The organism is Streptomyces sp. NPDC048506 (assembly GCF_040651315.1).
Lineage (GTDB): Bacteria > Actinomycetota > Actinomycetes > Streptomycetales > Streptomycetaceae > Streptomyces.
In genome coordinates, this window is sequence record NZ_JBEZIX010000023.1 from 57,672 (window position 1) to 114,323 (window position 56,652).

49 protein-coding genes and 1 riboswitch (1 of these 50 cut by a window edge) are annotated in these 56,652 nt (G+C 71.1%); of the genes, 14 read left to right on the forward strand and 35 right to left on the reverse strand.

Going from position 1 to position 56,652, the window contains the following annotated elements; genetic code table 11:
• Positions 1-39 precede the first annotated feature (39 nt).
• The 7 genes from ispG to AB0C96_RS20095 form a co-directional block, all read right to left on the reverse strand.
• Positions 40-1,197 carry a flavodoxin-dependent (E)-4-hydroxy-3-methylbut-2-enyl-diphosphate synthase gene (gene ispG / locus AB0C96_RS20065; RefSeq protein WP_362919011.1) on the reverse strand — a complete coding sequence of 386 codons (1,158 nt, stop codon included), beginning with the start codon at positions 1,195-1,197 and terminating at the stop codon, positions 40-42.
• 181 nt (positions 1,198-1,378) lie between these two features.
• Entirely contained in the window at positions 1,379-2,680 is a 1,302-nt protein-coding gene (locus AB0C96_RS20070) for a site-2 protease family protein (protein ID WP_362919012.1), read from the reverse strand.
• Positions 2,677-3,999 (reverse strand): 1-deoxy-D-xylulose-5-phosphate reductoisomerase, encoded by a 1,323-nt coding sequence (dxr, locus tag AB0C96_RS20075; protein WP_362919013.1) that lies wholly within the window; start codon positions 3,997-3,999, stop codon positions 2,677-2,679. Before dxr ends, AB0C96_RS20070 begins: the two co-directional genes overlap by 4 nt.
• A gap of 131 nt (positions 4,000-4,130) precedes the next feature.
• Positions 4,131-6,086 carry an acyl-CoA dehydrogenase family protein gene (locus tag AB0C96_RS20080; RefSeq protein WP_362919014.1) on the reverse strand — a complete coding sequence of 652 codons (1,956 nt, stop codon included), beginning with the start codon at positions 6,084-6,086 and terminating at the stop codon, positions 4,131-4,133.
• A 606-nt stretch (positions 6,087-6,692) separates the two neighbouring features.
• Positions 6,693-8,153, reverse strand: coding sequence for an aldehyde dehydrogenase family protein (locus AB0C96_RS20085; RefSeq protein WP_362919015.1), 1,461 nt, complete (start codon positions 8,151-8,153; stop codon positions 6,693-6,695).
• Between the two features lie 331 nt (positions 8,154-8,484).
• The gene (locus AB0C96_RS20090; protein WP_362919067.1) at positions 8,485-10,146 is read right to left on the reverse strand and encodes a PucR family transcriptional regulator; all 1,662 of its coding nucleotides are present in this window, start codon (positions 10,144-10,146) and stop codon (positions 8,485-8,487) included.
• 198 nt (positions 10,147-10,344) lie between these two features.
• Positions 10,345-12,552 (reverse strand): ATP-binding protein, encoded by a 2,208-nt coding sequence (locus AB0C96_RS20095; RefSeq protein WP_362919016.1) that lies wholly within the window; start codon positions 12,550-12,552, stop codon positions 10,345-10,347.
• A 280-nt stretch (positions 12,553-12,832) separates the two neighbouring features.
• On the opposite strand from AB0C96_RS20095, the gene gabT reads away from it, so the two are divergent.
• Both gabT and AB0C96_RS20105 read left to right on the forward strand, forming a co-directional pair.
• Entirely contained in the window at positions 12,833-14,182 is a 1,350-nt protein-coding gene (gabT, locus tag AB0C96_RS20100) for a 4-aminobutyrate--2-oxoglutarate transaminase (protein ID WP_362919017.1), read from the forward strand.
• A 691-nt stretch (positions 14,183-14,873) separates the two neighbouring features.
• Entirely contained in the window at positions 14,874-15,620 is a 747-nt protein-coding gene (locus AB0C96_RS20105) for a phosphatase PAP2 family protein (protein WP_362919018.1), read from the forward strand.
• Between the two features lie 21 nt (positions 15,621-15,641).
• On the opposite strand, the gene AB0C96_RS20110 is transcribed toward AB0C96_RS20105, so the two are convergent.
• From AB0C96_RS20110 to AB0C96_RS20135, 6 genes are all read right to left on the reverse strand, one after another.
• A complete protein-coding gene (locus AB0C96_RS20110; protein ID WP_362919068.1) occupies positions 15,642-17,057 on the reverse strand; it encodes an FAD-dependent oxidoreductase in 1,416 nt (471 codons plus the stop codon).
• Between the two features lie 29 nt (positions 17,058-17,086).
• A complete protein-coding gene (locus AB0C96_RS20115) occupies positions 17,087-17,926 on the reverse strand; it encodes an ABC transporter permease (RefSeq protein ID WP_362919019.1) in 840 nt (279 codons plus the stop codon).
• A complete protein-coding gene (locus AB0C96_RS20120) occupies positions 17,926-18,864 on the reverse strand; it encodes an ABC transporter permease (RefSeq protein WP_362919020.1) in 939 nt (312 codons plus the stop codon). Before AB0C96_RS20120 ends, AB0C96_RS20115 begins: the two co-directional genes overlap by 1 nt.
• Positions 18,861-20,024, reverse strand: coding sequence for an ABC transporter ATP-binding protein (locus AB0C96_RS20125; protein ID WP_362919021.1), 1,164 nt, complete (start codon positions 20,022-20,024; stop codon positions 18,861-18,863). Before AB0C96_RS20125 ends, AB0C96_RS20120 begins: the two co-directional genes overlap by 4 nt.
• Positions 20,025-20,084: 60 nt before the next feature.
• Positions 20,085-21,332 (reverse strand): spermidine/putrescine ABC transporter substrate-binding protein, encoded by a 1,248-nt coding sequence (locus AB0C96_RS20130; protein ID WP_362919022.1) that lies wholly within the window; start codon positions 21,330-21,332, stop codon positions 20,085-20,087.
• Between the two features lie 115 nt (positions 21,333-21,447).
• Positions 21,448-22,965 (reverse strand): gamma-aminobutyraldehyde dehydrogenase, encoded by a 1,518-nt coding sequence (locus tag AB0C96_RS20135; protein WP_362919023.1) that lies wholly within the window; start codon positions 22,963-22,965, stop codon positions 21,448-21,450.
• Positions 22,966-23,166: 201 nt separating this feature from the next.
• Here AB0C96_RS20135 and AB0C96_RS20140 point away from each other — a divergent pair, with 201 nt between their 5' ends.
• Together AB0C96_RS20140 and AB0C96_RS20145 are read left to right on the forward strand one after the other, a co-directional pair.
• A complete protein-coding gene (locus tag AB0C96_RS20140) occupies positions 23,167-23,790 on the forward strand; it encodes an NADAR family protein (RefSeq protein WP_362919024.1) in 624 nt (207 codons plus the stop codon).
• A gap of 303 nt (positions 23,791-24,093) precedes the next feature.
• The gene (locus tag AB0C96_RS20145; protein WP_362919025.1) at positions 24,094-25,116 is read left to right on the forward strand and encodes an adenosine deaminase; all 1,023 of its coding nucleotides are present in this window, start codon (positions 24,094-24,096) and stop codon (positions 25,114-25,116) included.
• A 129-nt stretch (positions 25,117-25,245) separates the two neighbouring features.
• On the opposite strand, the gene AB0C96_RS20150 is transcribed toward AB0C96_RS20145, so the two are convergent.
• Positions 25,246-26,427 (reverse strand): spermidine/putrescine ABC transporter substrate-binding protein, encoded by a 1,182-nt coding sequence (locus AB0C96_RS20150; RefSeq protein WP_362919026.1) that lies wholly within the window; start codon positions 26,425-26,427, stop codon positions 25,246-25,248.
• Between the two features lie 143 nt (positions 26,428-26,570).
• On the reverse strand, positions 26,571-28,025 hold the full coding sequence (locus AB0C96_RS20155) for a gamma-aminobutyraldehyde dehydrogenase (protein WP_362919027.1): 1,455 nt from the start codon (positions 28,023-28,025) through the stop codon (positions 26,571-26,573).
• 177 nt (positions 28,026-28,202) lie between these two features.
• Here AB0C96_RS20155 and AB0C96_RS20160 point away from each other — a divergent pair, with 177 nt between their 5' ends.
• The 4 genes from AB0C96_RS20160 (at position 28,203) to AB0C96_RS20175 (ending at position 32,165) form a co-directional block, all read left to right on the forward strand.
• On the forward strand, positions 28,203-28,688 hold the full coding sequence (locus AB0C96_RS20160) for an Lrp/AsnC family transcriptional regulator (protein WP_043266334.1): 486 nt from the start codon (positions 28,203-28,205) through the stop codon (positions 28,686-28,688).
• A gap of 2 nt (positions 28,689-28,690) precedes the next feature.
• Positions 28,691-30,052: an aspartate aminotransferase family protein gene (locus AB0C96_RS20165; protein WP_362919028.1), complete on the forward strand. Its 1,362-nt coding sequence runs from the start codon at positions 28,691-28,693 to the stop codon at positions 30,050-30,052.
• Between the two features lie 221 nt (positions 30,053-30,273).
• On the forward strand, positions 30,274-31,014 hold the full coding sequence (locus AB0C96_RS20170; RefSeq protein WP_362919029.1) for an ATP-binding cassette domain-containing protein: 741 nt from the start codon (positions 30,274-30,276) through the stop codon (positions 31,012-31,014).
• Positions 30,996-32,165, forward strand: a complete 1,170-nt coding sequence (locus tag AB0C96_RS20175) for a hypothetical protein (RefSeq protein WP_362919030.1) — start codon at positions 30,996-30,998, stop codon at positions 32,163-32,165. Before AB0C96_RS20170 ends, AB0C96_RS20175 begins: the two co-directional genes overlap by 19 nt.
• A gap of 111 nt (positions 32,166-32,276) precedes the next feature.
• Here AB0C96_RS20175 and AB0C96_RS20180 read toward each other — a convergent pair whose 3' ends face one another.
• Complete coding sequence (locus tag AB0C96_RS20180; RefSeq protein ID WP_362919031.1) at positions 32,277-32,720, reverse strand: RidA family protein; 444 nt, start codon at positions 32,718-32,720, stop codon at positions 32,277-32,279.
• A 155-nt stretch (positions 32,721-32,875) separates the two neighbouring features.
• On the opposite strand from AB0C96_RS20180, the gene AB0C96_RS20185 reads away from it, so the two are divergent.
• The 3 genes from AB0C96_RS20185 (at position 32,876) to AB0C96_RS20195 (ending at position 35,620) form a co-directional block, all read left to right on the forward strand.
• The gene (locus AB0C96_RS20185) at positions 32,876-33,283 is read left to right on the forward strand and encodes a MarR family transcriptional regulator (protein ID WP_362919032.1); all 408 of its coding nucleotides are present in this window, start codon (positions 32,876-32,878) and stop codon (positions 33,281-33,283) included.
• A 1-nt stretch (position 33,284) separates the two neighbouring features.
• Entirely contained in the window at positions 33,285-34,436 is a 1,152-nt protein-coding gene (locus AB0C96_RS20190) for a Rossmann fold nucleotide-binding protein (protein WP_362919033.1), read from the forward strand.
• 176 nt (positions 34,437-34,612) lie between these two features.
• Complete coding sequence (locus AB0C96_RS20195; protein ID WP_362919035.1) at positions 34,613-35,620, forward strand: hypothetical protein; 1,008 nt, start codon at positions 34,613-34,615, stop codon at positions 35,618-35,620.
• Here the strand turns inward: AB0C96_RS20195 and AB0C96_RS20200 are convergent.
• The 6 genes from AB0C96_RS20200 to AB0C96_RS20225 all read right to left on the reverse strand — a co-directional run bounded on the left by AB0C96_RS20200 (position 35,601) and on the right by AB0C96_RS20225 (position 42,107).
• On the reverse strand, positions 35,601-36,683 hold the full coding sequence (locus AB0C96_RS20200; protein WP_362919036.1) for an ABC transporter ATP-binding protein: 1,083 nt from the start codon (positions 36,681-36,683) through the stop codon (positions 35,601-35,603). The two genes, AB0C96_RS20195 and AB0C96_RS20200, sit on opposite strands and share 20 nt — an antisense overlap.
• Positions 36,684-38,369: an iron ABC transporter permease gene (locus AB0C96_RS20205; RefSeq protein ID WP_362919069.1), complete on the reverse strand. Its 1,686-nt coding sequence runs from the start codon at positions 38,367-38,369 to the stop codon at positions 36,684-36,686.
• A gap of 53 nt (positions 38,370-38,422) precedes the next feature.
• Complete coding sequence (locus tag AB0C96_RS20210; RefSeq protein ID WP_362919037.1) at positions 38,423-39,499, reverse strand: thiamine ABC transporter substrate-binding protein; 1,077 nt, start codon at positions 39,497-39,499, stop codon at positions 38,423-38,425.
• 106 nt (positions 39,500-39,605) lie between these two features.
• A riboswitch (TPP riboswitch) is annotated at positions 39,606-39,726 on the reverse strand.
• A gap of 33 nt (positions 39,727-39,759) precedes the next feature.
• The gene (gene rlmN / locus AB0C96_RS20215) at positions 39,760-40,866 is read right to left on the reverse strand and encodes a 23S rRNA (adenine(2503)-C(2))-methyltransferase RlmN (protein ID WP_362919038.1); all 1,107 of its coding nucleotides are present in this window, start codon (positions 40,864-40,866) and stop codon (positions 39,760-39,762) included.
• Positions 40,867-40,990: 124 nt separating this feature from the next.
• Complete coding sequence (locus tag AB0C96_RS20220; protein ID WP_362919039.1) at positions 40,991-41,395, reverse strand: DUF6333 family protein; 405 nt, start codon at positions 41,393-41,395, stop codon at positions 40,991-40,993.
• Between the two features lie 88 nt (positions 41,396-41,483).
• Positions 41,484-42,107: a TetR/AcrR family transcriptional regulator gene (locus AB0C96_RS20225; protein WP_362919040.1), complete on the reverse strand. Its 624-nt coding sequence runs from the start codon at positions 42,105-42,107 to the stop codon at positions 41,484-41,486.
• Positions 42,108-42,176: 69 nt separating this feature from the next.
• Here AB0C96_RS20225 and AB0C96_RS20230 point away from each other — a divergent pair, with 69 nt between their 5' ends.
• Positions 42,177-42,404, forward strand: a complete 228-nt coding sequence (locus tag AB0C96_RS20230) for a hypothetical protein (protein ID WP_362919041.1) — start codon at positions 42,177-42,179, stop codon at positions 42,402-42,404.
• Positions 42,401-42,571, forward strand: coding sequence for a hypothetical protein (locus AB0C96_RS20235; RefSeq protein WP_362919042.1), 171 nt, complete (start codon positions 42,401-42,403; stop codon positions 42,569-42,571). The genes AB0C96_RS20230 and AB0C96_RS20235 overlap by 4 nt, the downstream gene beginning before the upstream one ends.
• 190 nt (positions 42,572-42,761) lie before the next feature.
• On the opposite strand, the gene AB0C96_RS20240 is transcribed toward AB0C96_RS20235, so the two are convergent.
• From AB0C96_RS20240 to rpsB, 5 genes are all read right to left on the reverse strand, one after another.
• A complete protein-coding gene (locus AB0C96_RS20240) occupies positions 42,762-43,928 on the reverse strand; it encodes a phosphatidate cytidylyltransferase (protein ID WP_362919043.1) in 1,167 nt (388 codons plus the stop codon).
• Positions 43,928-44,485, reverse strand: coding sequence for a ribosome recycling factor (gene frr / locus AB0C96_RS20245; RefSeq protein ID WP_033269513.1), 558 nt, complete (start codon positions 44,483-44,485; stop codon positions 43,928-43,930). The genes AB0C96_RS20240 and frr overlap by 1 nt, the downstream gene beginning before the upstream one ends.
• Positions 44,486-44,661: 176 nt before the next feature.
• The gene (gene pyrH / locus AB0C96_RS20250) at positions 44,662-45,432 is read right to left on the reverse strand and encodes a UMP kinase (protein WP_362919044.1); all 771 of its coding nucleotides are present in this window, start codon (positions 45,430-45,432) and stop codon (positions 44,662-44,664) included.
• A gap of 161 nt (positions 45,433-45,593) precedes the next feature.
• Positions 45,594-46,430, reverse strand: a complete 837-nt coding sequence (gene tsf / locus AB0C96_RS20255; RefSeq protein ID WP_362919045.1) for a translation elongation factor Ts — start codon at positions 46,428-46,430, stop codon at positions 45,594-45,596.
• Between the two features lie 106 nt (positions 46,431-46,536).
• Positions 46,537-47,430 (reverse strand): 30S ribosomal protein S2, encoded by an 894-nt coding sequence (gene rpsB, locus AB0C96_RS20260; RefSeq protein WP_362919046.1) that lies wholly within the window; start codon positions 47,428-47,430, stop codon positions 46,537-46,539.
• An 853-nt stretch (positions 47,431-48,283) separates the two neighbouring features.
• Here rpsB and AB0C96_RS20265 point away from each other — a divergent pair.
• Positions 48,284-49,249, forward strand: a complete 966-nt coding sequence (locus AB0C96_RS20265) for a M23 family metallopeptidase (RefSeq protein WP_362919070.1) — start codon at positions 48,284-48,286, stop codon at positions 49,247-49,249.
• Between the two features lie 235 nt (positions 49,250-49,484).
• Here AB0C96_RS20265 and AB0C96_RS20270 read toward each other — a convergent pair whose 3' ends face one another.
• The 8 genes from AB0C96_RS20270 to lepB form a co-directional block, all read right to left on the reverse strand.
• Positions 49,485-50,027, reverse strand: a complete 543-nt coding sequence (locus AB0C96_RS20270) for a helix-turn-helix domain-containing protein (protein WP_362919071.1) — start codon at positions 50,025-50,027, stop codon at positions 49,485-49,487.
• A gap of 125 nt (positions 50,028-50,152) precedes the next feature.
• Positions 50,153-50,989, reverse strand: a complete 837-nt coding sequence (whiG, locus tag AB0C96_RS20275; RefSeq protein WP_362919047.1) for an RNA polymerase sigma factor WhiG — start codon at positions 50,987-50,989, stop codon at positions 50,153-50,155.
• 361 nt (positions 50,990-51,350) lie between these two features.
• Complete coding sequence (dprA, locus tag AB0C96_RS20280; protein ID WP_362919048.1) at positions 51,351-52,757, reverse strand: DNA-processing protein DprA; 1,407 nt, start codon at positions 52,755-52,757, stop codon at positions 51,351-51,353.
• A gap of 3 nt (positions 52,758-52,760) precedes the next feature.
• On the reverse strand, positions 52,761-54,422 hold the full coding sequence (locus AB0C96_RS20285; protein ID WP_362919049.1) for a YifB family Mg chelatase-like AAA ATPase: 1,662 nt from the start codon (positions 54,420-54,422) through the stop codon (positions 52,761-52,763).
• Positions 54,422-54,724 (reverse strand): YraN family protein, encoded by a 303-nt coding sequence (locus AB0C96_RS20290; RefSeq protein ID WP_362919072.1) that lies wholly within the window; start codon positions 54,722-54,724, stop codon positions 54,422-54,424. Before AB0C96_RS20290 ends, AB0C96_RS20285 begins: the two co-directional genes overlap by 1 nt.
• 731 nt (positions 54,725-55,455) lie before the next feature.
• Positions 55,456-55,764, reverse strand: a complete 309-nt coding sequence (locus AB0C96_RS20295) for a DUF2469 domain-containing protein (protein WP_003980220.1) — start codon at positions 55,762-55,764, stop codon at positions 55,456-55,458.
• A 38-nt stretch (positions 55,765-55,802) separates the two neighbouring features.
• On the reverse strand, positions 55,803-56,279 hold the full coding sequence (locus AB0C96_RS20300; protein WP_362919073.1) for an NUDIX hydrolase: 477 nt from the start codon (positions 56,277-56,279) through the stop codon (positions 55,803-55,805).
• Positions 56,280-56,427: 148 nt separating this feature from the next.
• Positions 56,428-56,652: the 3' portion of a signal peptidase I gene (gene lepB / locus AB0C96_RS20305; RefSeq protein ID WP_362919050.1), read on the reverse strand. The gene runs 504 nt beyond the window's last position; 225 of the gene's 729 nt are visible here — the last part of the coding sequence; its start codon lies beyond the right edge, outside the window — the gene reads right to left on this strand; its stop codon occupies positions 56,428-56,430.

Consider the following 56,652-nt stretch of genomic DNA (forward strand, 5'->3'; position numbering starts at 1 on the left):
CGGCCCGGGCGGGCGGCGGGGCTCGTGGACGCGGGTGGCTCAGCCGGCGGCGGTGACGACCGGCTCGCCGGAGGCGATGCCGTCGGCCTCCATCTGCGCGGCGATCTTCAATGCCTCTTCGATGAGGGTCTCCACGATCTTCGACTCGGGGACGGTCTTGATGACCTCGCCCTTGACGAAGATCTGGCCCTTGCCGTTGCCGGAGGCGACGCCGAGGTCGGCCTCGCGGGCCTCGCCGGGACCGTTGACGACGCAGCCCATGACGGCGACGCGGAGCGGCACCTCCATGCCCTCCAGACCGGCGGTGACCTCGTCGGCGAGCTTGTAGACGTCGACCTGGGCGCGGCCGCAGGACGGGCAGGAGACGATCTCCAGCCGGCGCTGGCGGAGGTTGAGGGACTCCAGGATCTGGATGCCGACCTTGACCTCCTCGGCCGGCGGTGCGGACAGCGAGACCCGGATGGTGTCGCCGATGCCCTCGCTGAGCAGCGCACCGAAGGCGACCGCGGACTTGATGGTGCCCTGGAAGGCGGGGCCGGCCTCGGTGACGCCGAGGTGGAGGGGGTAGTCGCACTGGGCGGCGAGCTGGCGGTAGGCGTTGACCATCACGACCGGGTCGTTGTGCTTGACCGAGATCTTGATGTCGCGGAAGCCGTGCTCCTCGAAGAGGGAGGCCTCCCACAGCGCGGACTCGACGAGCGCCTCGGGGGTGGCCTTGCCGTACTTCTGGAGCAGGCGCCGGTCCAGGGAGCCGGCGTTCACGCCGATCCGGATGGGGGTGCCGGCCTCCGAGGCCGCCTTGGCGATCTCCTTGACCTTGTCGTCGAACTGCTTGATGTTGCCGGGGTTGACGCGGACCGCGGCACAGCCGGCGTCGATGGCGGCGAAGACGTACTTCGGCTGGAAGTGGATGTCTGCGATGACCGGAATCTGGGACTTCCGGGCGATCACCGGCAGCGCGTCGGCGTCGTCCTGGGTCGGGCAGGCGACCCGGACGATCTGGCAGCCGGAGGCCGTCAGCTCGGCGATCTGCTGGAGCGTCGCCCCGATGTCGGACGTCCGCGTCGTCGTCATCGACTGCACCGAGACCGGTGCGTCTCCGCCCACGGCGACCGAACCGACGTGGATCTTGCGGCTGACCCGGCGGTCGGCAAGCTTGGTCGGTACGTCCGGCATTCCCAGCGAAATGGCAGTCATCTGGCGAGCAACCCCAAGGTGTGGATCAAGGCCCCGTGTCGGCGGGTTCCGGCTTCCGAGGTTACGGCACCGGGGTTGCCATAAGCACATCGCTCCCCGGCGGCCCCCCGGCGGCCCCCCTAAAGAGAGCGGCCGGACACCTCCAAACGCCGCGGAGGTGTCCGGCCGTCGCCGTTCCGGATCAGGTCAGCTTCACCGGATTCACCACGTCGGCGACGAGGACCAGCAGCGTGAAGCAGATGAAGATCCCGGCGACGACGTACGCGACCGGCATCAGCTTGGCCACGTCGAAGGGGCCGGGGTCGGGCCGCCGGACGATCTTGGCGAAGGCCCGGCGGATCGACTCCCACACGGCGCCGGCGATGTGCCCGCCGTCGAGCGGGAGCAGCGGCAGCATGTTGAACAGGAACAACGAGAGGTTGAACCCGGCGACGAGGAAGAGCATGGTCGCCACCCGCTGCTCCGGCGGGATGTTCAGCGAGAAGACCTCGCCGCCGACCCGCGCCGCGCCGACCACGCCCATCGGGGAGTCCTGCTTGCGCTCGCCGCCGTTGAAGGCCGCGTTCCACAGGTCCGGGACCTTGGCGGGCAGGTTGACCAGCGAGGAGACGCCCTGCTCGACCATGTTGCCCATGCGGTCGACGGACTGGCCGAAGGACTGCTGGACGACGCCGCTGGCCGGGGTGAAGCCGAGGAATCCGGCGGTGACGTACTCGCCGGGGACGTAGCCGCCGTGCCCGTCGGTCTTGGCGACCTTGTTCTCGATGAGGTCGGCGTGCAGCGTCTTGCGGACGCCGTGCCGCTCGACGACCAGCGTCGCGGGGCCCGTGGTGTCGCGGATCTGCTGCTGGAGGGCGCCCCAGTCCGGGACGTCCTGCCCGTTGAACGAGACGATCTTGTCGCCGGCCCGCAGGCCCGCGGCCTTGGCCGGGGAGTCCTTGGCGCCGGACGGGCACTTGTCGGTCTTGGCGGCGGCCGAGATCACACAGTCCGAGACCGAGCCGACCTGGGTGGTCTGGGTGTTGATGCCGAAGCCCATCAGCACGCTCATGAAGATCACGACCGCCAGGATCAGGTTCATGAACGGTCCGGCGAACATCACGATGACGCGCTTCCAGGGCTTGCGGGTGTAGAAGAGCCGCTTCTCGTCGCCGGGCTGCAACTCCTCGAAGGCCGCCGAGCGGGCGTCCTCGATCATTCCGCGGAACGGCGAGGTGGAGCGGGCCTGTAGCTTCCCGTCGTCCCCGGGCGGGAACATCCCGATCATGCGGATGTAGCCACCGAGCGGGATCGCCTTGATGCCGTACTCGGTGTCGCCCTTCTTGCGGGAGAAGAGCGTCGGTCCGAAGCCCACCATGTACTGCGGCACGCGGATGCCGAACATCTTGGCCGTGGAGAGGTGGCCGAGTTCGTGCCAGGCGATGGAGAACAGCAGGCCGACGACGAAGACGACTATGCCGAGAATGGTCATCCAGGTCGTCATACGCGAGCCTCCGAAGGTGTCCGTGCCGCACGGGCGGCCAGTTCGCGGGCGCGGGCGCGCGCCCAGGTCTCCGCCTCCAGGACGTCCGCGACGGTCAGTGAAGTTCCCCGCGAGGGCGTTCCGCTCCGCTCCGCCCCGCCTTGGCTCTTCATTACTACCCCGGAAGCCAAGCCCTCGGCGACCACATCGGCGACGGTATCCACAATCCCTGTGAACGGCAGCCCGCCCTTGAGGAACGCCGCCACGCACTCCTCGTTCGCCGCGTTGAAGACGGCCGGTGCGGTGCCGCCCAGGTCACCGACGTGGCAGGCGAGCGGGACGGACGGGAAGGCGGACTCGTCGAGCGGGAAGAACTCCCAGGTCTGGGCCTTCGTCCAGTCCACGCCCGGTGCGGCGTCCGGGACCCGCTCGGGCCAGCCCAGGCCCAGCGCGATCGGCATCCGCATGTCGGGCGGGCTGGCCTGGGCGAGCGTGGAGCCGTCGGTGAACTCCACCATCGAGTGGATGTAGGACTGCGGATGGACGACGACCTCGATGCGGTCGAAGGGGACGTCGAAGAGCAGGTGCGCCTCGATGACCTCCAGGCCCTTGTTGACCAGGGTCGCGGAGTTGATGGTGACGACCGGGCCCATGGACCAGGTGGGGTGGGCCAGCGCCTGCTCGGGGGTGACCCCGGCCAGCTCGCGCTTGGTACGGCCGCGGAACGGGCCGCCGGAGGCGGTGACCACGAGCTTGCGGACCTCGGCGCGGTCGCCGCCGGCCAGCGCCTGGAAGAGCGCGGAGTGCTCGGAGTCGACGGGGACGATCTGGCCGGGCTTCGCGACGGCCTTGACCAGCGGTCCGCCGACGATCAACGACTCCTTGTTGGCCAGCGCCAGCACCCGGCCCGCCTTCAGGGCGGCCAGGGTCGGCGCCAGGCCGATGGAGCCGGTGATGCCGTTGAGGACGGTGCGACACTCCGACGGACCGGCGGCGGCCAGCTCGGTGGCCGCGTCCGGACCGGCGAGGATCTCCGGCAGCGGCTCACCGGCGCCGTACCGCTCGGCCAGCGCCGCGCGCAGCGCGGGCACCGCGTCCTCGCGCGCCACCGCGACGGCGGCCACCCGCAGCCGGTGCGCCTGCTCGGCGAGCAGCTCGGTCCGGCCGCCGGCCGCGGAGAGCGCGGTCACCTGGAAGCGGTCGGGGTTGCGCAGCACGATGTCGATGGCCTGGGTGCCGATCGACCCGGTCGAGCCGAGGATCACGATGCGGCGCGGGCCGTCGGGGTCGCCGGGGGCCGGCTCGAAGCGCAGGTGCGGATGGGCGAGGGAGTCCGTCATGAGGTCCATTGTGGCCGGTCGCCGGGGTGCGGTGGTCCCGAGGGGAGGTCTTCCGCGATGTCCGCGGCCGTGCGCGGGGCCCGCCCCGCGCATCTGTGCGGAACGGGCCCGGGCGTGCGGTCGTGGCGGGCTCAGCGGAGGGGGCGGCGGACGTTGTCCTTCCGGCTCGGGCCCGGGGAGGCGTCGGCGATCCAGGGGCCGTCGCCGCTGGGGTCGATGATGCCCTCCTCCAGCCAGGTGTAGCTGCCGCCGAGGACGCCGGAGACGACCTTGCGGTCGAGTTCGTCGGTGTTGGTCCACAGCCGGCCGAAGAGCTCCTCGACCCGGATCCTGGCCTGGCGGCAGAAGACGTCGGCCAGCTGCTGCGCCTCGCGGCCGTGGTCGCCGGTCTCGCGCAGGTACTCGGCCCGTACGCAGGCGGCGCTCATCGCGAAGAGTTCGGCGCCGATGTCGACGATCCGGCCGAGGAAGCCCTGCTTGGTCTCCATCCGGCCCTGCCAGCGGGACATCGCGTAGAAGGTGGAGCGGGCAAGCTTGCGGGAGGTCCGCTCGACGTACCTCAGATGCCCGGCGAGCATGCCGAACTCCTGGTAGGTGTGCGGGAGTTGGCCCGGTCCGGCGACCAGCTTGGGCAGCCACCGGGCGTAGAACCCGCCGGCTCTGGCCGCGGCCCGGCCCTTGTCGGCGAGGGTCTTGTCGGGGTCGATGAGGTCACCGGCGACGGACAGGTGCGCGTCCACCGCCTCCCGGGCGATCAGCAGGTGCATGATCTCGGTCGAACCCTCGAAGATCCGGTTGATCCGCATATCGCGCAGCATCTGCTCGGCCGGCACCGCGCGCTCGCCACGGGCGGCGAGCGACGGGGCGGTCTCGAAGCCGCGCCCGCCACGGATCTGGACGAGCTCGTCGGCCATCAGCCAGCCCATCTCGGAGCCGTAGAGCTTGGCGAGGGCGGCCTCGATGCGGATGTCGTTGCGGTTCTCGTCGGCCATCTGGGAGGAGAGGTCGACGACGGCCTCCAGGGCGAAGGTGGTCGCCGCGATGAAGGAGATCTTGGCGCCCACGGCCTCGTGCTTGGCGATCGGCCGGCCCCACTGTTCGCGGGCCGCGGACCACTCACGCGCGACCTTCAGACACCACTTGCCGGAGCCGACGCACATCGCGGGCAGCGAGAGCCGTCCGGTGTTGAGCGTGGTCAGGGCGATCTTCAGGCCGGCGCCCTCGGGGCCGATGCGGTTGGCGGCGGGAACCCGTACCTGGTGGAAGCGGGTGACGCCGTTCTCCAGGCCCCGCAGGCCCATGAAGGCGTTGCGGTTCTCGACCGTGATGCCGGGCGAGTCCGCCTCGACGACGAAGGCGGTGATGCCGCCCTTGTGGCCGGCGGAGGCGGGCACCCGCGCCATCACTACCAGCAGGTCGGCGACCACGCCGTTGGTGGTCCACAGCTTCACGCCGTCGAGCACGTACTCTCCCCCGTACTCGCCTTCGCTCGTACGGGAGGTGCCCCCACCCACCGGTACCGCCGTGGTCGCCAGCCGGGCCGGGTCCGAGCCGACGTCGGGCTCGGTGAGCAGGAACGCCGAGACGTCCGTACGGGCCAGCCGCGGCAGGAACGTCTCCTTCTGCTGCTGGGTGCCGAAGAGCTTCAGCGGCTGCGGTACACCGATCGACTGGTGCGCGGAGAGCAGCGCGCCGATGGCCGGACTGGCCGAGCCGACCAGGGACAGCGCCCGGTTGTAGTAGACCTGGGTGAGGCCGAGGCCGCCGTACTTCGGGTCGATCTTCATGCCGAGCGCACCGAGCTGCTTGAGCCCCTCGATGGTCTCGTCCGGGATCTGCCCCTCGCGCTCGATCCGGGCGCCGTCGATCTCCGTCTCACAGAATTTCCGCAGCGTGTCGAGGAACTTCTCCCCCCGGCGCACGTCGTCGACCGCCGGAGTGGGGTGCGGATGGATGAGGTCGAGCCGGAAGCGCCCCAGGAACAGTTCCTTGGCGAAGCTGGGCTTGCGCCAGTCCTGCTCGCGGGCCGCCTCGGCGACCTGGCGTGCTTCGCGCTCGGAAACGTTGCGGATGGATGGAGCGGTCATCAGGAGCTCACCTCGCCGCGGAATCGGGAGTTCTGCGCCGGCGGGCCGGACGGGCCGCTGGAACAGCGCTACTTGTGAGAGTTACCCGATCCGCGCGGGTTGCACCACTGGAGGTACCCGGAGGAGCAGGGCGAGGCGGTGCCTCTTGGCCATACGGGGCCGGGGCGGGGGCGCGGCCCGGACCGGCTCGATGGCATCGGCCCTTCGGGGGGTGCGGCATACCGCGCTGGTTGTACGGACGGGAGCGTCTCCTCCCTGAGGCACCGCCGCGACTCCACCTCGGACACGAGGCGCCGGGGGTGCGCGCACCGTACGGTCGAGATCCGGCGTAACGGGGGACGAGGGCCGGCGGAACGGGGGACGCGGCGCGCTCCGGAAACAGGGTGCCGGAGCGCGCCGCGTCAGGGGCCGGCACCGGGGGGTGCGCCGGCCACGGGTCCGGACGGTGATACGGCCCAAGGGACGGCCGTCGCTGTCCACCGGTCCGGACCGGGTCGGGGACGAGGTCGTCCGGGGCACCCGGCCGGGTCGGGTGAGGGTGTTACCCGGCCGGGTCGTCCCGGGGTGTGAGGGGCTCTCCCTACGGGGAGACGGAGGGGCGGTGGGTCACAGCGCCAGCCCGGTCAGGACCAGCACCCGCTCGTAGGTGTAGTCCTCCATCGCGAAGCGCACGCCCTCGCGGCCCACGCCGGACTGCTTGACACCGCCGTACGGCATCTGGTCGGCGCGGTAGGACGGCACGTCGCCGATCACCACGCCGCCGACCTCCAGCGCACGGTGGGCGCGGAAGGCGGTCCGGGTGTCGTGCGTGAACACGCCCGCCTGGAGGCCGAACTTGGAGTCGTTGACGGCTGCGAACGCCTCGTCCACCCCGTCGACCTTGGTGAGCGTGAGCACCGGGCCGAAGACCTCCTCGCAGGCGAGGGTGGCGTCGGCGGGCACGTTCTCCAGCACGGTCGGCGCGTACGAGGCGCCGTCGCGCTTGCCGCCGGCGAGCAGCTTGGCGCCGCGCTGCACGGCCTCGTCCACCCAGGTCTCGACGCGCTTGGCCGCGTCCTCGTTCACCAGCGGGCCGACCTCGGTGGTGTCGTCCGAGGGGTCGCCGGTGACCTGCGCCTCGACGGCCGCCACGATCTTCGGCACCAGCCGGTCGTACACGGAGGCGTCCGCGATGACCCGCTGTACGGAGATGCAGGACTGGCCGCCCTGGTAGTTGGAGAAGATGGCGATCCGCTGCGCCGCCCAGTCCAGGTCCGCCTCGGAGGACCAGTCGGGCAGCACGACGGCCGCGCCGTTGCCGCCCAGCTCCAGGGTGCAGTGCTTGCGCGGCACCGAGTCCAGGATCGCGTAGCCGACCTTCTCGGAGCCGGTGAAGGAGACGACCGGCAGCCGCTCGTCCTGGACCAGGGCGGGCATCCGGTCGTTGGGCACCGGGAGGATCGACCAGGAACCGGCCGGCAGGTCGGTCTCGGCGAGCAGCTCACCGATGATCAGGCCGGAGAGCGGGGTGGCCGGGGCCGGCTTGAGGATGATCGGGGCGCCGGCCGCGATGGCCGGGGCGACCTTGTGGGCGCAGAGGTTCAGCGGGAAGTTGAACGGTGCGATGCCCAGGACCGTGCCGCGCGGGAAGCGGCGGGTCAGCGCGAGCCGGCCGGCGCCGCCGGCGTCGGTGTCCAGGCGCTGCGCCTCGCCGCCGTTGAACCGGCGGGCCTCCTCGGCCGCGAAGCGGAACACCGAGACGGCGCGGCCGACCTCACCGCGCGCCCACTTGATGGGCTTGCCGTTCTCCGCGGAGATCAGCTGGGCGATCTCCTCCGTACGCTCCACCAGACGGCGCTGCACGTGGTCCAGGGCCGCGGCGCGCACATGCGCGGGGGTCGCGGCGAACTCCTCCTGGACCGCGACGGAGGCGGCGACGGCCTCCTCGACCTGGGCCTCGGTGGGCACGCTCACGGTGCCGACGAGACGGCCGTCCCAGGGGGAGGTGACGTCGAAAGTGGCGTCTCCGGTGGCCTTGCGGCCGGCGAGCCAGAAGGCGGTGGGGGCTGCATCAGTGTGGATCGGCACAGTGGAACCCGGCCCTTCAGAAGTGGTGGGTGGTGCGGATGGCTCAGGGAACGGCAGTGCGCTGGTGAACCTGCCTCCACGGTAGGGGTGCGGCGCCGCCATGGCGTTTGTCCGAAGCGGCGTAATCAGGGGGTGTGTCTCTCCGTCGTGGAGGGGCGGACCGAGGGGCGGACCATCGTGGAGGGGCGGACCGAAGGGCGGACCATCGTGGAGGGGCGGACCGAGGAGCGGACCTTCGTGAACGGGCGGACCGAGGGCGGACGCTTCCCGGTACGGGCCCCGGCCCACCGCGCGCCCGCACGGCTCCCGCCGCCACTCCCCCTTGAGCCGGTCAGTCCCCCCGGCCGGCCGACGTCGCCTTGAGCGCCAGCCACAGCTCCATCCGTACGTCCGCGTCGTCCAGCGACCGCCCCAGGATCTCCTCCACCCGCCGCATCCGGTAGCGCAGCGTATGACGGTGCACTCCCAGGTCGGCGGCGGCCGCGTCCCACTGCCCGTGCCGGGCGAGCCAGGCGCGCAGCGAGGCCACCAGATCCCCGCGACCGGTCGCGTCGTGCTCGCGCAGCGCCCGCAGCAGCCCGTCTGCGAAGGCCCGGACCGCGTCGTCGGCGAGCAGCGGCAGGACCGATCCCGCCGCCACGTCCTCGTGCTCGACCAGCGCACGCCCGCGCCGACGGGCCACCGACAGCGCCTGCTCGGCCTGCCGGTAGGCGTTCGCCGCGGCCATCGGCCCGGTGGGCGCGGACAGCCCGACCGCCACCCCCTGCCCGCCGGTCACCGCGTCGGCCCGCCCCGACCGGCCGCCCGGACGTGCCTGGGCGCTCGTCCGGGCCTCGATCTCGGCGGCGTACGCGGCACAGGCGTCCGCCGCCGCGCCGCCGTCCGCGACCAGCACGATCAGCCGACCGCCGTCCGGGACCGCGAGCACCGCCTCGCCGGTCCGCGCCGCGGCGGAGTCCATCGCGTCGGACAGCCCGTCCAACACCGCCGGAGCCGCCCGGCCCGCCCCCGGGGACGCACCGGACGCCGCGGCCTGTTCGTCCGCCACCGCCGGCTCGGCGACCACCACCCGGAACGGCGCGTCCAGCAGCCCCCCGTAGAGCCGCCCGGCCACCGCACGCGCATGGTCCGGCTCGCCCGCGAGCAACATCTTCAGCACCGCGGCGCCCAGTCGCTGCTCGGCGTCCTGCAACGCCCGGGACCGCTCGGTGGTCAGCGTGAGCAGGGCGACCGCGGAGTGCACGGCGTACCGCCCGGCCGTCCCGAGTGGCGCCCCGGTCCCCACCGCGAGCACCCCGCGGGCCCGTCGCCCGGTGCCGAGCGACTGCAACTCCACCCGGTCGTCGCCCTCCGCGTCGCTGACGACGGAACTGGCGGGTGCGGGCCGCTCCCGCAGCCGCGCCACGTCCTCGGCGAGCCGGGCCGCACGGCGCGCGGCCCACTCGGGGGCGGCCGCCACCACCGCCCCTGATGCGTCGTAGAGCGCCACCCAACCGTCCAGATGCGCCGCGAGCCGGGCCAGCAGCTCGGCTGGCCCCTCCGGGCTGAGCGCGGCCCGGGTCAGCTCCCGCTGCGCCTCGAAGCCGGCGGTCACCGCCCGGTACTGGTCCGCGGCCACCGCGGCCGAGACCGCCTTGCTGATCGCGATGAACGGCGTCCTGCGGGGCACCGCCAACAGCGGCAGCCCCTGCTCCCGCGCGGCCGCGACCAGCGCGTCCGGCACGTCCTCGTAGTTCACCCCGACCGCGAAGCCCAGCCCGACCACCCCGGCCTCCGCGACCCGCCGCACATACCTGCGGGCGGCCTCCGTGTCCTCCGCGTCCAGCTTGAGCGCGGTGATCAGCAGCAGCTCGCCGCCCTCCATGTACGGCACCGGATCGATCAGCTCGCTGGCGTGCGCCCAGCGCACCGGGACGTCCAGCCGCTCCTCGCCCGCGAGCACGGTCAGCTTGAGCGCGGTGTGGTTGACCAGGGAGGCGAGGGTGTGCGGCATACGACCTTCGATGACTTCGACGACGGTGATCGACGACCGCTCGACGACCACGGGTTTGCGCCGCCCCGTATGAACGGCCCGTGTCGATTCTGCCTCAACGGCCGAATCCCGGGGACCTCCCCGCAACGCGAATCCCGCCCACACGCCAGGAGCCCTCCGGCTGTGGTGTGGGGGCGGGAGCAGGGCTCGCTGGCCCCCTCAGGAGCGCAGGTCCACCAGGACCGGCGGCGCATGCTCGCCCGCCACCGACGTGACCGACAGCACCGCGTGTCCGGCCGGGACGGAGTTGGCCAGATCCGAGGCGGACCAGCGTTCACGTTCCACGGTGCGCACGGTCACGGCCTTGGCGGTGACCGCCTTCCCCGTGACCAGGTGGCGGAAGATGTGGAACGCCTTCATCGCGGCGCCCTCCGCGATGATCTGCCGGTCCGTCACATCCCGGGTCTCCACCCACTCCTTGCCCCAGATCTCGGCAAACCTCGCGCCGTCCCACGTCGTGACGCCCGCGAACGCCATCCGGCAGCCGACCGCGCCCAGCAGCGTGCCGCGCAGCGCGTCGGGAACGTCGTCCAGGGAGCGCAGGGTGAGCACCGCCCCGGCGTTCGCCGAGCGCAGTCGCTGCACTCCGCGCAGCGCCTCGGCGGTGATGGTGTGGGCGGCCTCGTCCAACACCAGGCAGGCGAAGAGCGAACGGTCGCTGCGGGCGACGGCACACTCGGTGAACTGGGCCAGGACCAGCCGGGCGAGGATCCGCGAGGCCTCTGCGTGGCCCCGTTCGGGAAGCTCGATCCGGACCCGCAGCGGATGGTCGAGGGCGCGCAGCGAGACCTGCCGGGTGCGTCCCGTCGGGTCGAAGAAGGCGGCGAAGGCCGGCCGGTCCAGCAGGGCGATGCGGTCGGCGAGGAGTACCGCGAGGTCGCCGGGGCGCTCCGACTGGCGGGCCCGGGCGTCCAGTTCGCGCAGCAGGGTGTGGCCTCCGGCGTCCTCCAGCGCGGCGCGCAGGGCGGAGATCGCCTCGGGGGCGCCGTCCAGCAGTTCGCGGAGCTCGGGCACGGTGGGGAAGCGTTCGTGGGCGGCACGGAACGGGCCGAGCAGCTGGGCCAGTGCGGTCGCGGCGCGCCGGCTGTCGCCGCCGGGCAGCTGCGCGGCGAGGTCGCCCACCAGCGCCTCGGCGAGGATGCCGGCCGCCTCGTCGGGGTCGGTGGTGCCGCCGTAAAGGTCGAGGTCGCACTCCGGGTCGGGGCGGCCGACCCGGACGACCACGTCGAACGCATCGTCCGGCCCCAGGTCGGAGCCGGCCGGGCCCACAGCGATCACGGCGCACTGCCCGGCCAGCGCCTGAAGGCACATCGACTCCACGACCGGCTTGACGACCCGGGTCGTCTTACCGCTACCGGCGGGCCCGACGGCCAGCAGCGAGGTGCCCAGGACGCCGGGTTCCAGGGCGCAGCCGACGCCGCGGTGCTGGTACGGGTTGCGGGGGTGGTTGGCGGCGGTGCCGATGCGGACCTGGTGGGCGAGCAGGTCGTGGTGGGCGGACCTGCGCGGCAGATCCCGCAGGCCCGAGGGGTGCGCACAGGCCGCCGCGCCGTGCCGGAGCACGGTGTCGGTGAAGGTGGCGAGCGAGTTCTTGCCGGACCGCACCGAGCGCCAGGCGCGCTCGATCCTCGCCACGTCCACATCGTTCATCCGGCCCGCGCGGGCCTCGGCGGTGAGCTTGTCGGCTGCGTCCGGGGCACCGTGGGCCCGCAGTTCGGGCCATTGCGCCGGGTCGGTGGCAGGCTCGGTCTTCGGAGTGGGGTTGGGGTCGCGCAGGCGGCGGACAACGGGGCCCAGGACGCGCCGGACGAGTTCGGGCCAGCGGCCGATGCGGCCGAAGACGATCGCGATTCCCAGGATCCACAGGCCGCTGTAGACGCGGGTAACAACCGCGTAGACGACCCTGTCGCTGGGCGTTGCACCGATTACCCAGGCATGCGGGACGATGGCTTCAAGGGGCCAGATCCAGTACGTGCCGAGATACCCGTTCCACAACAACGACCACAGCAGCCACCCACACAGGAACGAGATCACCGCGCCCGCGATCAGCTGCCGACCGGGAATGCGGTCGGGTTCCTGCTCAGGACGGGGCTTGTGCCCATACGTCCACACCCCCGGCGCCGCCGCCGGTCGCGGCGTGCGCAACCACCGCACCACCGCCGGCTCGGGTGCGGCGCCGCTGCCGGGCGGTGCCGCGGGCAGGGCCGGCATGGCGGGCGGAGTGCTGGGCGGGGGCGGGGTGCGCGGCGCGGCGGCCGGGGGGACGGGTGGGGCCGCGGGGCGCGGCACGGTGGGTTCGGATCGGTGCGCTCCGCCGGACGGCTGGGGAGCGGTGTGCTGTGCGTCGTGCGTGCCCTCGGTGTCCATCCGGTGCCCCTTGTCCCCCTTGAGCCGTGGCCTGTGCTGTTGTTGGGCGGCGGCCGGGTCGGCCGGCCGGGCGCCTCGGCCATTGTCATGCCCGCGCTCGCGCCCGCCGGTGCCGGGCGCGCCGTCGCTCAATCTACTGGCCGTGGACCGTCGCTATGTCCGGTGCGGACAACGCAACACGCGCACTTCTCCCGAACGGAACATGCCAGACCCGCCCGCCCGCCCCTAACCTGCGAGAAAAGACCTCTGTACGTCCTCGTTCCACCCCCAGGAGACTGCCATGACCGAACTGTCCGGAGGCCCCGGCCTCCCCCAGGAGCGTCGCGTCGTCACCGCGATCCCCGGCCCGAAGTCGCAGGAGCTGTGGGCCCGTAAGCAGGCCACGGTGGCCGCGGGTGTCGGCGCCGTGCTGCCCGTCTTCGTCAAGCGCGCGGGCGGCGGCGTCCTGGAGGACGTGGACGGCAACTCCCTGATCGACTTCGGCTCCGGCATCGCCGTGACCTCGGTCGGCAACAGCGCGGAGGCGGTCGTCCGCCGGGCCGCCGCACAGCTCGCCGACTTCACCCACACCTGTGCGATGGTGACCCCGTACGAGCCGTACGTCGAGGTCTGTGAGCAGCTCGCCGAGCTGACGCCGGGCGACCACGCGAAGAAGTCGGCGCTGTTCAACTCGGGCGCGGAGGCGGTGGAGAACGCCGTCAAGATCGCGCGTGCGTACACCAAGCGCCAGGCGGTCGTCGTGTTCGACCACGGCTACCACGGCCGGACGAACCTGACGATGGCGCTCACCGCCAAGAACATGCCGTACAAGCACGGCTTCGGCCCGTTCGCGCCCGAGGTCTACCGCGTACCGCTGGCCTACCCCTTCCGCTGGCTGACCGGCCCGGAGAACTGCGCGCAGGAGGCCGCCGAGCAGGCCATCACGCAGATCACCAAGCAGATCGGCGCGGAGAACGTCGCCGCGATCATCATCGAGCCGCTGCTCGGTGAGGGCGGCTTCATCGAGCCGGCCAAGGGCTTCCTGCCCGCCATCGCGAACTTCGCGAAGGAGAACGGGATCGTCTTCGTCGCGGACGAGATCCAGTCGGGCTTCTGCCGTACGGGTCAGTGGTTCGCGTGCGAGGACGAGGGGATCGTGCCCGACCTGATCACCACGGCCAAGGGCATCGCCGGTGGTCTGCCGCTGGCGGCCGTCACCGGCCGCGCGGAGATCATGGACGCGGCACACGCCGGCGGTCTGGGCGGCACCTACGGTGGCAATCCGGTGGCCTGCGCCGCGGCGCTCGGCTCCATCGAGACCATGCGCGAACAGGACCTCAACGCCAAGGCGCTACGGATCGGCGAGGTCATGAAGGCCCGCCTGAACGCGATCGCCGAGAAGTACGACATCGTCGGCGAGGTCCGCGGCCGCGGCGCGATGATCGCGATCGAGCTGGTCAAGTCCGGCTCGAAGGAGCCGAACCCGGAGGCCACCGGTGCCCTGGCGAAGGCCTGCCACCAGGAGGGCCTGCTGGTGCTGACCACCGGCACGTTCGGCAATGTGCTGCGCTTCCTGCCGCCGCTGGTCATCGGTGAGGACCTGCTCAACGAGGGTCTGGACATCCTCGAGGCGGCGTTCGCCAAGATCTGAGCGGCGTTCGACGGATTCGTTCGACGGATGCGAGGCTGCTGAGAGATCCGCAGCGACCGGATCCGCAGCGAAGAGATTCGTAGGGCCCGGGGTGACGGCTACGGCCGTGGCCCCGGGCCTCGCTCGTGTGTCGGGGGAAGGGGGAGGGGGAGGGGAAGGGGGAGGCGGCCGACGAGCGCGGCGTCCGGGCTGTTCATGACGCCTTCATGGGCTGGCCAGGAGCGGAATCACGGACCGGACCTGAGCGGATTCACGGGCCGTCACGGAGCCGATTCATGGACCGTCCCGGAGTGGACATATGCAGGTGGAGGCGTGGCGTGAAGAAGATGTGCGGGGGCAATGGCGGCCGGGTGATGCGGCTGTCGGGTGCGCTCCCGGTGCCGTACGGTTTCTGCAGATGAGAGAAACACCCCGCTCGCAGGGGACTGCGGGCGACGCCTGGTCGGCGCTTCCCCGGCTCCGATCCGGCCGTGCCCTCGCGCACAACACCGGGACCCCTGGCAGGGGCTCCGGGAATCCTCACCGATCGGATGTCCGCCCGCCCCATACCCCCCGGGGCGCGCGGGACACCGGTCACTACGGCCGCCTCGGAACCACCCCCCCTGTTCCGAGGCGGCCGGCCCTTTTCCGGGGCTCGTCCGACGGGCCCGAGGGGGACGGGCGCGGGCCACTGCGCCGGCCGCTGCTGTGGGTGGCGGTCTGTTGTGGACTGCTCTTCGCGGTGCTCACCTGGCAGATCGCGGTGCACGGGCCGCTGCGCGCGCTCGACGAACAGCTCGGCCGGGCCGTCGCGGCCGGCGGAATCCCGTCCTCCGCGGCCGAGTTCCTCGCCGATCTCGGCAATACGGTCGTCGCGCTCCCGGTGCTGGTGGCGGCGATGGCCTGGGCCGGGGGGCGAGGGTGGCGGGAGTGGCGGGAGTGGCGTCGGAGGCTCCAGAACCAGGAGAGGCCGGACGACGGAACGGACCGCGGACCGGACGACGGAACGGACGACGGAACGGACCGCGGACCGGAAGGCGGGCCCGGTGCGCGCTGGTGGCTGCCGCCGCTGGCCGCCGGGCTCGCGCTGGCCGCGGTGCCCGCGCTGGTCGTGCCGCTGAAGCTGTGGCTCGCCCGGCCGGGCCCGCCGCAGATGGCGGGCGGTGTGCACGACGGCTTCTACCCGTCGGGGCACGGCGCCACGGCGGCGGTCGGGTACGGCGTGGTGGCGCTGTTGCTGGTCCGGGGGCGGCGTCGGGCGGGCCGCCGGGTGGTGTGGCTGGGCGTCGGCGGTGTGGTGCTGGGCAACGTCGGTGTCGGCCTGGGGCTGGTCCGGCGCGGCTACCACTGGCCGCTGGACGTGCTCGGCAGTTGGTGCCTGGCGGGGGTGCTGCTCGTGGTGTGGTGCGCGGTGTGCGACCGGTGGGGGCCGGGGCGCGGGCGCCGGGGCCCCCACTGATCGTCCGCCAGTTGCCGTCGGTCAGCTGTCGAAACCCAGCCCCAGCTTGTCCATCGCCTTCAGCCACAGGTTGCGGCGGCCGGCGTGGGTGTCGGCGCGGGTCATCGACCACTGCGTGATGCCGATGCCGGCCCAGCGCAGCGGTTCGGGCGGGAAGGGGAGCGGCTTGCTGCGCACCATCTCCAGCTCCGTGCGCTCGGTGCGTTCACCGGAGAGCAGGTCGAGCATCACCTCGGCACCGAAGCGGGTGGCGCCCACGCCGAGGCCGGTGTAGCCGGCGGCGTAGGCGACCCGGCCGGCGTGCGCGGTGCCGAAGAAGGCCGAGAAGCGGGAGCAGGTGTCGATGGCGCCGCCCCAGGCGTGGGTGAAGCGCAGGCCTTCCAGCTGCGGGAAGCAGCGGAAGAAGTGCCGGGCGAGCTTCTCGTAGGTGGCCGGGTGCTGGTCGTACTCGGCCCGTACGCCGCCGCCGTAGCGGTAGACGATGTCGTAACCGCCCCACAGGATGCGGTTGTCGGCAGTGATGCGGAAGTAGTGGAAGTGGTTGTTGCTGTCGGAGAGGCCCTGACGGTTCTTCCAGCCGAGGGCGGCGAGCTGCTCGTCGGAGAGCGGCTCGGTCATCAGGGCGTGGTCGTAGACCGGGACGACGTAGGGGCGGACCCGGCGGACCAGCGAGGGGAAGGCGTTGGTGCCGAGGGCGACATGGCGGGCGAAGACCCGGCCGTAGGGGGTGCGGACGGCCATGCCCAGGCCCTCGCCGGTCAGGGCGGTGGCGCGGGTGCGCTCGTAGATGCGGACGCCGAGGGCGAGACAGGCCTGCTTCAGCCCCCAGGCGAGGCGGGCCGGGTTGAGCATGGCGACGCCGTCGCGGTCCCAGAGACCGGCACGGAAGGTCGGTGAGTCGACCTCGGCGCGCAGTTCGTCCTGGTCGAGGAAGGTGTGCCGGTCCAGGCCGAGCCGTGCGGCGTCCTCGGCGGCCTCCTTGAGTTCGGCGATCTGGTGGGGCTCGGTGGCGATGTCGATCTCGCCGGTGCGCTCGAAGGCGCAGTCGATGCCGTAGCGGCCGACCGCGTCCTCGATGGCGTCGAGGTTGCGGAGGCCGAGCTCTTCGAGCTTGGCGAGTTCGTCGGGCCAACGGGCCAGGCCGTTGCCGAGGCCGTGGGTGAGGGAGGCGGCGCAGAATCCGCCGTTGCGCCCGGAGGCGGCCCAGCCGACCTCGGCGCCCTCGATGAGGACGACGTCGCGCTGGGGGTCGCGCTCCTTGGCGATCAGCGCGGTCCACAGTCCGGAGTAGCCGCCGCCGACGACCAGCAGATCGCAGGTCTCGTCGCCGACGAGGGCGGGCCGGGCGTCGGGCCGGGCTGGGTCGTCCAGCCAGAAGGGGGTGGGGGCGGCGTCCGCGAGCGCGTGGACGGGAGACTTCTCGGACAGGTGCGACATGGCAGCTCGTGCCATGGTTCTCAGCTCCTCTAGCTCCGCTTACGTCGGCTCCCGGCCAGTTGGCCGGCGAGTACGCACAACACGGCGACCAGGAACATCGCCGTACCGATGACATTGATCTGAACGGGTGTGCCCCGCTGCGCCGATCCCCAGACGAACATGGGGAAGGTCACGGTGGAGCCGGCATTGAAGTTGGTGATGATGAAGTCGTCGAAGGAGAGGGCGAAGGACAGCAGTGCGCCGGCGGCGATGCCGGGCGCGGCGATCGGCAGCGTCACCCGCAGGAACGTCTGCACCGGTGTGGCGTAGAGGTCCTGGGCGGCCTGCTCCAACCGCGGGTCCATGCTCATCACCCGCGCCTTGACGGCTGTGACGACGAAGCTCAGGCAGAACATGATGTGCGCGATGAGGATCGTCCAGAAGCCGAACTGGATGCCCATGTTGAGGAAGAGGGTGGCCAGCGAGGCGGCCATGACGACCTCGGGCATCGCCATCGGCAGGAAGATCAGGGTGTTGACGCCGGCGCGGGCGCGGAAGCGGTAGCGGGCCAGCGCGAAGGCGATCATGGTGCCGAGGGTGGTCGCGCCGACGGTCGCCCAGACCGCGATCTGTAGGCTCAGGCCCAGCGAGCCGCACAGGTCGGCGACGCCGCACGGGTCGGTCCAGGCGTCCGTGGAGAAGCGCTGCCACTGGTAGTTGAAGCGCCCGTTGGGCTTGTTGAACGAGAAGACCATCACGATGACGTTGGGCAGGACCAGGTAGGCCAGGGTGGCCAGGCCCGCGAGCGTCACGATGTTGCTCCGCAGCCAGCGCATCCCCCTGTTGGGGGTGCGGGCGGCGGTGGTCGCCGTGGTCTTTGTTGCCGCCATCAGACCAGATCCTCCGTCCCGGACTTGCGGATGTAGATCGTGACCATGGTGAGGATGGCCGCCATGAGGATGAAGGAGAGCGCGGCGGCGGTCGGGTAGTCCAGGACCCGCAGGAACTGCGACTGGATGACGTTGCCGATCATCTTCTGGTCGGTGGAGCCCAGCAGTTCGGCGTTGATGTAGTCACCGGCGGCCGGGATGAAGGTGAGCAGGGTGCCGGCGACGACGCCGGGCATGGACAGCGGGAAGGTCACCCGGCGGAAGGTGGTGGCCGGGCGGGCGTAGAGGTCGCCGGCCGCCTCGTGCAGCCGCGGGTCGATGCGCTCCAGCGAGGTGTACAGCGGTAGCACCATGAACGGCAGGAAGTTGTAGGTCAGTCCGCAGACCACCGCGAGCGGGGTGGCCAGCACCCGGTGTCCTTCGGTGATGCCGAGCGCGCTGGTGACGTCCAGGACGTGCAGCGTGTTCAGTGCGCCCACGACCGGCCCGCCGTCGGCGAGGATCGTCTTCCAGGCCAGCGTGCGGATCAGGAAGCTGGTGAAGAACGGGGCGATGACCAGGATCATCACCACGTTGCGCCAGCGGCCGGCCTTGAAGGCGATGAGGTAGGCCAGCGGGTAGCCCAGGAGCAGGCAGAGGGCGGTGGCGACGGCGGCGTAGCCCACCGAGCGGACGAACTGCGGCCAGTACTCGCCGAGCGCGTCCCAGTAGGTGGCGAAGTGCCAGGTGACCTTGAAGCCCTCTTCGAGGGAGCCGGTCTGGATCGAGGTCGACGCCTGGTAGACCAGCGGCGCGGCGAAGAAGACGATCAGCCACAGGATGCCGGGGAGCAGCAGCCAGTAGGGGACGAGCCGTTTGCGGACGGGGGGCTTGCGCACCTCCAGGGGCGCGGCCCCGTCCTGCTCGTCCGGTGGTGCGGGCGTCACGGTGGTGGTCACGCGGCCTCCTCGTCAAGGTCCGCGCCGGCCTGGATGTCCTGGGCGGCGTCCAGTCCGAAGGTGTGCGCCGGGCTCCAGTGCAGTACGACGTCCGCGCCGGGGACGAGGCGGCCGTCGCGCTGGATGTTCTGTTCGTAGACGGCGAGTTCGCCCAGGCCCGGCACGTCGACGACGTACTGGGTGGAGACGCCGATGAAGCTGGCGTCCTTGATGCGTCCGGGCAGCCGGTTGTGGCTCTCGCTCACGGAGCCGGTGTCGTCGGTGTGCGCCAGGGCGACCTTCTCGGGTCGTACGCCGGCCAGCACCTTCTCCCCGGTGCGGGCCGAGGCGCTACATCGGGCGGCGGGCAGCCGCAGCGTGTGGTCCGCCGCCTTGAGGACCAGCTCCTCGCCGCCGGCCTCGACGACCGTGGCCTCGATGAGGTTCGAGGTGCCCAGGAAGTTGGCGACGAAGGTGGTGGCGGGGTTCTCGTAGAGGTCGGCGGGGGCGCCGAGCTGTTCGACCCGGCCGCCGTTCATCACGGCCACGGTGTCGGCCATGGTCATGGCCTCCTCCTGGTCGTGGGTGACGTGGACGAAGGTGATGCCGACCTCGGTCTGGATGCGCTTGAGCTCCAGCTGCATCTGGCGGCGCAGCTTGAGGTCGAGGGCGCCGAGCGGCTCGTCGAGCAGCAGCACCTGCGGGTGGTTGATCAGCGCGCGGGCGACCGCGACGCGCTGCTGCTGGCCGCCGGAGAGCTGCTGCGGCTTGCGGCGCGCCAACGGCCCGAGCTGGACGAGGTCGAGCATCTCCTCGACCTGCTTCTTGACGGACTTGATGCCGCGGCGGCGCAGTCCGAAGGCGACGTTCTCGTAGATGTCCAGGTGCGGGAAGAGCGCGTAGTTCTGGAAGACGGTGTTGACCGGCCGCTTGTAGGGCGGCAGGGCGGTGACGTCCCGGCCGGCCAGTTCGACGGTCCCGGTGGTGGGGTCCTCCAGGCCGGCGATCATCCGCAGGGTGGTGGTCTTGCCGCAGCCCGAGGCGCCCAGCAGCGCGAAGAAGGAGCCCGCGGGGACGGTCAGGTCGAGGGGGTGCACGGCGGTGAAGGAGCCGTAGGTCTTGCTTATCCCCTGGAGGCGGACGTCGCCGCCGCTGCTCTGGGGGGTCTCGGTCTTGGTCATGTCGGTCGTCCCGGGGGTCGGAGGGCGAAACGGCTCGGGCGGGCCTGAGGTGGGGGCGGCTCAGGCACCGGTGAGGGTGGCGAACTTCTGGCTGAAGTCCTTGTTCTCCTTGGCGGTCAGCGCGCGGAAGGAGTGCGACTTCGCGGCCATCTCCTTGTCCGGCAGGATCAGCGGGTTGGCGGCCGCCGCCTTGTCGATCTTGGCAAGCTCCTCGCGCACACCGTCGACGGGGCAGACGTAGTTGATGTACGCGGCGAGCCGGGCCGCCACCTTCGGCTCGTAGAAGTAGTCGATGAGCCGTTCGGCGTTCTGCTTGTGCCGGGCCTTGTTCGGCACCATGAGGTTGTCGGTGGACGTCATGTAGCCGGTCTTGGGCACGGCGTAGGCGATGTCCGGGTTGTCGTTCTGGAGCTGGACGATGTCGCCCGCCCAGGCCACACAGGCCGCGAGGTCGCCCTTGTCCAGGTCGGTGGTGTAGTCGTTGCCGGTGAAGCGGCGGATCTGCTTGGAGTCGACGCCCTTCTGGAGCCGGGCGATGGCCGCGTCGAAGTCGTCCGCGGTGACGTCCTCGGGCCGCTTCCCCATGTCCAGGAGGGTCAGGCCTATCGAGTCCCGCATCTCGGAGAGGAAGCCCACCCGGCCCTTGAGCTGCGGGTCCTCCAGCAGCTGGCTGACCGAGTCGACCTTCTTCCCGCCGGTGGCCTTCTTGTTGTACGCGATGATCGCGGGGATGCCCTGCCAGACGTAGGAGTGCGCCCGGCCCGGGTCCCACGCGGGGTCGCGGAACTGCGACGAGAGGTTGGCGTAGGCGTGCGGCAGGTTGGCCGGGTCCAGCTCCTGGATCCAGCCGAGCGAGATCATCCGCGCGCACATCCAGTCGGTGAGCACGATCAGATCGCGTCCGGTGTCCTGCCCGGCCGCCAGCTGCGCCTGGATCTTGCCGAAGAACTCGTCGTTGTCGTTGATGTCCTCGGTGTACTTGACGGCGATGCCGGTGCGCCGGGCGAAGGCGTCCAGGGTGGGGTGGTGCTTGCCGTCGTCGCTGAGGTCCATGTACTCGGTCCAGTTGGAGAAGTTGATGCGCTTCTCCGCCGCCGAGTGGTCGGTGGTCCGGGCGGCGTCCGTACGGCCCGCGGGCGGGATGCCGCAGGCGGCCAGGGCCCCCAGCCCGCCGACCGTGGCCGCCATGGCACCGCTCGCCCGCAGCAGGGAGCGGCGGGTCATGGCCAGTCGGCCGTTGGTCGCGCTCCGGCGCATGGCGGTGAGTTCGGCCTGTGACAGGGGTTCGGGCTGCTCGTGATGCTCCATGCGCAGTGCCCTTTCAGGGGTGAGCCCGGCGCTCGGCCGGTGGTGACGGTGCGCGCGGCGCTGGCCGCAGAGGTGGGCCGCGGGGGCCCGGTGGGGGGCTCGGTCCGGGGGTCGCCTACGGGCGGTCCCCGAAGATCGTGCGGTGCCAGTCCTTCCTGGCGACCGCGGTGTTGTCGTACATCACGTGCTTGACCTGGGTGTACTCCTCGAAGGAGTAGGCCGACATGTCCTTGCCGAAACCGGATGCCTTGGCGCCGCCATGCGGCATCTCGCTGATGATCGGGATGTGGTCGTTGACCCAGACGCAGCCGGCGTTGATCTCGCGGGTGGCGCGGCCGGTGCGGTAGACGTCGCGGCTCCAGGCGGAGGCGGCCAGCCCGTAGGGGGTGTCGTTGGCCAGCGCGATGCCCTCGTCGTCGCTGTCGAAGGGCAGCACGACCAGCACCGGGCCGAAGATCTCGGCCTGGACGGCCTCGCTGTCCTGCGCGGCCCCGGCGATCAGGGTGGGCCGGTAGTACGCGCCCTTGGCCAGCTCGCCCTGGGGGGCCTCGCCGCCGGTGACGACGGTGGCGTAGCCGCGCGCCCGCTCGACGAAGCCGGCCACCCGGTCGCGCTGGGTGTGCGAGATCAGCGGGCCCAGGTCGGTGGACGGGTCGAAGGGGTCGCCGAGCCGTACGGTCGTCATCAGGTCGGCGACGCCGCTGACGAACGCGTCGTAGAGCGGGCGCTGGACGTAGGCGCGGGTGGCGGCGGTGCAGTCCTGGCCGGTGTTGATCAGCGCCCCGGCGACCGCCCCGTGCACGGCGGCCTCCAGGTCCGCGTCGTCGAAGACCACGAAGGGCGCCTTGCCGCCCAGCTCCAGGTGCAGCCGCTTGACGGTGCCGGTGGCGATCTCGGCGACGCGCTTGCCGACGGGGGTCGAGCCGGTGAAGGAGGTCATGGCGACCGAGCGGTGGCCCACCAGGTGCTCACCGGCGTCCCGGCCGGCACCGGAGACGATGTTGAGCACGCCGTCCGGGAGTCCGGCGCGCTGGGCGGCCTGGGCGAAGAGCAGCGAGGTCAGCGGGGTGATCTCGGCGGGCTTCAGAACGATGGTGTTGCCCGCGGCGATGGCCGGCAGCACCTTCCAGGCGGCCATCTGCAGCGGATAGTTCCACGGCGCGATGGAGCCGACGACGCCGATGGGCTCACGGCGGATGACGGAGGTGTGGTCGGCGCTGTATTCGCCGGCCGCCTTGCCCTCCAGATGGCGGGCGGCACCGGCGAAGAACGCGGCATTGTCGATCGAGCCCGGCACGTCGAACTCGGTGCTGAGCTTGATCGGCTTTCCGCAGTTCAGGGATTCGGCGAAGGCGAGATCGGCGGCGTCCTCGGCGAGCGCCGCGGCGAAGCGGTGCAGGGTGTCCGAGCGCTCGCCGGGGGTGGCCCCGCCCCACTCCGGGAAGGCCTGCTGGGCGGCCTCGACGGCCGCGTCGACGTCCGCGGTGCCGGCGAGTTCATAGGAGTACACCGTCTCGCCGGTCGCCGGGTCCACGACCGCCTGGGTACGGCCGGAGGTGCCGCTGCGGAGACTGCCTGCGATGAATTGCGCGCCCTGACCGAAGCGCTCGGTGACGTCGAATCGGTGATCCATGGTGCTCTCCTCCGCCGGGCGCCGGGGCCGCTCAGCGGCACTGCCTGGCGTAGCTACTTCCGGAATTGATGGCCGATCTTGACAGAGCAAAGCGGCCTCAACAAGTGATTCCGTTGTTGCCTTTTGGTTACGCGACGAATTCTGCGATTTCCAGGGCACCCACCCCGACACGTTGTCAGTGCCCGCTGACAGAATCCCGGCATGATGCACGACAGCACGGGGACGACCACCAATGCCGGCGGGATACGGGCCGCGGACGGGCCGCGCTCGGTCGAGGAACTGTGCCGGGAAGCCGCCGCCGGGAAGCGCATGAAGTACGTCCATTTCTGGGGACACAGCCCGCGGCGGGACGGCAGCCTCGGCGCCAGTTGCTTCAGCCAGTGGTGGCCCGCCCCCTTCACGGTCGACGGCACCACCTACGCCACCGCCGAGCACTGGATGATGGCCGGCAAGGCCCGGCTCTTCGAGGACGTGGAGGCAGAGCGGCGGGCGATAGCCGCCGGCCACCCCAAGCAGGCCAAGGACGCCGGGCGGATGGTTCGCGGCTTCGACGAGCAGATCTGGCAGCGCCACCGCTTCGACCTGGTCGTCGAGGGCAGCGTCCACAAATTCGGCCAGCAAACCGCGCTGCGGGAGTACCTGCTGGGCACGGGCTCCCGAGTACTGGTCGAGGCCAGCCCGCTGGACCGGATCTGGGGCATCGGCCTCGCCGCCGACGACGAGCGCGCCGGCAACCCGGAGCGCTGGCGGGGGCTGAACCTCCTGGGCTTCGCACTAATGGAGACCCGCCAGCGGCTGCGGGAGGCGAACGACCGGGAGCAGTAGCGCTGGCCGGACGGAACGGCGGTGGTCGTGGCCGGTAGGTGGTCGTGGCCGGCCTGTGGTCGTGGCCGGCCTGTGGTCGTGGCCGGCCGGTGAACGAGGTCGGCTGGTGGACCAGGTCGGCCGGTCCTCAAGGTCCATCGACCGTCACGGGCCGTCGACCATCACGGTCCGTCGAACGTCACAGGCCCTCGACCGTCACGGTCCGTCGACCGTCGAGGCCCGTCGACCCTCCACCGGTCGGCCCGCATAGCATGACCGGGCCGTTCCGCACACCCTGCACACCCCACTGACCAGGAGGATCCGTTGTCCGATCTCGATGCCTTCATCGCGGGCCTGCCCAAGGCGGAGCTGCACGTCCACCACGTCGGATCGGCCTCACCGCGCATCGTCTCCGAGCTGGCGGCCCGGCACCCCGACTCGGCCGTCCCCACCGACCCCGAAGCGCTCGCCGACTACTTCACCTTCCGCGACTTCGCGCACTTCGTCGAGGTCTACCTCTCCGTCGTGGACCTGATCCGCGACGCCGAGGACGTCCGGCTGCTGACGTACGAGGTGGCCCGGGACATGGCCCGACAGCAGATCCGCTACGCCGAGCTGACCATCACCCCCTTCAGCTCCACCCGCCGCGGCATCCCCGACGCGGCGTTCGTCGAAGCCATCGAGGAAGCCCGCAAGGCCGCGGAGTCCGAGCTGGGGGTCGTCCTGCGCTGGTGCTTCGACATCCCCGGGGAGGCGGGCCTGGAGGCCGCGGAGGAGACCGCCCGGATCGCCTGTGACCTGCGGCCCGAGGGCCTGGTCTCGTTCGGTCTCGGCGGCCCCGAGATCGGCGTCCCCCGCCCGCAGTTCAAGCCGTACTTCGACCGCGCGATCGCCGCCGGACTGCACTCCGTACCGCACGCCGGAGAGACCACCGGCCCCGGCACCATCTGGGACGCCCTGAACGACCTGCGCGCCGAGCGCATCGGCCACGGCACCAGCGCCACCCAGGACCCCAAGCTGCTGGCGCACCTCGCCGAGCACCGCATCCCGCTGGAGGTCTGCCCGACCTCCAACATCGCCACCCGCGCGGTGCGCACCCTGGACGAGCACCCCCTCAAGGAGATGGTCGACGCGGGCGTGCTGGTCACGATCAACAGCGACGACCCGCCGATGTTCGGCACCGACCTCAACACCGAATTCGGCGTCGCCGCCCGCCTGTTGGACCTCGACGCGCACGGCGTGGCCGCCCTCGCCAAGAACGCCGTCGAGGCCTCCTTCATGGACGCGCCGGCGAAGGCCCGCCTGACGGCCGAGATCGACGCGTACACGGCGTCCTGGCGCGGCTAGCACAGCCAGGCCCCGGCCGACGAGGGCGTTCCCCTCCGGGAGCGCCCTCGCGGTGCAGGTCGGCCGCACGGGACGGGACGGACCGAGCCGGCGCCGCCGCCCGGACCCAGGGCCGCTGCCGGCGCAGGCTCACAGCCCGACGATCGCGTTCCACTCCTTGGCGAACCCCGTGCGCTCCTTGGAGGTGATGTCCCGGGCGATCGCCAGCCGCTTGCGCATCGTGTCGTCGGGGAAGATCAGCGGGTCCTCGGCTAGCGCCGCCAGGTCCTTGTCCTTGGAAGAGGCCAGCACGTCCCGCGCGGCCGGTACGGGGCAGACGTAGTTGACCCAGGCGGCCAGCTCCGCGGCGACCTCCGGCTCGTAGTAGTAGTCGATCAACCGCTCGGCGTTGCGCTTGTGATCGGCGAGGTTGGGGATCATCAGGCTCTCCGCCCACAGCTCCGCGCCCTCCTGCGGCACCACGAACTCGATGTCCGGGTTGTCCGCCTGGAGTTGGATCACGTCGCCCGAGTAGGCCTGCGCGGCGAGCACGTCACCGGAGGCCAGGTCCTTGATGTAGTCGTTGCCGGTGAACCGCCGGATGTGGCCCTTGCGGACGAGGCGGCGCACCTGGTCGGTCATCCGGTGGAAGTCGTCGGCGGTCCAGCGGGTGACGTCCACCCCGTTGCCCTGCATGAGCAGGGCGAACGCCTCGTCGAGCCCGGAGAGCAAGGTGACCCGGCCGCGCAGGTCGTCCTTCCACAGGTCGGAGGTGTGCTTGATCTCCCGGCCGAGTCTCCGGCGGTTGTAGGCGATACCGGTGATCCCGGACTGCCAGGGCACCGAGTGCATCCGGCCGGGGTCGAAGTGCGGGGTGCGCAGCAGCGGATCGAGGTGCCGGGCGACGTTCGGTTGGGCGGCCCGGTCCATCGTCTGTACCCAGCCCAGCCGGACGAACCGGGCGCACATCCAGTCGCTGATGACGATCAGATCCCGGCCGGTGCCCTGGTGGTTCATCAGCGCGGGGCTGATCTTGCCGAAGAACTCGTCGTTGTCGTTGATCTCCTCGGTGTAGGTGACGGAGATCCCGGTGCGCCGCTCGAACGCGTCGAGGGTGGGCCGGCGCTGCTTGTCGTGGTCGTCGACGTCGATGTAGAGCGGCCAGTTGGCGAAGGCGATCTTCCGGTCCCGCGCCGAGCGGTCGGTGCCCGCCCGGTCCGCCGCCCCGACGTACGCGGGCGGCACTCCGCATCCGGTCATGGCGGCCAGCGCCCCGGTCACACCCATGCCGCCCATGCCGCGGAGCAGCGCCCGCCGCGAAAGATCAACCATGGCGAGCACTCTCACGTGCCGCGGGCGGAGGCGGCAAGAGGACAGAGCGTCAACTGCCGGGCCTCCGCCCGCGACGGTGTGTCGAGCCTTCCGTGTCGCTCGACGGTGAAGATCTCCCGGACCGGCCGGACCGGCCGGCCGGCTCAGCCGTCCAGCGAGGTCATCACGTGCTTGATGCGGGTGTAGTCGTCGAAGCCGTAGGCCGAAAGGTCCTTGCCGTAACCGGACTTCTTGAATCCACCGTGCGGCATCTCGGCGACCAGCGGGATGTGGGTGTTGATCCACACACAGCCGAAGTCGAGGCTCTTGGACATCCGCATGGCGCGGGCGTGGTCCTTGGTCCACACCGAGGACGCGAGCGCGTACTCGACGCCGTTGGCCCACTCCACCGCCTGCTTCTCGTCGCTGAACGACTGGACGGTGATGACCGGGCCGAAGACCTCGTGCTGGATGATCTCGTCGTCCTGCTTGAGACCGGAGACGACGGTCGGGGCAAAGAAGTAGCCCTTCTCGCCGACCTGCTCGCCGCCCGCCTCGATCTTGGCGTGCGCGGGCAGCCGCTCGATGAAGCCCTTGACCTGCTGGAGCTGGTTGGCGTTGTTCAGCGGACCGTAGAGCACGTCCTCGTCGTCGATCGCGCCGGTCTTGGTCTCCGAGGCGGCCTTGGCCAGCGCGGCGACGAACTCGTCGTGGATGGACTCCTGGACGAGGACCCGGGTCGCGGCCGTACAGTCCTGGCCGGCGTTGAAGTAACCGGCGACCGAGATGTCCTCGACGGCCTTGGCGATGTCGGTGTCCTCGAAGACCACGACGGGCGCCTTGCCGCCCAGCTCCAGGTGGACCCGCTTGAGGTCCTTGGACGCGGACTCGGCGACCTGCATACCGGCGCGCACCGAGCCGGTGATCGAGGCCATCGCCGGGACCTTGTGCTCGACCATCAGACGGCCGGTCTCACGGTCACCGCAGATGACGTTGAACACGCCGCGGGGGTGGCCGAGTTCGTCCAGCACGCTGCCGATGATGTCGGCGATCAGTACCGTCGAGGCCGGGGTGGTGTCGGAGGGCTTGATGACGACGGTGTTGCCCGCGGCCAGCGCCGGGGCGAACTTCCACACGGCCATCATCATCGGGTAGTTCCACGGCGCGACCTGGGCGCAGACGCCGACCGGCTCGCGGCGGATGATGGAGGTGAAGCCGTCCATGTACTCGCCGGCCGAGCGGCCCTCCAGCATCCGGGCGGCACCCGCGAAGAAGCGGATCTGGTCCACCATCGGCGGGATCTCCTCGGAGCGTACGAGGGCGATCGGCTTGCCGCAGTTCTCGGACTCGGCGGCGATCAGCTCCTCGGCCCGCTCCTCGAAGCGGTCGGCGATCTTGAGCAGGACCTTCTGGCGCTCTGCCGGGATCAGGTCGCGCCAGACGGGGAAGGCGGCTTCGGCGGCAGCCATCGCCGCGTCCACGTCGGCGGCGCCCGAGAGCGGGGCGGTGGCGTACGCCTCGCCCGTCGCCGGGTTGACCACCTCCGTGGTCCGCCCGTCGGCGGCGTCCCGGAACTCCCCGTCGATGTAGTTGCGCAGACGACGCAGTGCGGTGGTCACTGTGCGCCCCCTTCAGTCAGAAGTCAGGTGGTTTGGGTCCACCCTAGCCGCGGGACCCACGTTTTCAACACACCCGCCACTCGGGAACAACGGAATCAGTTAATTTTCGACCTCATCACAACTAATTTCATCGATTCGGGGTTGCGGGACCGACGAGGCTCGTGCACAGTGAAGGACGTGGCGCCTTCTCGTAACAGTCCTGACAGAACCGGCACTCCGTCGATCGACTCCGTCTCCCTGGCGATCATCGAGCAGCTCCAGGAGGACGGACGCCGTCCATACGCCGCGATCGGCAAGGCCGTGGGCCTGTCCGAGGCGGCGGTGCGGCAACGCGTACAGAAACTGCTCGACCAAGGCGTGATGCAGATCGTCGCGGTCACCGACCCCCTCACGGTCGGTTTCCGACGACAGGCAATGGTCGGCATCAACGTCGAGGGTGACCTCGACCCCGTGGCGGACGCCCTGACGACCATGGAAGAAGTCGAGTACGTCGTCATGACGGCAGGCTCCTTCGATCTCATCATCGAGATCGTCTGCGAGGACGACGACCACCTGCTGGAAATGATCAACAAGCGGATCCGCACGCTTCCCGGCGTTCGATCCACCGAGAGCTTCGTGTACCTCAAGCTCCGTAAGCAGACCTACACCTGGGGAACGAGATAGCAATGAGTCGCGACCTCTCCAAGACGGCATACGACCACCTGTGGATGCACTTCACCCGCATGTCGTCGTACGAGAACGCCCCCGTGCCCACCATCGTGCGCGGTGAGGGCACCAACATCTACGACGACAAGGGCAAGCGCTACATCGACGGCCTCGCCGGCCTCTTCGTGGTCAACGCCGGCCACGGCCGGGTCGAGCTCGCCGAGACCGCCTACAAGCAGGCGCAGGAGCTCGCCTTCTTCCCCGTGTGGTCCTACGCCCACCCCAAGGCCGTGGAGCTGGCCGAGCGCCTGGCCCACCACGCCCCGGGCGACCTCAACAAGGTCTTCTTCACCACGGGTGGCGGCGAGGCGGTCGAGACCGCCTGGAAGCTGGCCAAGCAGTACTTCAAGCTCACCGGCAAGCCCACCAAGCACAAGGTCATATCCCGTGCGGTGGCCTACCACGGCACCCCCCAGGGCGCCCTGTCGATCACCGGCCTGCCGGCCCTGAAGGCCCCCTTCGAGCCGCTGGTCCCCGGCGCGCACAAGGTCCCGAACACCAACATCTACCGCGCCCCGATCCACGGCGACGACCCCGAGGCCTTCGGCCGCTGGGCCGCCGACCAGATCGAGCAGCAGATCCTCTTCGAGGGCCCCGAGACCGTCGCCGCGGTCTTCCTGGAGCCGGTGCAGAACGCCGGTGGTTGCTTCCCGCCGCCGCCCGGCTACTTCCAGCGGGTCCGCGAGATCTGCGACCAGTACGACGTGCTGCTCGTCTCCGACGAGGTCATCTGCGCCTTCGGTCGTCTGGGCACGATGTTCGCCTGTGACAAGTTCGGCTACGTGCCGGACATGATCACCTGCGCCAAGGGCATGACCTCGGGCTACTCTCCGATCGGTGCCTGCATCGTCTCCGACCGCCTGGCCGAGCCGTTCTACAAGGGCGACAACACCTTCCTGCACGGCTACACCTTCGGCGGCCACCCGGTCTCCGCGGCCGTCGGCCTCGCCAACCTCGACATCTTCGAGCGCGAGGGCCTCAACCAGCACGTCCTCGACAACGAGGGCAACTTCCTGAGCACCCTCCAGAAGCTGCACGACCTGCCGATCGTCGGCGACGTCCGCGGCAACGGCTTCTTCTACGGCATCGAGCTCGTCAAGGACAAGGTCACCAAGGAGTCCTTCAACGAGGCCGAGACCGAGCGTGTCCTCTACGGCTTCCTCTCCAAGGCCCTGTACGAGAACGGCCTCTACTGCCGCGCCGACGACCGTGGCGACCCGGTCATCCAGCTCGCCCCGCCGCTGATCGCCGACCAGGCGGTCTTCGACGAGATCGAGCAGATCCTGCGCGCGGTCCTCACCGAGGCGTGGACCAAGCTCTGACCTGCGCACCACCTCCTGGTTCTGCGTCGGATACACACAACTGAACACCCAGCGGCTCAGGTTCACTCACTTCAAGCCATACGAGTGAATCTGGGCCGTTGTGCTGCCAAGCGGCGAATACCGGGGGTCACCAATCCTTACCGTGCTAGTGACCGATACCCTCCATGGTCGTTCACCCGCTTGGGGGAACGAATCGATGCGAACAATCACGAGGTGCGCAGATGGTGGCCCCGCCTGACAACGACGTTCTCTGGGCCCGCGGCCTGCACCACACGTATGGCGGTACCACGGCCCTGGCCGGGGTCTCCCTCGGCGTCCGCGAAGGCGAGATCCTCACAGTCACCGGGCCACGAGGCAGCGGCAAGAGCACGCTTCTGAAGTGCCTCTCCGGTCAACTCGTCCCCACTGAGGGCGAGGTGTGGTTCAACAGTGCCCCCGTGCACACGCTCTCCTCCCCCAGCCGCGAACGGCTGCGCCTCGACCGGTTCGGCTGGATCGACACCGAACCGCACCTCGTCCCCGAACTCACCGCCTGGGAGAACGCCGCCCTCCCGCTACTACTGCGCGGCACCGGCTCCCGCTCCGCCAAGCACACCGCCATCGAATGGCTGGACCGCCTCGACGTGGGCATGTGCGCCCGCCGCCGCCCCCGGCAGCTGGACCAGTCCCAGCGCCAGCGCGTCGCCATCGCCCGGGCGCTCGCCACCACCCCGCAGGTGCTGTTCGCCGACGAGCCGACCGCTCCGCTGCACCACGCCGACGGCACCCAGGTGCTGCGTACGCTGACCACCGCGGCCCGCTCGCACCAGATCACCGTGATCCTGGCGACCCACGCCCCCGAGGTCGCCACCCTCGCCGACCGGTCCATCGCGCTCCTCGACGGTCGCCCGTCGACCGCCACCGCCACCACCACCGGTTCCTCCGATGAGGAAAGCAGGGCAGCGTGCTCGCTCTCCGTCTAGCCCGCGGCTCTCACCCCCTCGTTCTGCTGCGCCGGCTCTGCGTCGTCGCGGCAGCGGCCGGCACCGGCTTTCTCCTGCTGTCCACCGTCGGGCACGCCGCCGGCCACCCGGCCGCGGCCGACGAATCGCTGACGCGCCTCCTGTGGTGCGCGGCCCCGCTCGCCGCCACCGCCCAGTTCGCGGTGTCCACCGCGCGTACGGACCCCGCCGCCCGGCCGCAGCGCGGTATGACCGCTGCCGGCCTCGGCCCGCTCCGGCTCACCCTCCTCGCCACCGCCTCCACCGCGCTGACCTGTCTCCTCGGCGTCCTCCTCGCGCTGATCGTCTTCTTCCGCCTCCGCGGCGAGCTCGGCGGCTCCGCCGGCTCGCCCCTCGGCATCGACGCCGACCTGCTCGGCACCGGCCACCCGGTGCCGCTGGTCGGCGCCCTGATGCTGCTGACGCTCGTCCCGCTGACCGCCGCCACCGCGACCGCCGTCTCCCTCCGCCCCCGCGAGGAGGCCGGCTCGCCCGACGCCGGGGGTCGCCTCCGAACCTCCCCGCCCTCCGGACTCCCCTGGGGCATCGCGCTGGCCGCGGCCGGCCTGGCGATCGAGGCGTACACCAGCCCGGGCACCGCAGCCCACGACGGACTGCTGCCGCTGCCGGGCCGACTGCTCGGCAGTCCCCCGGGCGTACTGGCCGGCTGGGCCCTCTCCGCGTTCGGGCTGGTCCTGGCCGGCCCCGGTCTGGTGCATCTGTGCGGCCGCATGCTGTGCGCCGGCCGCCCCGGCGCGCTGCGCCTGCTGTCCGGGCGCGTACTCCAGGAGGAGGCGCACCGTCTGGGTCGCCCGCTGGGCGTCCTGTGCGCGGTCGGCTCCGCCGCCTACGCCGCCGTGAAGGTCTACAGCACCACTCCCTCCCATCCCTTCGGCCCGCTCACCGTCATCGGCACGGCGGTCGTCCTCGCCTGTGTCACCGCCAGCGCACTCACCGCCGCCGTGGAATCCCGCTCGGCTCGCGCCCACATCACCGCGGCCCTGCGCCGCCTGGGCGCCTCCGGCTCGGTGCTCCGCAGGGCCGCGGCGCTGCGGGTCCTGTCCCTGGTGATCGTGCTGGCCCCCCTGACGTGGACCGTGGCCGAGATGGCGATGCTTCCGCTGGCGCATTGAGAGGCCTGTGGCGCACGGGCCATCGCCCGGTCCCGGGCGGCGGCCACCGCCGCGGGGCGGCCCGCCGAAACGGCTCCGACCGAGGAGCGGTGCCGCGCAACGGCGGCCCGCTCAGCGGGCCAGCGCCGTGACCTCGACCTCTATCTGCCAGTCCGGCTGGGCCAGTGCGGACACTTCGAGGAGGGTGTCCGCCGGGTAGGGCTCGGCGAGGAACTCCTCGCGCAGGGCGATGACATCGTCGAGGTGGGCGGCCATGTCCGTGACGAAGATGCCCACCTTCACCACGTCGGCCAGCGAGGCGCCCGCGGCGGAGAGGACCCGCTCGACATTCGCGAACGCCTGCCGCCCTTGGGCGAGGAAGTCGTCCGACACCGTCCGGCCCCGCTCGTCGATGCCCGCCTGGCCGGAGACATGGATCAGCCCGCCCGCCTTGATCGCCTGCGAGATCCGGTACGGCGCGTACCAGTCCGGCGTCGTCGCGATCCGCTCGATCCCCTGCGCCAGCTGCGCCGTTGCCACGGTCTCCGCGGCGTCGGTCGTCGTCGTGCGCGTCATGGTCGCCCCTCTCCCCTGGGTCCATGTACATACATTACTTGCATGCACATACATAAGTTTCTGCTGCATGTACGCTGCTGTCAAGCCCCGCCGGACATCCCACCGGAAACCCCAACGGGCGCTGTGGGCACGACAGAAGACAAAGGCGGACGGCGATGGACGCGGAGCACTGGGACCGGTTCGGAGCGCTGCACACACGCGTCGAGCAGGAGTTGGCGAGGGCCCTTCAGCAGCACCACGGCCTGGGACTGTCGGAGTACCGCGCGCTGGCCCGCCTGGCCGAAGCGGACGACGGGGAGCTGCGGATGCAGGAGCTCGCCGACCTCATCGGCCTCAACCAGAGCTCCGTGAGCCGACTGGCCGCCCGCCTGGAATCGTCCGGCCTGACCCGCCGGGACCTGTGCCCCGACGACCGGCGCGGCGTCTACAGCGTCATCACCGACGCCGGCCGGGACGCCCAGAAGGAGGCGCGTCCGACGTACGACGACGCCCTGCGCACCGCACTGGACGCCGCGGCCACCGACGGGCACCTCCGCCCCCTCGTGGAGTCGCTGCGGCCCTAACATGGCGGTCGTGCAGCCGAATTCACAGCCTCCAGCGCCCCGCCGCCGCGACCACGACCACGAGATCGAGTCCCTTGAGGAGTTCGACCGGGTCGCCGCCTCGGGCAGTCTCGCCGGACACCGCATCCAGTCAGTGGATCTGACGGACCGTACGTTCGCGCTGCTCAGCACGGACACCACGGACTCTGTGTTCCTCGGCTGCGTCATGGAACCGGACGCGGCCGCGAAGGTGCGGGCCGGGGGCGCGCTGGTCTTCCCGCCGATACCGGGCCTGCCGTTCGACCCCTACCGCGGCGGTCTGTACGGACCGGACGAACTCTTCGAGGGGCTGGTCGACTCCGGCTACGAGACCACCCCGGACGCCCGCGCCTACCACTGGTGCCGACAGACCGCGTCGGACGGCGACATCTTCGCCTCGATGCTCCGCAGCATCCACGACGACGCCGTCTCCGACGCCCTCGACGAGCACCTCGCCGGTGCGCAGGTCGTGGGCGTCATGGGCGGGCACGCCCTGGAACGCGGCACCGCCGCGTACGCGGGCGCCGCCCGGCTCGGCCGCCGACTCACCCGGGACGGCCTGACCGTCGCCACCGGCGGCGGCCCCGGCGCGATGGAAGCGGCGAACCTCGGGGCGTACGCCGCGCCCTTCGAGGACGGGATGCTCGACGCGGCGCTGGCGCTGCTGTCCAAGACACCGCACTTCACCCCGTCGGTCACGGAGTGGGCGCGGGCCGCGTTCGACGTGCGCCGGGACCGGCCGGGCGGCGGTGCCTCGGTCGGCATCCCCACCTGGTTCTACGGCCACGAGCCGCCCAACGCCTTCGCGACCCACATCGCCAAGTACTTCGTCAACGCGGTGCGCGAGGACGGACTGCTGGCGCGCTCGAACGCCGGTGTCGTGTTCCTGCCGGGCGCCGCCGGCACCGTACAGGAGATCTTCGACAACGCGACGCCGAACTACTACGGGTCGCGGGGCGAGCCGCGGCCGATGGTCCTCGTGGACCGTGCGCACTGGACCGAGGAGCTGCCCGCCTGGCCGCTGCTCCGGGCGCTGGCCGCGGACCGCCCCATGGCGGCCCAGATCGCCCTGGTCGACTCGGTGGACGAGGTCCCCGAGGCGCTGGCCCGCCTCCGGGCCGGGGCGGCCGCCTGACCCGGCGCGCCCCGATCGCACGCCGCTCCCCCGCTCACCGAGGGCTCCGCCGCCGCGCTCCCCGGCACGGTCGTCCGAGCTCTTTGCCCCTGTGAGGCAACTCCCGTCCCGAAATGCGCGTCTGCCAGGCCAGGTAATGAACAGGTAATGCTGACAGCGGGCGAACGGAGCTCTTGGTGATCATCGGCCTTCTGACGGCCGTAGCGGCGTCGGCCTGCTACGGCACGGGTTCGGTCCTACAGGCGGTGGGGTCGCGCAAGTCCGCCCGCCGGGAGGCGGCCAGGGCCTCCTCCACCGGTGTCACCCAGCACGGTGGTCCCAGCCTCTCCTCCACCGCGAAGGCCGCCGTGACCTGGGAGTTCATGGTGGGCACGGTGCTGGACTTCATAGGCTTCGGGCTGGGCGCCCTGGCGGCCCGCCTGCTGCCGCTGTTCCTGTCCCAGACCGTGATCAGCGCCAATCTCGTGATCACCGCGGTGCTGAGCATCAAACTGCTCGGCATCCGGCTCAGCCGGGCCGAGTGGGGCTCCATCGCCGTGGTCTGCTCGGCGCTGGTACTGCTCGCCACGGCCGCGGGACCGGAGGGCAGCGGCCACACTCCGATCGCCACGCACTGGTGGCTGCTGGTCGCTTCCCTGGTGCTCATCGGGGGCGGCACGCTGATCGTGCGCCTCCTGGGGGCGCGGGCCGCAATCCTGGCCGGTCTGCTCTCCGGCCTGGGCTTCGGCGCGCTCGGCGTCGGCGTCCGGGTGCTGAACGGCGTGTCCCCGTTCGATCTGCCCTCGCTGCTCGGTGACCCCGCGCTCTACGCGATTCTGGTGGCCGGCATCGGGGGGATGTACCTGCACACCGTCGCGTTGCAGATCGGTTCGGTGAACGGCGCCACGGCGGCGCTGGTGGTGGGCGAGACCGTGGTTCCGGGCATCCTCGGGGTGCTGTGGCTCGGCGACTCGTCCCGGCCGGGCTTCGCCTGGATCGCCGTCCTGGGATTCGTGGTGGCCGTGGCCGGGGCGGTCGCGGTGGCCTGGTTCGGCGAAGCGGACGAACCGGAGACGGAGCCGCGGACCGGGCCGGCGACGGCGCCCGGCGCGGAGCCGGGGGCGGCACCGGGACGGCGGTCCGCGGCGGGCGGGGCACAGGCCCCGGCCACGCGGGAAGAGGCCGTCACCCTCCCCCGCGGGTAGCGGCGTCCAGGACCACCACGTCCTGGGCGACGAAGGCGACCCCCGTCCGCTCCCCCACCTCGGGGGCGTCCCGCAACGCGCAGGCCGCCTCCACCTGCGGCCCCCCGGCCGGCTGGAGCAGCAGGGCGACATGGGTGCCGCGGAAGGTACGGGCCGTGACCGTACAGGGCAGGCCCTCGGCGGCGGGCGTGAGCCGTACCCCGGCCGGCCGGACGAGCAGCCGGCAGGGGCCGTCCGGGGTACCGGCGGGGACGGGCACCTTCCCCCAGGGGGTGGCGGCGGATCCGCCCTGCACCGTCGCCTCGACGACGTTGTCGAAGCCGAGGAAGCGGGCGACGAACTCGGTGGCCGGCCGCTGCCAGACCTCCAGCGGAGTGCCGGTCTGGGCGATCCGGCCGTCCTGCATCACCACGACCCGGTCGGCGAGCGCGAACGCCTCGCCCTGGTCGTGGGTGACGGCCAGCACGGTCGTTCCCAACTCGCGGAAGAGCCGCCGTAGTTCGACGACCAGCCGCTCGCGCAGGCCACGGTCGAGCTGACCGAGCGGCTCGTCCAGCATCAGCAGGCGGGGACGGGGGGCGAGCGCGCGGGCCAGGGCGACCCGCTGCTGTTCGCCACCGGACAGGGAGGCCACAGCGCGGCGTTGGGCGCCCGGCAGCCCGACGAGGTCCAGCAGTTCGGTGACCGTGCGCTCCTGCTCGGCGCGCGAGGAGCCCCGCATCCGCAGCCCGAAGGCGACATTGCCGGCCACGTCGCGCTGGGGGAAGAGCTGATGGTCCTGGAACATCAGGCCCACCCCGCGCCGATGCGTGGGCACGCCGGCCTGGTCGCGCCCCTCCAGCAACACCCGTCCGGCATCGGCCTGGTGGAGGCCGGCGACCACCCGCAGCAGGGTGGACTTGCCGCTGCCGCTCGGCCCCAGGACGCAGACGATCTCGTGCGCGGCGACGTCCAGGTCCACCGCGTCGAGGGCGGGGCTACCGGACGGGTCGAAGCGGACGGTCACCCCGCCCAGCCGCAGCAGTTGCTGCGGCTGTCCAGTGGTCCCGATCCGTGCGGTCATCTAGAACTCCCCGGTGTGGTCGATGGGGGTACCCCCGGCCGAGCCCGTGCGCGGCTGCGGGCGGGCGCGCTCCAGGGCCAGCAAGGCGCCGGCGCACACCACCATCAAGATGGTCGACAGGGCCATCGCCTGCCCGTAGTTGAGCTCTCCGGCACGTCCCAGCAGCCGCGCCACAGCCACCGGCAGCGTCGGACGGTCCGGCCGTGCGATGAAGACCGTGGCGCCGAACTCACCCAGCGAGATGGCGAAGGCGAAGCCCGCGGCGATCAGCAGTGCCCGGCGCACCATCGGCAGATCGACCTCGCGCCACACCCGCCACGGTGAGGCGCCGAGCACGGCGGCCGCCTCGCGCAGCCGCCCGTCGACGGCCCGCAGGACCGGGAGCATCGTGCGGACCACGAAGGGCACCCCCACCAGCGCCTGGGCGAGCGGGACCAGCCACCACGAGGTGCGCAGGTCCAGCGGCGGCTCGTCGAGGGTGATCAGGAAGCCGAAGCCGACGGTGACCGCGGAGACGCCCAGGGGCAGCATCAGCAGCCCGTCGAAGCCCCGGACCAGCCGGCTGACCAGCGGAATCCGCCCCGACGGGCCGCGGCGCAGCCGGGGCAGGGCCAGCGCGGCGGCGGCCAGTCCGCCCACCACCAGCGCGATCGCGGTGGCCGCCGCCCCGTAGGCAAGGGAGTTCCACACGGCCTCCAAGGGGGCGACCGCGAAGGCGCTGTCGGCGCCCGTGGCCGAGCCCAGTGAGGTGTAGAAGACCGTTCCATGGCCGTCCGGTCCGGCGAACGACCGCTCCACGAGCACCGCCAGGGGCGCGATCAGCAGGACGGCGATGACCAGGAGCGTTCCCCACAGCAGCGCCCACTGGCCGCGGCCGCGCGGCCGATGGGCGGTCCGGGCGGCGTCCACCAGCCGCAGTGCGGACTCCCTGCGGCGCACCGTCCAGGCGTGCAGCGCCAGTACGCCGAGCACCGCCACGAACTGGATCATGGTGAGGACCGCGGCCGTCGGCAGATCCAGGAAGTCCGCGGTCTGTCGGTAGATCTCCACCTCCAGCGTCGAGAAGGTGGGTCCGCCGAGGATCTGCACCACCCCGAAGGAGGTGAAGGTGAAGAGGAAGACCATCAGGGCGGCGGCCGCGACGGCCGGCCCCAGGGCGGGCAGCGTCACCCGCCGCCAGGCCGCGAACCGTCCGGCGCCCAGCACCCGCGCGGCCTCCTCCTGGCGCGGATCGAGCTGCCCCCAGAGCCCGCCGACGGTGCGTACCACCACCGCGTAGTTGAAGAAGACGTGCGCCAGCAGGATCGCCCATACCGAGGTGTCCAGGCGCACGCCCCACAGGTCGTCCAGCAGTCCGCCCCGCCCGAGCAGCGCCAGGAAGGCCGCGCCGACGACGACGGTGGGCAGCACGAACGGCACCGCCACCACCGCCCGCAGCAGCTGTTTGCCGGGGAAGTCGAAGCGCGCGAAGACATAGGCACCGGGCAGCGCGACCAGCAGGGTCAGCGCGGTCGAGGCGGCGGCCTGCCAGACGGTGAACCACAGGACGTGCACGATGCCCGGGTCGCTGAGCACCGCGCCGAAGCGGCCGAGCTGCCACTGTCCGCCGTCCTTCAGTCCCCGGCCGACGATCGCGACGACCGGGTAGCCGAAGAACAGCGCGAAGAAGGCGAGCGGCACCGCCATCAGGCCGAGCCGCACCGCCGTTCCCCGCGCCGGTCCGCGGCGCCAAGTGGTGGCTACTTCAGAACGAGCGAGGACCACTGCTTGATCCACTGTTCACGGTTCTGGGTGATCGTCTCCGGGGCCAGCGTCGTCGGCTTGTCGATCGTCGCGCCGTACTTGGTGAACACCTCCGGCACCGTGGCGTCCTTGCGTGCCGGGTTGACGAACATCTGGAGGGGCACGTCCTCCTGGAACGTCCGGCTCAGCAGGAAGTCCAGCAGCGCCTTGCCGCCCTTCTCGTTCTTCGCGCCCTTCAGGAGCCCGCCGAACTCGATCTGCCGGAAGCAGGTGCCGGTCGCGACGCCGGTGGGTGCCTCCTTCGGCGCGGGCTTCTTGCCGAGCACCTCGGCGGGCGGGCTGGAGGCGTAGGAGACCACCAGCGGCTTGTCGCCCTTGTCCTTGCCGGCCGCGGAGCCCGAGAACCGCTCGTTATAGGCCTGCTCCCAGCCGTCGACCACCTCGACGCCGTTGGCCTTGAGCTTCTTCCAGTAGCCCTGCCAGCCGTCGTTGCCGTACGCGGCGATGGTGGCGAGCTGGAAGGCGAGCCCCGGGGAGGAGGTCGCGGAGTTCTCGGTGACGAGCAGGCCCTTGTACTGCGGCTTGACGAGGTCGTCGAAGGTCTTCGGCGGCGCGATCTTGTGCTTGGCGAAGTAGCCGCGGTCGTAGTTGACGCAGATGTCGCCGTAGTCGAGCGGGGTGACGCGGTGCCGGTCCTTGTCGAGTTGCAGCGCCGCCGGGACGCTGTCCAGGCCCTTGGCCCGGTACGGGCTGAACAGGCCGGCCTTCAGCCCGCGGGAGAGCAGGATGTTGTCGATGCCGAAGAACACATCGCCCTGCGGATTGTCCTTCGACAGGATCGCCTGGTTGACGGCCTTGCCGGCGTCCCCGCCCCCGAGGACCTTCACCTTGTAGCCGCTCTCCTTCTCGAAGGCGGCGAGGACGGACTTCGACGCGCGGAACGAGTCATGGCTGACGAGCGTGACGGTCTTGGCGTCCGCGCTGCCGCCGCCCTGACTGCCGCATGCGGCGAGTGTGGTCATAGCGACCGCGGCGGCAACGGCCGCCGCGGTGATCCTGCTCGTGGTGCTCACTGATTCTTCCTCCTGGCTGGCCAGGAAGAGACGCGGCCCTGCCCGGTGTCCGCGGCTCGCGACGTCCGACGACGTGGCGCGGGTGACTCCGGGCAGGGCGCAACAGCATGAGTGACGACCGAACTTCCTACCCGGAATGACCCGGGCGAGGTTCAAGGGTCTGCGGGCACCGTAGGACTACGACGCATCCGCACTCTCAGCGCTGTGGCGCTCCCCTGTCGGAATGTGCATTTGTTCGGTCACACGGTACCAGCGGGTGGTCAGCGCTCCGAGGCGGCCAGCTGCCCGCACGCGCCGTCGATCTCCTGCCCACGGGTGTCACGAACGGTCACCGGCACCCCGTGCGCCTCGATGGCCCGCACGAACGCCCGCTCGTCCTCGGGGCGCGAGGCGGTCCACTTCGACCCGGGGGTGGGGTTCAGCGGAATCAGGTTCACATGGACGCGGTTGCCCTTGAGCAGCCGCCCCAGCAGGTCACCGCGCCACGCCTGGTCGTTGATGTCCCGGATCAGGGCGTACTCGATCGAGATGCGCCGCCCGGACTTCTCCGCGTAACTCCAGGCCGCGTCCAGCACCTCGCGCACCTTCCAGCGCGTGTTGACGGGCACGAGGGTGTCGCGCAGCTCGTCGTCCGGTGCGTGCAGCGAGACCGCCAGCCGGCACTTGAAGCCCTCGTCGGCGAACCGGAGCATCGCCGGGACCAGGCCGACCGTGGAGACGGTGATGCCCCGCTGGGACAGCCCGAGACCGTCCGGCTCGGGGTCGGTCAGCCGCCGGATCGCGCCGACGACCCTCTTGTAGTTGGCCAGCGGCTCGCCCATCCCCATGAAGACGATGTTGGACAGCCGCGCCGGGCCGCCCGGCACCTCGCCGTCGCGCAGCGCCCGCATCCCGTCGACGATCTGGTGCACGATCTCGGCGGTGGACAGGTTGCGGTCCAGCCCCGCCTGCCCCGTGGCGCAGAACGGGCAGTTCATTCCGCAGCCGGCCTGCGAGGAGATGCACATGGTGACCCGGTCCGGGTAGCGCATCAGCACGGACTCGACGAGCGTGCCGTCGTGCAGCTTCCACAGGGTCTTGCGGGTGGTGTCGTCATCGCACGAGATGTGCCGTACGACGTTCATCAGGTCCGGCAGCAGTGCGCCGGCCAGCTTCTCGCGCGCCGCCGCCGGAATGTCGGTCCACTGCGCCGGGTCGTGCGCGTAACGGGCGAAGTAGTGCTGCGACAGCTGCTTGGCGCGGAACGGCTTCTCACCGATCTCGGCCACCGCGTCGCGGCGCTCGGCGGGGCTGAGGTCGGCGAGGTGCCGAGGGGGCTGCTTGGCCCCGCGCGGCGCGACGAAAGTGAGTTCTCCGGGTGCAGGCATGGTTCGTCCAGTGTCGCAGATCATTTGGCGCGCCCCAGGTCAGGCTGGTGAGGGGACGAACACCCTCGGTCGTCGCCGGTCATCGTCGGCCGACCGCGCGGGGATTCTGCCGGCCGGCACGTCGTCACCCACCGATGAAGTACAGCCCCTCCATGTGGTGGGTGGAGCTCTTGGTGTGGCGGACCGTGAGTACGGAGGTCTCCAGATGCGTCCGGGGCCACGGGTCGGCCTCCCCCCGGGCCAGGCCGACGAAGGCGGACCACTCCACCTCCTCGGGCTCGGCGTCCAGGTCGACGTCGATGTCCTCCAGCATCTCGCCGGTGATGCCGAGGGCCGCGGCAACCGCGTGCGGGTCGCCGGTCAGCTCCCAGGGGTCCATCCCGGGCCATCCGGAGGCGTGGAACAGGGTGCCGTCGGGCAGCCACACGATGTCCTCGGTGTGGGACTCGCCGCAGTCCACCTCCACCCGGCCGACGATCCGCGCATCCGGGTAGCGCTCGCGCAGGCGGCCCACCTCGTACAGCCCCATGCCCCGGCCTGCACCAGGTCGACCAACTCGCTTGCCGACGCGGCACCTTCGCCCCGGCAGTGTGCGCGACGCCTCCGGCGTCCGGCGTTCATCCGGCCCCGGACAGATCCTCCAGGTGAGCGGCCAGCACCTGACGGCACATCTGGGCGCCGAGGATGTCGGGGTGGCGTACCGCGCTGAGGGAGAGACCGTCGAGGAGCGAGGTCAGGCGCTCGGTCTCGATGGCGATGTCGCGTCCGGGGCGCAGCGTGCCGGACTCGTCGAGCCGGGTGAGGACGCGGTGCACCAGCCTTCTGGTGCCGGCGGCGGCCTGGTGGGCGAGGTCCTGGAAGGCCGGATTGGTGCGGGCCGCGGCGTTGAAGTCGAGGAAGACGGTGACCTCCGCGCCGCGGCGTTCGTCCAGCGGCAGCAGCTCGGCCAGGAGGTCGGTCACGAGGCGGAGCCGCTCCGCGCAGGGATACCGGCCCAGGTCCCCGATGCGCTCGACGTGCTGGAGCAGCCGATCGGTGAGGCCGTCGAGCATCGACTGCATCGCGAAGTCCATCAGCTCCTGCTGGCTGGCGAAGTAGTGGCGCAGCGAGCCGATGTTGAGCCCGGCCTCGTCGGCGACGGCGCGCAGCGAGGTGCGTTGCAGGCCGTCGCGAACCACGACTCGGAACAGCGCGTCGACGACCGCGCGGCGGCGGGCGTCCGGATCCACGACCTTCGGCATGCCGCCTTTGTATCACGCCCGTGATACATTGTTTTTTATCACATGCGTGATACAAAAACGGGAGGACTCATGGAGCGGTACCTCAACCTCATGCTCATCAGGTTCGGCGTCATCGCGGGCGGCCTGGTGGTGCTGGCCCTGGTGGTCTTCGCCGTCGCCGTGGTGCTGAAGCGCCGGGGCCGGCTCGAACAGGCCCGCCGGTACGCGGACCCCGCCCTGCGCGCCGCCCTGCGGGCGGCGGCCCGCCGCCTGGAGGACGGCCCCTCCCGTGCGCGCCAGCGGGACGGCCGGCGATGAACGGCCTCGCGATGAACGCGTCCGATGTCGCCCATCACCTGCTGATGGACTACGCACTCAAGGGCGTCATCGTCGCCGTGGCGCTGATCGTCCTGGCGCTGGGGATGGCGGCGATCTGGCGGTGGGCCGGCCGCGGCACGGACCGGCGACCGGGAACCCGCGGGTGACGGCCGGCGCCGACCCAAGCGGCGCGCCACCGCTTCCGCAACCACCACCACTGCCACTCCCACTCCCACTGCCACTGCCACTGCCACTTCCACTTCCACACAAAAAGCCCCCCGCCAGCAGATCACCGCTAGCAGGGGGCTTTGCGTCAGCCTCAGCCTCGGGGCCGCACGACCCCGGGCACCGTCGGGCTCAGCCCGATCCCACGAAGACCACGAACAGCAGCCAGACCACCGGAGCGGTCGGCAGCAGCGAGTCCAGACGGTCCATGATGCCGCCGTGGCCGGGCAGCAAGGTGCCCATGTCCTTGATGCCCAGATCGCGTTTGATCATGGACTCGCCGAGGTCACCGAGCGTGGCACTGGCCGCGACCGCGAGGCCCAGCAGCAGGCCCTGCCACCACGAACCGCCCACGATCAGGAACTCCATGCACAGGGCGCCGGCGGCCATCGCGAAGAGCACCGCGCCGACGAGGCCCTCGCGGGTCTTCCCGGGGCTGATCCGCGGCGCGAGCTTGTGCTTGCCGAACCGCCAGCCGACCGCGTACGCACCGGTGTCGCTGACGACCGTCAACAGCAGGAACGTGACCACCCGCTGCGGCCCGTCGGCCTCGGCCGCGAGCATCAGCGCCACGAACGTCGCCAGGAACGGCACGTAGAACGCCGCGAAGACGCCGGCGGTGACGTCCCGCAGGTAGTTCTCGGGCGCCTCGGTCATCCGCCAGACCAGGACGGCGAGCGCGGTGAGCGCCATCGCCACCCACGCCCCCTCGGCGCCGCGCACGTATCCGGCGACCACCATGGCGGTGCCACCGACCGCGAGCGGCACCAGCGGCACCCGGATGTCCTTGCGCTCCGCCAGCCGCGAGGTCAGCTCCCACAGCCCCACGACGACCGCGATCGCGATCACGCCGATGAAGACGGGCTTGTAGACGAAGAGCGACGCGAGGATGACCGCACCGAGGCCGACACCCACCCCTATCGCGGCACGCAGGTTGCGGCCCGCGCTCTTCTTCTGCGGCTTCGCTGAGTCCGCCGAACGGTCGGACCCGGGAAAAGAGGTGGGCATGGGCTCCTGCGGCTCTTCCTCGCGGAACAGGGGGCCGCTCAGTCGAGCAGCCCCCCGGTCGTCCGGGTGGTCCCGGTCATCCCGGATGTCCCGATATTCCCGGTCGTCGTCCTGGTGTCCGCCTGGCTCGGGCACGATGGGCATGGGCCGAGTCTGCGCCGCCGCGCCCCAGTCGTGCACGGGACCCGCCGGGGCGGGCGGCGCCGCCCCGCGAAGCGAGGAGGCCAGTCCGTGGTCGGGCGGCCCCCATTGGCCGGCGCCGGGCGAGGCCCCCCAGGATGACTCGTTCATCAGACCTCTAGGAGCTCGGATTCCTTGTGCTTGAGCAGCTCGTCCACCTGCGCGACGTACTTCGCGGTGGTGTCGTCGAGCTCCTTCTCCGCGCGGCGCACCTCGTCCTCGCCGGACTCCTTGTCCTTGACGAGCTTGTCCAGCGCCTCCTTGGCCTTGCGCCGGACGCTGCGGATCGAGATCTTCGAGTCCTCGGCCTTGTTCTTGGCGACCTTGATGAACTCCTTGCGGCGCTCCTCGGTCAGCTCCGGGAAGGTCACCCGGATGATGCTGCCGTCGTTGCTCGGGTTGACGCCGAGGTCGGAGTCGCGGATCGCCTGCTCGATGTTGCGCAGCGCGCTCTTGTCGAACGGGGTGACCACGGCCATCCGCGGCTCGGGGACCGAGAACGACGCCAGCTGGTTGATCGGCGTCATCGCACCGTAGTAGTCCGCCACGATCTTGTTGAACATCGCCGGGTGCGCACGTCCGGTGCGAATCGCGGCGAAGTCCTCCTTGGCGACCACGACGGCCTTCTCCATCTTCTCCTCGGCTTCGAGGAGGATCTCTTCGATCACCACTTGCTCCTGGTCTTTTCGGTAAGAAGCAGAGCCTCGCCCCTGCCGCGCGTCTTCTCCTGCACGGTGTCCGACCGGCAGGCGGTTGTCCATCCCCGTACCGAGGGTCTTCCCCCAGCCGGGAGTTGCCGCCCGTGCGGGCCGACGCCCGTACGGAATCGCGGCAGTTGAGGCCGTCAGGCCCGGGTGTTCTGGTCGCTGACGAGCGTGCCGATCTTCTCACCCTTCACCGCACGCGCGATGTTGCCCTCGGCGAGCAGCTCGAACACGAGGATCGGGAGCTTGTTGTCCCGGCACAGCGTGATGGCCGTGGCATCGGCGACCTTCAGGTCGCGGGTGATGACCTCACCGTATTCGAGGGCGTCGAACTTGACCGCGTCCGGGTTCTGCTTGGGGTCGGAGTCGTAGACCCCGTCCACGCCGTTCTTGCCCATCAGCATGGCCTCGGCGTCGATCTCCAGGGCGCGCTGGGCGGCGGTGGTGTCGGTGGAGAAGTACGGCATGCCCATGCCGGCGCCGAAGATGACGACCCGGCCCTTCTCCAGGTGGCGCACCGCACGCAGCGGAATGTACGGCTCTGCGACCTGCCCCATCGTGATGGCCGTCTGGACGCGGGAGTCGATGCCCTCCTTCTCCAGGAAGTCCTGGAGGGCCAGACAGTTCATGACCGTGCCGAGCATGCCCATGTAGTCGGACCGGGCCCGGTCCATGCCGCGCTGCTGAAGCTCGGCACCGCGGAAGAAGTTGCCGCCACCGATCACGATGGCGATCTCATAGCCGTCGCGCACCACGGCAGCGATCTCGCGGGCCATCGCGTGCACGACATCAGGGTCGACGCCCAGTCCGCCGCCACCGGCGAACGCCTCGCCCGACAGCTTCAGCAAGAAGCGTCGCCTATCGCCGCTACCGGCATGGTCTGTGTGCGCGCCGTCGGCACCGTGATTCATTGAGCTCTCCTCGTGCACATACGAAGAAGGCCATTGCCGTGGGTCTGGTCCAGATCCCTGCGCGGCAATGGCCTCCTCGTCACATCTGCGGCCGGCCGTTGAGCGGCCGACTGCGTACGACCCTAGCGGGGTCGTAGGTCATTCGCTGCCTTGCGGCAGGCTCAGATGCCGACCTTGATGCGCGAGAAGCGCTTCAGGGTGACACCGGCCTCCTGGAGGACCTTCTCGACGGACTTCTTGTTGTCGAGCGCGTACGGCTGGCCGAGCAGCGTCGCGTCCTTGAAGAAGCCGTTGAGGCGACCCTCGACGATCTTCGGCAGGGCAGCCTCGGGCTTGCCCTCCGCGCGGGTGGTCTCCTCGGCGACGCGGCGCTCGGCCTCGACGACCTCGGCCGGGACGTCGTCCTTGGAGAGGTACTTCGGGGCGAACGCGGCGATGTGCTGCGCGACGCCCTTGGCGACCTCGGCGTTCTCCTTGTCGAGCTCGACAAGGACACCGATCTGCGGCGGCAGGTCGGGCATGGTGCGGTGCATGTACGCCGCCACGTAGCCGCCGGTGAACTGCGCGAAGCGGTCCAGGACGATCTTCTCGCCCAGGTTGGCGTTGGCCTCGTCGACGAACGCCTGGACGGTCTTGCCGGCCTCGATCTCGGAGGCGAGCAGGGCCTCGACGTCGGCCGGAGCGGTCTTGGCGACGTGCTCGGCGATCTGGTTGGCGACGGCCTGGAACTTCTCACCCTTGGCGACGAAGTCCGTCTCGCACTTCAGCTCGACGATGACACCGGAGGTGTTGTCGCCGGCGATCAGGGAGACCACGGCGCCGTTCTCGGCGGAGCGGCCCTCGCGCTTGGCGACGCCCTTCTGACCCTTGATGCGCAGCGCCTCGACGGCCTTGTCGACGATGCCCTCGGCCTCGTCCAGGGCCTTCTTGCAGTCCATCATGCCTGCGCCGGTGAGCTCGCGGAGCTTCTTGACGTCAGCGGCGGTGTAGTTCGCCATGGTCTGTGAATCTCTTCTCGAAATCTCGAAGTCGAAAGATCTACGGGTGGACGGCGGGGGCGGCGCTCGTGGCGCCCTCCCCCGCCGTCATCAACCGGTCCTGAGGTCAGGCCTGCTCGGCGTCCGCCGGCTTCTCGGCCTCGGCGGCCGGGGCCTCGACGGCCGGGGCCTCGGCGGCCGGGGCCTCGGCGGGCTTCTCGGCGCCCTCGGCGTCTGCCTTCTTCTCACCCTCGAGCAGGTCGCGCTCCCACTCGGCCAGCGGCTCGGCGGCAGCCTTGTCGCCGGGCTTCTGGTCGCCGGTGGCGGCGCCGGAGCGGGCGATGAGGCCCTCGGCGACGGCGTCGGCGATCACGCGGGTGAGCAGGGTGACGGAGCGGATCGCGTCGTCGTTGCCCGGGATCTTGTAGTCGACCTCGTCCGGGTCGCAGTTGGTGTCGAGGATCGCGACGACCGGGATGTTGAGCTTGCGCGCCTCACCGACGGCAATGTGCTCCTTCTTGGTGTCCACGATCCAGACGGCGCTGGGCACCTTCTGCATCTCGCGGATACCGCCCAGGGTCTTCTCCAGCTTGGCCTTCTCGCGGGAGAGGACCAGGAGCTCCTTCTTGGTGAGGCCGGAGGCGGCCACATCCTCGAAGTCGATCTGCTCGAGCTCCTTCAGGCGCTGCAGGCGCTTGTAGACGGTCGAGAAGTTGGTCAGCATGCCGCCGAGCCAGCGCTGGTTCACGTAGGGCATGCCCACGCGGGTCGCCTGCTCGGCAATGGCCTCCTGGGCCTGCTTCTTCGTACCGACGAACATGACGGAGCCGCCGTGGGCGACGGTCTCCTTGACGAACTCGTAGGCGCGGTCGATGTACGACAGCGACTGGAGCAGGTCGATGATGTAGATGCCGTTGCGCTCGGTGAAGATGAAGCGCTTCATCTTCGGGTTCCAGCGGCGGGTCTGGTGCCCGAAGTGGACGCCGCTCTCCAGCAGCTCCCGCATCGTGACGACGGCCATGGCCGTACTCCTCGTTGTTCTCGGTTCCACTGCGACCGGCCGGCCGCGGTGCCTGACGCCCCGACGCGCCTGCCAAGGAAGACACCTGCCGGAGTCGTCCGAGGACCGAGGAACGCGGCCGTCGTGCTGCCCGAACGGGACTGGTGCACTGACGGCGGGGCGTGCGAAGTCGACCCGGTGACCCGGATCGCCATCAGAAGTGTACGGGACGGCCGATGCACCGGGCGACACGCACCATTTCGAGCCCCGCGCGGAGGCGCACCGACCCCGGCCGGGTGACGCCGTTGTCCACAACCGCCCTCTCGTCCACAGCTCCGGACCAAGATCCCCACGCCACGGCGGATTCCGTCACCGTCGACCCATGCGAATCCACACACGGCACAACGCGCGACACGACGCACGACACGGCGCAGGACACGACACCGATCACGACTCCGGCCACGCCACTGACCGCCGCTCCGCCCACGCCACTCACCACGGCCCCGAGCACACCACCGCCCACCGCGCAGACCACGGCATTGCTCATGGCACCGACGACGGCACTGGCCATGGCACGCAGGACGACAAGACACCCAGCCTCCGCGGCAGGACACCCGCGGGGCACGGCCGCACACGTGCTCGACGCCGGCCACACAGCCTCCTCCGGCGCCGGCCGCCTGCCCCCTTACCGCCGCCCCTGCGCAGGGAGCCGCGAGCCTACGGGCCGAGCTGCTTCTTCCCTGCCGACGCCCTGGGCACCCTGCTGGCCCCGGCCTTGGCAGCCCTACTCGCCGTTCCAGCAGCGCTCCTGGTCCCCCTGATTCCCCTGGTTTCCCCTATGGCGCATCCCGCTCCTGCTCCTGCCGGCCCGTCCATGGTCGCGGTGGCAGTACACGGAACGGACGTCGCAGCGGCTCGGGCCGCGGAGGGCGGCGGGCGCGATGTGGGCGAGCACCGGATTGCAGGCGAGCAGAGGGCCGTCAACGAGAACCGGATTGCAGGACGACAGAGAACCGCCGGCAAGGACAAGATCGCAGGCCAGCCGAGAACCGCCGGCACGGGTCACTCCACACCGCCCGGAGGCACCACCGCCACAGACCCCGCCGACCTGGCCACCGGGGACCGGGCCTGGCCGGTGGCGGGGCCCGCAGGCATACGCCCCACGGTGTTACGCGGCTGGCAACCCCCACCCACCCCGTGGGCAGCCGGCCACCGCGGTGTGGACCTGGCCTCGTCCGTCGGCACCACGGTGCGGGCCGCCGCGCCCGGCCGGGTGGCCTACGCCGGAACTGTCGCGGGCCGCGGCGTCCTGACCATCGAAGTGTCCCGCTCGAGCCGCCCTCCGCTGCACACCACATACGAACCCGTACGCGCCACGGTCCGCACAGGCGAGCGCGTCACGGCGGGCCAACCGGTGGCGACCCTGCAAAGCGGCCCGTTCCACTGCCGAGCGCCGTGCCTCCACTGGGGCCTGCGCCGCGGCAAGGCCTACCTGGACCCACTGACGCTGCTGCCCAGAAGTATGCGGAGCAACGGCCACTCGCGACTGCTGCCGATCTTCGGCGTCCCCCTCCCGACGGGCGGCCACCCGGATACCGGGCGGCCCAGCGCTGCGGCTCACGAGTCCCAGTCGGCGCCGACGGGAGTAGCCCTCACAGGAGCGGTCGGACTCGCCGTCGCCGCGCTCTGGGCCCTCGGACGCCTCTCGCCCGACCGGACGGCAGCCGGAGGCCGGAAGCAGGGGAAGGTATGCCGCGGGAAGGCAGGGGCCGAGCAAGGGAACGCTGGGGCCGCGCTGAGGGGCGCTGGACAAGGACACGGCCGCCAGCTCGACGTATGACGGCACGGCCAGAGGCGGCGCGGGGCAGCGTTGGCTGCGAAGGAGTCGAGAGCCGCGACGGAGCAGAGAGGTAGGGGCCGCGAGGGCTGCGAGCTGCGAGCTGCGAGCTGCGAGCTGCGAGCTGCGAGCTGCGAGCTGCGAGCTGCGAGCTGCGAGCTGCGAGCTGCGAGCTGCGAGCTGCGACGCCAACGAGGGATGGGGTGAGGTGGGGGCGGGGCGGGGGGAGGGGCCCCGGTCAGGTGTGAGTTACGCCGTGGAGGGCCATGGCCACCGCCGCCTCAGTGATCTCGCTCGGGTCCTCCGCGGCGCCCAGTTCGATACGCCGGACTGCGGCATCGACGACGCCCTGGAGGAGCATTGCGGCGAGCCGGGGTTGTTCATGGCCGAGGGCGCCGAGCGCTTCGACGATCATGGCGATGAGGCCGCCGTGCGCGGCGCGGATCTTCTCCCGGGCGCCCGCGTCCAGCTCGCCGGCCGAGATGGCGACGACGGCACGGTGGCGCCGGTCGCCGACCAGGGCCAGCTGCCGACGTACATACGCCTCAATCTTCCCCTCGGGCGTGTCGACGCGCTCCATCGCTGCTTCGACCTCGGCGGCCCATACGGGGAAGTCGACCGCGCACAGCTCTTCGACGACGGCGGCGCGCGAGCGGAAGTACTCGTAGACGGAGGAGCGCGCGAGACCCGTGCGCTCGGCGAGGGCGGGGAAGGTCAGCGCTTCCGTTCCGCCCTCGGACAGCAGGGTGCGGGCGGCGTCCAGCAGGGCGCCGCGCTGCATCGTCCGGTGCTCGGCCACAGAGGCCGCTCGAATCCTGGGCACGCCACCACTCTACGGATGACGTCCCCGGCGCGGCACTCCGCATGGCGACACAGCGCGGGACGGAGTGTCCTCCGCGAAGCGGATCAGCGGCCGACGTCGGCGAGCTTCGCCCTGAGCTGCAGCACGGACTTGGTGTGGATCTGGCTGACCCTGCTCTCCGTGACACCGAGGACATTGCCGATCTCGGCGAGCGTGAGGCCCTCGTAGTAGTAGAGCGTGACCACGGTCTTCTCGCGCTCGGGGAGGGTGTTGATGGCGCGTGCGAGCAGCCGCCGCAGTTCGCGGTCCTCGGCGATTTCGACGGGGTTTTCGGCAGCCGTGTCCTCAAGGGTGTCCATGAGGCTCAGCCGTTCGCCGCCCTCGCCCCCGACGTGCAGCAGCTCCTCCAGGGCCACGACGTTCGCCAGGGACAGTTGGCTGAAGACGCCGTGCAGCTCCTCCAGCGCGATGCCCATCTCCTCGGCGACCTCCGCCTCGCTGGGAGTACGCCGCAGCTGGGCCTCAAGGGTGGCGTAGGCCCGCTCCACCGCACGTGCCTTCTGCCGCACGGAGCGCGGGATCCAGTCCAACGCCCGCAGCTCGTCGATCATCGCGCCGCGAATACGGGTGATGGCGTAGGTCTCGAACTTGATGGAGCGTTCGGGGTCGAACTTCTCGATGGCGTCGATCAGCCCGAAGACCCCGGACGACACGAAGTCGGCCTGCTCCACATTGGGCGGCAGCCCGACGCTGACACGGCCGGCGACGTACTTGACCAACGGGGAGTAGTGCAGGATCAACTGCTCCCGTAGCCGCCCGTCGCCCGATGCCTTGTAGGAGCGCCACAGTTCGTCGAGTGAGCTGGGCGGGGCGGGGCGCACGCTGCCGCGCGCGGCGGGTGGTACTGCCGCACGGTCAGACCCGGAGGTGTGCTGGGGCATTCGTCGCCTTGAGCCGTTCTGCCGAGACACGGGTGGATGGATGTATGGGGGTTGAATGTGCCTGTGAGCGTAGCGTGACCGGAGTGTTGCGGTGCGCGAGGAAGCAGGTTCGGGCGTGCGCAGATACGTTCCGCTGCCCGCACCCCAGGGTTACCTCGCACGGCGTGTCGACACCCGCAAACGGTGCCGGGTGCGGGCGCCGGGCGGACCGTGCGGACGAACGCGGTGGCACGGCGGACGGGCACCCGTGGGTCCGGTGCCCCTCATCGCCGTCCAGGCACGGGTCGGACCCATGCGTCGAAGCACGGCAAACCTGGATTCAGCGGTCATTCCCCTCACCCTTTCACCCGTTCGCCCCAGGTCAAGCATCGCCTCGCCGGGAACCGTCGGGTGACTCGGCGCGTCGCGCCAACTCCCAACGATCGCCGCACCTTTGAACGAATCCGAGGGACTGCAACTCAAGCAGCTTGCCGTGGGCTGTATCACGGGGCGTGCCGGACTCCTGGGCCAGGTGGGCGGTGTCCGTGCTGCCGCGTGCGGGCAGCGCTTCCAGTACGCGGGTCGCGACGGGGTCGAGCAGGTCGCGGACGAAGGTCGGGCCGCGACGCTCGGGGGCGAGATCGCCGATGCTGCCGACGAGTTCGATGACCTCGTCGGCGTCGGTGACCAGCGCGGCTTCTCCGCGCAGGAGTTGGTGGACGCCGGCGGACAGGCCGCTCGTGACGGGGCCGGGCATGCCCATCGTGAAGCGTCCAAGGGAGAGTGCCCGCCGGGCGGTGACCAGAGAGCCGCTGCGGAGTTCGGCCTCTACGACGACGGTGCCTCTGGTGAGCGCGGCGATCACGCGGTTGCGCTGGACGAAGCGGCTGCGGGTCGGATGATCGCCGGGCGGTAACTCGGCGATGGCGAGGCCCTGTTCGGCGATCCGTCCGATCAACTCGGTGTGTCCGCGCGGGTAGGCGTAGTCGACGCCGGAGGCGAGGACGGCGATGGTGGCGCCGTCCGCGGCCAGTGCGCCGCGGTGGGCAGCGCCGTCGACGCCGTAGGCGGCTCCGGAGACGACGGTCCAGCCGCGGTCGGTGAGTCCGGCGCTGAGGGTGGTGGCGAGGTGGGCGCCGTATTCGGTGCAGGCCCGGGCGCCGACGACGGCGACGGAGCGCAGCGCCCACAACCGGAGGTTGGCGGTGCCGCGCACCCAGAGGCCGATGGGGCGGGCGTCGCCGAGGTCGTCGAGCTGGCGCGGCCATTCGTCGTCCCCCGGGCAGAGGAACCGGCCACCGAGCGCGGTGACGGTGGCAAGGTCCTCGGCGGGGCGGGCCCGGGCGGCGCGCAGCCGTAGGCCTGCGAACTTGGCGGGGCTCGCGCCCATCGGTGGGTCTGCGTCGTCGTGGGAGAGTGCGTGCCACAGGGCGACCGGGCCCATCTCGCGCAGCCAGCGGCCGGTTGTTTCGTCGCCCGGTTCGAGGATCCTGGTGAGGGCGGCCCGAGCCGTGCGCTGTGGTTCGTGCGCATGGTGGCGTGGCGTCGGCCGGCCGACGGGTGGGGCGGGCGATCCGGGGCGCGGTGCGGCCGTCACGGGTTCGGGGCGTGGGGGCTCGGTGGGCCGGTCGGGCTCGTGGACAGGATGGTCCGGGGCAGTGGTGGGCTCGTGATTCGGAGCTGTGGTCGGGTCGTGGGTCGGGGCCGGAGACGGGACCGGGGCCGGAGGCGGAGGCGGGACCGGGGCCTGGTCGTCGGTGATGAAGCCCCATTCGTCGATTCCGTGCATGGCTCACCTCCGCTTTTCGGGGGCCCGGGTGGTGGTCTGGCACACATCTCCCGCTTCGGCCGGGGCCATTGCGGTCACGGCTCCGCGACGTACGCCGGTGCGTAGTTCCAGGGCCCAGTTGACGTCTTCTTTGGTGGGGCGGTCGCGGCCGGCCAGGTCGGCCGCCGTCCAGGCGACGCGGAGGACGCGGTCGAGGCCTCGGGCGGTCAGGAGACCGCACTCCAGGTCGTGTTCTGCTTGGGCCAGTGCGCCGGGGTGGACCTGCCAGCGGGTTCTGAGTTCATGGCCGGGCACCTCGCTGTTGGTGTGCCAGGGGGTGTCGGAGAGGCGAGCCTCGGCGCGTTCCCGGGCGGCCCGTACGCGTTCGGCGACGGTCGCGGTGGTTTCGGCGCCGCGGCCGAGTGCGATCAGCTCGGCGCGGGCGACCGGTTCGACGGCGATCCGCAGGTCGACGCGGTCCATCAGCGGCCCGGAGAGCCGGGCGCGGTAGCGGCGGATGGAGGACGGCCGACACTCGCAGCCGCCGCTGGTGGTGCCGTGTCGGCCGCAGGGACAGGGGTTGGCCGCGAGTGCGAGGAGGAAGCGGGCGGGCATCCGCAGCATGCCAGCGGCCCTGGCGACGATCACATGGCCGGATTCCAGCGGCTGTCGTAAGGCGTCCAGGACCGTCGGGCTGCACTCGGCGGCCTCGTCCATGAAGAGCACGCCGTGGTGGGCGAGGGAAACGGCCCCGGGGCGGGGTAGTCCGGTGCCGCCCCCTACGAGGGAAGCCATCGTCGCGGAGTGGTGTGGGGCGCAGTAGGGCGGGCGGTGGACCAGTGGCTGTCCCGGCGGGAGGGTGCCGGCGACCGAATGGACGGCGGTGACCTCCAGGGACTCCTTGGGGGACAGAGGTGGCAGCAGGCCCGGGAGGCGCTCGGCAAGCAATGTTTTGCCGGCGCCGGGCGGGCCCTTGAGGAAGATGTGGTGGCGTCCGGCGGCGGCCACTTCCAGGGCACGGCGGGCGCTGTGCTGGCCTGCGACATCGGCCAGGTCGGGCGTGTGGTCGCCGCGGGGCAGACCGGCGCTGACGCCGGTGCCCGGCACGGCCAGACCGGCCAGCAGAGGGTCTGGGCGGCCTTCGTCCAGCGGGTCCTCCTCGTCGGGTACTGGTTCGTCGGCGAGGACGGCGATCAGCTGGCGCAGGCTGCGGACGCCGAGGACGGCGATGCCGGGGACGAGCGAAGCCTCGGCGACGGCCCGTTCCGGGACGACGACCTGGCGGTATCCGGCGTCTGCCGCGGCCAGGACGGCTGGCAGCACGCCGCGCACGGGTCGGACGCGGCCGTCCAGGCCCAGTTCGCCGATCATCATCAGGTCGGTGAGTTCGCGGGGGTCGAGGCGCTCGGCGGCGCCGAGTACGGCGCAGGCCACGGCCAGGTCGAATCCGCTGCCGCTCTTGGGCACGGAGGCGGGGCTGAGGCCGACGGTGAGCTTCTTCTGCGGCCACTCGGCGCCGGAGTTCACGACCGCGGCACGAACCCGGTCCCTGGACTCGATGAGGCTCTTGTCGGGCAGGCCGACGAGGGTGAAGGCCGCGACGCCGGGTTCCAGGTCGGCCTGGACCTCGACAACGACGCCTTCGACGCCGACCAGGGCGACGGAGCACGTTCGGGCGAATCCCATCAGGCCACTCCTCGTACGTGCTGGACGACGGGGGCTCCGCGGGCCGGCAGGAGGACGCCGATGACGTCGATCCGTACACCGCCGGGTGGTGGGCCGTCGTGGCGTTCCAGCCAGCGTTCCGCGAGCCGGCGGAGCCGGGCGGTCTTCTCCGGACGTACGGCGGCCATGGGGTGTTCGTAGGAGCTGGCGCGACGGGTTTTGACCTCGCAGATCACCACGGCATCGCCGTCGGCAGCGACGATGTCGATCTCGCCCTCTCGGCAGCGCCAGTTGCGGTCCAGGATCCGCATGCCGGCCTCCATGAGGCGTCGGGTGGCCAGGTCTTCGCCGTAGCGGCCCAGGGCGCGTCGCCGGATGTCGTGGGGTGCGGGCGGTGCGGCCGGTGTGGGGGGCGTGGCCGGTGCAGCCGGTGGTCTCGTGGCGGGCTTGCGGGCCGTGATCGTGGTTGTGGTCGTGGCGGTGGGCGCCACGGTTCGGCACCTGGTCCCGGCCCTGCCGCTGGCCCCGTGCCTGGGTCGGGGCCCGGGCCGAGCCCCGACCTTGACCCGCTCTTGGCCGCTGGACCCTGCGGTGCACCTGGCTTGTCCGTGACCGGCCTGCCCGTGAACAGGTCGCCCATCGCCTGCCCGTCCACCGCCGGCCTGGGCGTCACCGGCCGGTGCCTCATCCTCGCTCGCCCGTGCGCGGCCCCCGACCCGCGCCTCGTTCTCGGCCCGCGCCTCGTTCTCGACCCGTGCGCCGTTCTCGACCTGTGCGCCGTTCTCGACCCGTACGCCGTTCTCGGCCCGTGCGCGGCCCCCGGTCCGTACGTCGTCCTTGGTCTCGTGTCCCCCGGCCGTGCGGCCGGCCTGCATGGCGTTCATGCGGTACCACCTCCGGCACCGACTGTGACGCCCCCGCCCAGACCTATTGGATCTTGGTGGACAGGGAGCCGGTTGTGGATAACTCAGTCACCCACAGGAGTGAGAGCAGGCCGCACGCGCCCGGCGGGCAGCAGACAGGGCACCGGCCGCGTCGGCCGCGTTGCGCCGGCTCAGCTCCCCGGGAGGTCCAGATCGCTCTTGTTGAGCTCCTCGATGTTCACGTCCTTGAACGTAAGGACCCGCACCTGCTTCACGAAACGAGCCGGGCGGTACATATCCCAAACCCAGGCGTCAGCCATCGACACTTCGAAGAAGACTTCACCCTGGACCGAGTGCACCTGCATCTCGTAGTCGTTGGTGAGGTAGAAGCGACGCTCGGTCTCGATCACGTATTTGAACAGCCCGACGACGTCGCGGTACTCCCGGTAGAGCTTCAGCTCCATCTCGGTCTCGTACTTTTCGAGGTCCTCGGCGCTCATGGCAGATCCCCTTCAGCCGTGCGTCCCCCTATTGTGCGTCAGACCCTCTCGGTCTCCAGGTGCACCGGCGCATTGGGGGGTCCTTCGTCGAGCAGTGTGCGCAGCAGCTCGGCGAGTCTGGTCGGATACACCGTCTCATGCGAGGCGGAGAGTTCCTCCGAAGTCCACCACCTCAGCCCCGAGACGCTGCGTCGCTCGAGATCCGTGTGCCCGGCCATGTCGGTGGCGGTCCGGTCGGTCCTACCCAGGTAGTACCACTCGTCCTGCTCCCAGCGCCGCCCGTCGAAAGAGAAGGCACAGCGGCGTTTCCACAGGACGGGGCCGAGCACGGCGTCGGTGATCCCGGTCTCCTCGGCGAGCTCGCGGCGGGCTGCCTCTTCGCGGGTCTCGCCGCCTTCCAGACCGCCGCCGGGGGTGAACCACCAGGTGTCGGCGGGGTTGTCCGGTTCGAACCCGTGCAGCAGCAGGATCCGGTCGTCGGGGTCGAGCAGCACGATGCGGGAGACCTGGCGCACGCCGTCCGGATCCGGCTCCGGCTCCTCGGCGACCGGGGCGGCACCGGCGGCGGCCTCGGCAGCGGCCTCGGCGGCAGCGGCGGGCTCCTGGGCCGCCCGCCGTGCCTCCTCGCCGTGCCGCCTCTGCTGCCCCTGCCGCCGCTGCCGCTCAGGCACGCTTGCGCGCCTTGCGTCGGGCGATCGGCCCGTAGGCGGCGCCACCGAGGACGAGGACCGCGCCGGCGATCACGGTGAGGGTGATGGGTTGCAGCGGTCCGGGCTGGGAGGTACCGCCGGGGAGCGCGGAGAAACTGGTGGGGCGCTGCATCATGCCGATGCTGCCGAGCGGCCAGGCGCGGGCGTCGACCCGGGCTTTGACGGCGCTGCGCGGTAC

Bases quoted from the DNA above. Each gene is read 5' to 3' on its own strand.
- ispG (WP_362919011.1), bottom strand. From the start codon at position 1,197: ATGACTGCCATTTCGCTGGGAATGCCGGACGTACCGACCAAGCTTGCC.
- AB0C96_RS20070 (WP_362919012.1), bottom strand. From the start codon at position 2,680: ATGACGACCTGGATGACCATTCTCGGCATAGTCGTCTTCGTCGTCGGC.
- dxr (WP_362919013.1), bottom strand. From the start codon at position 3,999: ATGACGGACTCCCTCGCCCATCCGCACCTGCGCTTCGAGCCGGCCCCC.
- AB0C96_RS20080 (WP_362919014.1), bottom strand. From the start codon at position 6,086: ATGACCGCTCCATCCATCCGCAACGTTTCCGAGCGCGAAGCACGCCAG.
- AB0C96_RS20090 (WP_362919067.1), bottom strand. From the start codon at position 10,146: ATGCCGCACACCCTCGCCTCCCTGGTCAACCACACCGCGCTCAAGCTG.
- AB0C96_RS20095 (WP_362919016.1), bottom strand. From the start codon at position 12,552: ATGGACACCGAGGGCACGCACGACGCACAGCACACCGCTCCCCAGCCG.
- gabT (WP_362919017.1), top strand. From the start codon at position 12,833: ATGACCGAACTGTCCGGAGGCCCCGGCCTCCCCCAGGAGCGTCGCGTC.
- AB0C96_RS20110 (WP_362919068.1), bottom strand. From the start codon at position 17,057: ATGTCGCACCTGTCCGAGAAGTCTCCCGTCCACGCGCTCGCGGACGCC.
- AB0C96_RS20115 (WP_362919019.1), bottom strand. From the start codon at position 17,926: ATGGCGGCAACAAAGACCACGGCGACCACCGCCGCCCGCACCCCCAAC.
- AB0C96_RS20125 (WP_362919021.1), bottom strand. From the start codon at position 20,024: ATGACCAAGACCGAGACCCCCCAGAGCAGCGGCGGCGACGTCCGCCTC.
- AB0C96_RS20130 (WP_362919022.1), bottom strand. From the start codon at position 21,332: ATGGAGCATCACGAGCAGCCCGAACCCCTGTCACAGGCCGAACTCACC.
- AB0C96_RS20135 (WP_362919023.1), bottom strand. From the start codon at position 22,965: ATGGATCACCGATTCGACGTCACCGAGCGCTTCGGTCAGGGCGCGCAA.
- AB0C96_RS20140 (WP_362919024.1), top strand. From the start codon at position 23,167: ATGATGCACGACAGCACGGGGACGACCACCAATGCCGGCGGGATACGG.
- AB0C96_RS20150 (WP_362919026.1), bottom strand. From the start codon at position 26,427: ATGGTTGATCTTTCGCGGCGGGCGCTGCTCCGCGGCATGGGCGGCATG.
- AB0C96_RS20165 (WP_362919028.1), top strand. From the start codon at position 28,691: ATGAGTCGCGACCTCTCCAAGACGGCATACGACCACCTGTGGATGCAC.
- AB0C96_RS20170 (WP_362919029.1), top strand. From the start codon at position 30,274: ATGGTGGCCCCGCCTGACAACGACGTTCTCTGGGCCCGCGGCCTGCAC.
- AB0C96_RS20180 (WP_362919031.1), bottom strand. From the start codon at position 32,720: ATGACGCGCACGACGACGACCGACGCCGCGGAGACCGTGGCAACGGCG.
- AB0C96_RS20185 (WP_362919032.1), top strand. From the start codon at position 32,876: ATGGACGCGGAGCACTGGGACCGGTTCGGAGCGCTGCACACACGCGTC.
- AB0C96_RS20190 (WP_362919033.1), top strand. From the start codon at position 33,285: ATGGCGGTCGTGCAGCCGAATTCACAGCCTCCAGCGCCCCGCCGCCGC.
- AB0C96_RS20200 (WP_362919036.1), bottom strand. From the start codon at position 36,683: ATGACCGCACGGATCGGGACCACTGGACAGCCGCAGCAACTGCTGCGG.
- AB0C96_RS20205 (WP_362919069.1), bottom strand. From the start codon at position 38,369: ATGGCGGTGCCGCTCGCCTTCTTCGCGCTGTTCTTCGGCTACCCGGTC.
- rlmN (WP_362919038.1), bottom strand. From the start codon at position 40,866: ATGCCTGCACCCGGAGAACTCACTTTCGTCGCGCCGCGCGGGGCCAAG.
- AB0C96_RS20220 (WP_362919039.1), bottom strand. From the start codon at position 41,395: ATGGGGCTGTACGAGGTGGGCCGCCTGCGCGAGCGCTACCCGGATGCG.
- AB0C96_RS20225 (WP_362919040.1), bottom strand. From the start codon at position 42,107: ATGCCGAAGGTCGTGGATCCGGACGCCCGCCGCCGCGCGGTCGTCGAC.
- AB0C96_RS20230 (WP_362919041.1), top strand. From the start codon at position 42,177: ATGGAGCGGTACCTCAACCTCATGCTCATCAGGTTCGGCGTCATCGCG.
- AB0C96_RS20235 (WP_362919042.1), top strand. From the start codon at position 42,401: ATGAACGGCCTCGCGATGAACGCGTCCGATGTCGCCCATCACCTGCTG.
- AB0C96_RS20240 (WP_362919043.1), bottom strand. From the start codon at position 43,928: ATGAACGAGTCATCCTGGGGGGCCTCGCCCGGCGCCGGCCAATGGGGG.
- pyrH (WP_362919044.1), bottom strand. From the start codon at position 45,432: ATGAATCACGGTGCCGACGGCGCGCACACAGACCATGCCGGTAGCGGC.
- tsf (WP_362919045.1), bottom strand. From the start codon at position 46,430: ATGGCGAACTACACCGCCGCTGACGTCAAGAAGCTCCGCGAGCTCACC.
- rpsB (WP_362919046.1), bottom strand. From the start codon at position 47,430: ATGGCCGTCGTCACGATGCGGGAGCTGCTGGAGAGCGGCGTCCACTTC.
- AB0C96_RS20265 (WP_362919070.1), top strand. From the start codon at position 48,284: ATGGTCGCGGTGGCAGTACACGGAACGGACGTCGCAGCGGCTCGGGCC.
- AB0C96_RS20270 (WP_362919071.1), bottom strand. From the start codon at position 50,027: ATGCAGCGCGGCGCCCTGCTGGACGCCGCCCGCACCCTGCTGTCCGAG.
- whiG (WP_362919047.1), bottom strand. From the start codon at position 50,989: ATGCCCCAGCACACCTCCGGGTCTGACCGTGCGGCAGTACCACCCGCC.
- dprA (WP_362919048.1), bottom strand. From the start codon at position 52,757: ATGCACGGAATCGACGAATGGGGCTTCATCACCGACGACCAGGCCCCG.
- AB0C96_RS20285 (WP_362919049.1), bottom strand. From the start codon at position 54,422: ATGGGATTCGCCCGAACGTGCTCCGTCGCCCTGGTCGGCGTCGAAGGC.
- AB0C96_RS20290 (WP_362919072.1), bottom strand. From the start codon at position 54,724: ATGGAGGCCGGCATGCGGATCCTGGACCGCAACTGGCGCTGCCGAGAG.
- AB0C96_RS20295 (WP_003980220.1), bottom strand. From the start codon at position 55,764: ATGAGCGCCGAGGACCTCGAAAAGTACGAGACCGAGATGGAGCTGAAG.